The sequence below is a fragment of the Amycolatopsis sp. NPDC051102 genome (assembly GCF_040682815.1).
In the GTDB taxonomy this organism is placed as follows: Bacteria; Actinomycetota; Actinomycetes; order Mycobacteriales; family Pseudonocardiaceae; genus Amycolatopsis.
Window position 1 is genome coordinate 115,343 of record NZ_JBFBBT010000001.1, and the last position, 57,671, is coordinate 173,013.

Consider the following 57,671-nt stretch of genomic DNA (forward strand, 5'->3'; position numbering starts at 1 on the left):
GCTGGGGGAGACCAGCGGCAACACAGCGGCCGACAGCACCGGGCACGGTCACACCGCCACGCTGACGGGCGGGTTCGCCCGGGTGCCCGGGCACGACGGCGGCGGGTTGCAGCTCGACGGCGTGAGCGGCTACGGAACCACCAGTGGACCGGCGGCGAACACCGCGGACTCGTTCACCGTTTCGGCCTGGGTCAATGCGGCGGACCTCAACACGGACTACACCGTCCTGTCACAGGCTGGGACCACCGCGGCCAACTTCGTGCTGCGCTATGACAAAGCAGCGAATCGCTGGGCGTTCGGCATGACTTCGGCCGACGACCCCGCCGCCACCCGGATGTGGGCGGTCGGCAAGTCGGCACCGCAGGCCGGGACCTGGACGCTGCTCACCGCGGCGTTCGACGGCCCGACTTCGCACCTGCGCCTCTCGGTCAACGGGATCCACGAGGCCGACGCCACGGCCTCGGGAGCCTGGACGGCGAACGGGCCGCTTCTGCTCGGGGCGGAGCCCGGCGGGAAAACCCCGTTCAAGGGTGTTGTCGACGAAGTTCGTGTCTGGTCCGCGGCCCTCACCGACGACCAGGTCGCCGCGACGAACGGGTTGCGCTACCTCGACGCCGTGACGCAGACCGCCGCGACTGCCACGGGCGGCGTGAAGCTCGCGGCCGAACCTGACAGCGGTGGCACACCGGTCGCTTGCGCGGCGCAGTTCGACAGCTCCGGGTCCGGCCGGATCACCGGATCGCGCCCGGTGAACCTGCGGACTGAGAAGTCTTTCACCGTGGAAGGCTGGGTCAAGCACACCTGGACGGCCGCCGACGTCGCCGCGCACGGCCCGGTGGATGCCGCCACCCGCACGATGATCAGCACGGACGAGTCGCAGTACTCGCCGTTCTTCCTCAGCTACCGCCCCTACAAGGACGCGAGCGGACGTGATCACGGTGCGTGGAGCCTGATCGTCACCGTGCCCACGGCCAATGGAATCTTCGCCTCGACCGAGTACAGCGACGTCGACGCCGTCGACAACCAGTGGACCCACCTCGCGGCGACCTACGACGTGTCCACCAAGACGATCGCCCTCTACGTCAACGGCGTGCTGCAGCACGGGTTGTTCTACACGGGCTCCGGAAACGCGACCGGGGTGAACGTGGGCGCCAGCACCGGAAGGCTGCTTCTGGGCAGCGGGGTGTGGACCGGTCAGAACACCAACAATCTCATCGGCGCTGTCGCCGGAGTCAGGGTCTACTCCGGTGTGCGAAGTGGCGTCGACGTGCGGAACGACTCCGTGAACGACGATCCCCGGCTGCTGTTCCAGAACTGAACCCACCGCGGCCACATCGAATCTTCAGAGGGCGGAACAGGTATGCGGACATTCTCGAGGACGAGCAGACGGGTCAGAGCCGTCGCCGGAGCAGTTGTCGTCGTATTGCTGGGGACGGGTCAGCAGGCGGTCGCGGCTCCGGCCGCACCGGGGTGGCACGGGCTCGGCTGGGATCTGCCCGCGCTGCAGCAAACGGATTCCGTGGACGTCCAGCCCAGCGGACTGAGCGCTGCTCCGGTCGCGATGGCTGCCGCGCCGACGCCGTCGGTGTCGTGGCCGGCCGCCGCGGCAGCCGACGTCGCGCTGCCTCCGGCCGGCGTGGGTAAGGCCATATCGCCGCTTCCGGTCACCATTTCCCGCAAGGGCGGAGATTCCGGGGTGCGGCACGCCGAGGGATCGGTGCGGGTCGAGGTGCTCGGGAAGGCCGACGCGGACCGCAGTGGTGTACGCGGAAGCCTCGTTCGCCTGTCCGCCCTGAGCGGCGACACCACCGGACCGCTCGACGTCGACGTCGACTACCGGTCGTTCGCCTCCGCCTACGGCGGTGACTACGGCGGCCGGCTTCAGCTGTTCCGGTACCCCGGGTGCGTGCTCACCACCCCGGACGTGCCGCTGTGTCGTCAGAAGACGTCGCTGGCCTCGCGCAACGACTCGGGGGCCGGTCACGTTACTGGGCAGGTCGGCTTCGCGGCGGCCGAGACTTCCGCTGTGGTGGCCGCCGAGGCCGGCGACAAGGGGGACGGCGGGGACTTCAAGGCCACCGACCTCAAGCCGTCGGGGTCGTGGAGTTCGGGCGGATCCACGGGCGCGTTCACGTACTCCTACCCGCTGAAGACGCCTGCGGGCCCGAGCGGCACCGGTCCGGCATTGAGCCTGGACTACTCCTCGGATGCCGTGGACGGGTTGACCTCGGCGTCGAACAACCAGGCATCGGCGATCGGGGACGGCTGGGCCCTGTCCGGCGGCGGATTCATCGAACGGTCGTACAAGTCGTGCGCGGACGACCTCGGCGGGAACAACGGGCAGAACAAGCAGAACGGTGATCTCTGTTGGTTCTCCGACAACGCGACCCTGTCCTTCGGCGGGACCAGCGACATGCTCGTGCACGACAAGGACCACCCCGAGAGCTGGCACACCAAGATCGACAAGGGTGCGAAGATCGAGAAGCTCGCCAACGCCGCGAACGGCGCCCAGGGCGGCGAGGCGTGGAAGCTGACCACGGTCGACGGCACGCAGTACTTCTTCGGCCTCAATCACCTCCCCGGCTGGCAGCAAGGCAATCCGGAAACCCGCTCGACGTGGACCGAACCGGTGTACAGCAACAACAGCGGGGAGCCCTGCTACCACGCCGCCTTCGCCGATTCGCTGTGCGCCAGCACGGCATGGCGCTGGAACCTCGATTACGCGGTCGACACGCACGGCAACGCCACGGCCTACTACTACGATGTCGAAAACAACGCCTACGCGGTCAACGGGAACACCGCCGCACCCAGCGCGTACGTCCGTGGCGGCTCCCTCGCCCGCGTCGAGTACGGCTTCAACACCCGCGTCGCCAACGTCTACACGACGCCCCCGGCACGAGTTCTCTTCGATACGACAGAGCGGTGCGTACCGACCAGCACCTTCACGTGCGACCCGGCTCAGCTGACGAAGGACAACGCAACACGCTGGCCCGACGTCCCGTTCGACCGCATCTGCGCCACGGGCGCCAAATGCCTCAACGCGTCCCCGACGTTCTTCAGCCGCAAGCGCTACAAGACGATCACCGCGCAAGTCACCGACGGCGCGGGCGGCTGGAAACCGGTCGTGTCGTGGACGCTGGCGCAGTCCTTCCCGACTCCGGGCAGCGGCGGCAGCCCCGCCCTCTGGCTGGACTCGATCACCGAGACGGGCCTGGCCGGTTCGTCGAGCACCAACCCGCCGATTTCATTGCCGCCGACGACGTTCCACGGCGTCCCGAAGGCCAACCGGGTCAACACGACGACCGGGTACACGGCTTTGACCCGGCAGCGGGTCGACTCGGTCACCAACTCGACCGGTGGCGTCACGTCCGTCACCTACGCCGAGCCCGAGTGCGTCACCGGGGTGAAAATGCCGGCCGCCCCTGAAAGCAACACCCTCGCCTGCTACCCCGTCTACTGGACACCGGGCGGTGCGACCGACCCGATCCTCGACTGGTTCAACAAGTTCCCGGTCACCGAAGTACACGAAGACGGCAAGACAGCGTTGTCCCAGCAAATCGTCACCCACTACGACTACCTCGGTGGCGCAGCCTGGCACCACGACGACAACCCCCTGGTCAACCCGAAGTACCGGACCTGGTCGCAGTTCCGCGGCTACGGCGACGTCAAGACCACCAAGGGACAGGCAGCCGGGGACCCGTCCGGCCCGCGCACCGTCACCGAAACCCGCTACCTGCGGGGCATGGACGGCGCTTCGGTGTCCAGTTACTGGGGCGAAAGCGTCACCGATCGCGACCAGTACGCCGGATACGTCCGGGAGGAACTCACCTACCTCGACGGCAAGGTCATCGAGGAGCGGCTCAGCGATCCCTGGCGGAGCAACGACGCCACCGCTACCGACACCGATGGGTTCCAGTCCTTCTACACCGGTACGGCGGTCCAGCGGACACGGACGTGGATCGACGCCGCGCAGCAGTGGCGGGTCAGCCGGAAGAAGTCCACGTTCGGTGACTACGGCTTCGAGATCGCCACGGAGAATGCAGGAACGCTCAACGGTGACATGCCTGCTCCGGACCAGGTGACGTGTACGACCACGACCTACCTCGCGAACCCCGGCAGCTGGCTGCTGAACGCGGTGCAACGGTCGCAGACGTTCGCCGGCACCTGTGACGCACCGGTGACGGGCACGAACATCATCTCCGACACAAAGAACTCCTTTGACACCTCGTCATACGGAATTCCGCCGACGATCGGCGACGTCACCCAGACCGATGTCCTCGACAGCTGGCCGTCCGGCGGAGACGAGCAATTCCAAAGCCCCGCGCACACGGCGACGTTCGACAAATACGGCCGCAGCCAGACCGTGGCCGACCACCGCAACCTCCCGACGCGCACGGTGTATACGCCGGAGACCGGTGGCCCGGTGACCCGCATCGCGACGACCACACCGCAGGTGAGTGCCACCGACACCAGGACCTTCACCTCGGTCAAGGAACTCGATCCGGTCAGCGGGGCGATCCTCGCCGAGACGGACAACAGCGGCCTTCGCACGGACGCGGCCTACGATCCCCTGGCCAGGCTCACCTCGGTGTGGAGCCCCGGGCACAGCAAGACGCAGCCCGCGTCGACGATCTACGTGTATTCGGTGACGGCGGACAGCGGGAAGGTCAGCTCGGTCGCGACCAAGACGCTGCTGGCCAATGGCTCGTACGCGACCAGCTACGCCATCGTCGACGGGCTGGGCAGGACGGTGCAAACGCAGACACCTACGCCCTACGCACAGGGCGGACGGCTGATCACCGACACTCTGTTCGACTCCCAAGGTCGTACTTCCATCACGCACAATGCTTATTGGAACGGTGCTTCGGGCCCTTCGGGGACGTTGCAGGTCGTCCAGGACAACGCCGTGCCGAACAGCACGTACACCACCTACGACAGCGCCGGCCGGACGACCGGTTCAGCGGTCGTGCTCAACGGCGCCGAGCAGTGGCGCACGACGACTCGGTACGACGGCGATCGCGCCGTGTCGATCCCGCCAGCCGGCGGGATCGCGACCGCGGTGGTGACCAACGGCCTGGGCCAGAACATCCGAACGATCCAGTACCGCGACCGCGACCACACCGGACCGAACGACCCGGGTGACGTCACCACCTACACCTACAAGCCGGCGGGGCAACTCGCCAGCGTCACCGACGCCACCGGCAAGAACGTCTGGACCGCGAGTTACGACCTGCACGGCCGCAAGTCCGCCGGCACCGATCCGGACACCGGTGCCACCTCCTATACCTACGACGACGTCGACCGGCTGTCCACGACGACCGATGCCCAGCACCGGACTCTCGCGTACACCTACGACAACATTGGCCGCCGGACCGGTGAGTACCAGGACACGGTGAACGGCACGAAGCTCGCCGAGTGGACCTACGACACGGTGCTGCCCGGTCAGCCCAGCGGGTCCACGCACTACGTCGACGGCCGCGCGTACTCCACTGCCGTCACTGGCTACGACACCGCTGGCCGCGTCACCGGCGTCCGCTACACGATCCCCGCCTTCGAGACCGGGCTCGGCGGAACCTACGACTTCGGGACCACGTACGACCCGTTGACCGGGGCGGTGGACACCACCACGAGCCCGCGCAAGGGCGGTCTCCCCGCCGAGACGATCAACCACGACTACGGTGTGCTCGGCCAGGCGAGCACGCTGGACACCGCGGTCGTCGGCGGTTCTCCGCTCCGCCTGGTGTCGGGCATTCAGTACAACCCCCAGGCGCAGGTCTTGCGCACCGACTTCCAGGACCCCGCGAGCCCGTATCAGCTGGCGGTGACGAACACCTACGAGAACGGCACCGGCAGGCTTGCCACCACGCTGGCCCAGCGCGCCACTACCACCGGACACGACATCACGAACCGGACGTACACTTACCGGCCCGACGACAACCTGACCAAGCTCGCCGACACACCGCAGGACGGTACCGCCGACGTCCAGTGCTTCCAGTACGACTGGTTGCAGCGGCTCACCGGAGCCTGGACCCCGAAATCGGGGGACTGCGCACCCGACCCGGTGGTCAGCGGACTCGGCGGCGCGGCGCAGTACTGGACGTCGTGGAACTACGACACCAGCGGCAACCGGATCAGCCAGGTCCAGCACACGACCGGCGGCGACGCCACCACGACCACGACCTACCCGGCGCCGGGGGACCCGCGACCACACGCCGCGCAGACCGTAACCGGGCCGGGCGGCTCGACCAGCAACACCTACTACGACGACGGTCGCACCAAGACCCGCGGCCCGGCCGCAGCCGGCCAGACGTTTGCCTACGACGCCGAAGGTAAGCTCGCCTCGGTCACCGAGGCCGACGGCAAAACCAGTACGTACGTCTACGACGCCGACGGCAACCGGCTGATCGCCCGTGACCCGGCTGGGGTCACCCTGACTGTCGGTGACCTCGAGCTGCGCGTCCCGGCGGGCGGCAGCTTCGCCACCGGCACCCGCTACTTCAGTTACAACGGCCGGCCGATCGCGGAGCGCAAGGCGACGACCGGGGTGTCCTGGTTGCTGACCGACCAGCAGGGCACGACGTACGCCAGCGTCGACGCGGCCGACCTGACGGTGCACAAGCGGTTCCAGGATCCCTACGGCCTCCCGCGGGGTGTCCCGGCGGGTCCGTGGGTGGACAACCATGGCTTCCTGGGCGGCTACCAGAACCCAACCGGGCTCACGCACCTCGGAGCCCGCGAGTACGACCCGAACACCGGCAGCTTCATCACACCGGATCCGCTGCTGGACCCCACCAAGCCGGCCCATCTCAACGCCTACACCTACGGGTTCGACAACCCGCTGGCCAACCCGGACCCGACCGGGCTCGAGCCGATGCTCAGCACTTGCCATGACGCCGATGACCGGCGCGCCTGCGCCAACTACGGCTACACGGCCAGCACCGGCAACGCCAGTGACGACAAGTATTACGGCAAATACAAGTCGTCGTCGATCTGGGGATGCAACTGGAGCCGCTACTGCCTGGCGAGGAACGTCGATGTCACGCGAAAGGGCAGCAAGCCTCCGACGCGAGAGCGCGCGGAGGCGATCTACCGGGAGTTCCACCACGAGGGCATGACGCTGCAGGAGATCGTGGAGCTCGGCTGGCAGATGACGGGTATCCCGGACACCATCGACTGCAGCAACGACCCATCCTGGGGCGCATGCCTTTCGGCTGCGTTGACGATCGTGCCGTACCTCAAGGGTGGGAAGGCGATCGTGGCGCTGGCGAACTCGTCGAAGCTGGGACGCGTAGCGCGTTTCGCGGGTGTCATCGACGACGCGGTCAAGGGCGAAGACGGGCTGTGGGACCTGGCCCAGGCGGCGTGCAAGGTCGCGCACAGCTTCACCGGCGACACGCGGGTGTTGATGGCGGATGGCACGACGAAGCCGATCTCCGAGGTGCAGATCGGCGACGAGATCGCCAACACGAGCCCGGACGGCAAGACGGTCGAGCACCATAAGGTGACCGCGGTTCACGTTACGCAGGACGACCACGATCGGGTAGACCTCCTGCTGGCCGGCAATGATGAGCCGATCCGGACAACCGAGCACCACCAGATCTGGGAGGCCCGTTCTCATCACTGGGTCGAGGCAGGCCAATTGCGAACCGGTGACCAGGTGCAGGCGCTCGTCGACAGCACGGCGATCGCTCGAGTCGGCCGGCACATTGAGGTCGGCCCTTCCTACGACCTGAGCATCGACGGTCTACACATGTATTATGTGTTCGCTAGTAGTGCTGCGGTGCTCGTGCATAACTGTCCGGCTGTCGCCGCGGACCGGGCATTGTGGCAATTGACAAAAGAAGGGTCGACGGCAAGGAAGCAGGGCGGTCCGTTCAATACTACTTTCTACAAGAGTGCGTCTGATCAAACTTGGTGGACAAGAGATGTTAAAGGTGACGGCGGGTCCGCTTTCAAGGTCTACCGCGAAACTGGTAAAGGGCTTGAGTGGATCGCTGATGCGGACAAATATGGCGACTATTTCACAAATAAGTGGAAGAGTGATGTCGGCAAGTTTATCCCGTGGTCCCAGTTGCGTGGGGTGAGATGATGATTACTTCGGCGGAGGAGTTCATTGAGCTGAGGTACAGTGAAAATGCCAGCGACTATAGGCGTGCGGCGACTGAGGCGGCGCCCATGGGTGTCTGGATGGATGTGCTTGAGCGGTATCCTGAGGCTCGCGTATGGGTGGCCCGGAACAAAGCTGTGCCGATTGAAATTATCGGCATTCTTGCGGGTGACTCGAGTGTGGAAGTGCGTTTCGCGGTGTCGATGAAAAGAAAACTGACTCCGGAGCTTCTTGCTCGTTTGGCTCGTGATACTGATGAGTCGGTGCGATTGCAGGTGGCGCGACACGAGAATACTCCGACGGAGGTCTTGGAATTTCTCTCCGAAGATGATTGGCAAGATGTTTCCGATGCTGCTAAAGGTCGACTCAGTGGCGCCGATTGAAGCTATTTATCCAGTTGTTCGAAGGTAAAAGGGCTCGCTGACGAGAGGGTCGGCGTGGTGCAGGTCGTTCTCGGCGAGGCAGTGCACGGCGAGCCCATACAGGTCGATCACGCGACGACCTCCCGCCCGCTGGCTGGCAGCGTGCACAGCTCCTGTACTGCTCCCAGGTGTAGTGCCAGCTGCTGGCCGATCTCGCCGAGGACGATTCTCGAAACGACCGGCGTCACCGCGGCCTCCCGGCTGCTCGACTGCGGCCGCCGGGACGAAGGACTTGCCGCTCTCCGGCAGGTCATCCACGACGAGATGACGACGCCGTCCCGCAAGGTGGCGTTCGGAGCGATGCCCGGCTGGCTCACCTTGCCCGTCCCGACGCCGACCCTACGTCTCCGGGATGATGGCCGAGGTGCGCCCGCTGGCGTTCCCCGCTGCCCTAGCTGGATTATGAGGCACGGGGCCTGCGACGTTCGCTGGGCGGGGTCGGACGAGACGCCGTCACACAATCGCTGACCGATGTGCTCGCGGCTCACGGCCGACCACGCGAGGACCGCTTCGAGGCAGCCCACTCGAGGGGCCTCTCGCTGATCTACTGCTGGACGCCGACACGTCCAAGCGAGCTGACTCAGCCCGTATTCGGCCGAGTAACCGTTCGTCGATCACCACGTCGGTCCAGGATGTTCGGGGTTGGATAGACCCGGTTTCCACTGCCGGTGGCGCTCGGCGACCGACCGGCAAAGGAGCAGCGGCCGCTAATGCTTTGCCAGCCGCCGAACTGCTCGTCAGCACTCCGGCTCCTGGCGGTCGCTGCTGGGAGGTACCGGAGGTCCCGCGCACGGGGCCGCCCGCTTGTCCCTGGTGGCTCGCTTCCTCGGATGCGTGTGCAGAAACCCTGAGCTACAGTAGACGCATGATCTCCCCGAACACGGGAGATATCCCACGTATGGGGGTTCAAGTCTCGGACACAGTATTACCCCACGGATCGCGTAACGCGATCTTGAAGCCGGGTCATCGTAGTTCAGCTTGAGTCGATCTCTTTCAGTCGCCATCCGGCGCTGTCGCAGACGACGTACTGTCCCGAATCGCGCAGTGCTATCGCGACGCGACTGCTCCGTGCCCGGGCAGACTTCAACCTGGCGTGGCCGTCATCGTCTTGAACGCCGAGCCGGATATGGATCTCGTCGACGAGGTGGTCTTCGCGGATGTAGAGCGTCTTCGGCCGCGGCTGGCCCGCGCACTGGGTGCTGGTGTGGCCGTGTCGGCAGCGGTAGGTCGGTCGCCCGTGGTTCCGGTGCGAGTCGAGCCGGCGGTCGCAGACACCGCAGTGGATCAAGCCGGCCAGGGCGAACCGGCGAGTCCGGCCGTCGCTGGTGGAGCGCGCTGCTCGGATCTGCTGGGCTGCGACGAAGTCCAGCTCGGTGACGAGCGCCGGATGCGCAACCTTCGCCGACAGCGCTGGCGTTGAGCCTGAGCCTTCCGATCCGGTAGCGCGGCGATTCCAGGTCTGCCGGCCGGTGTAGCGCGGATTCGCCAGGATCACGGCGACCGTGCGCAAAGTCCAGGCGCCGCGGGATCGGTGGCGGTTGCGGTCCGGGTCGGCACTGGACGGGCAAGGGACACCGCGCTCATTGAGGTGCCGGGCGATGCTGGCGACGCTGTGCCCGGCGAGACGCTGCCGGAACATCCAGCTCACGTGCGGCGCGGTTCGGGGATCGGGAGCCAGCCGTTGCAGCCGCCGGCCCCAGCGAGCGTCCGCCGGGTTGGGGTGCGGGCCGGCGTCGACGAGACGGTAGCCGTAGGGTGGTCGACCACCGAGATAGCGGCCCTGTTGGGTGGCCTGGTTGTGCATCGCGGCCAGGACGCGGTGGCGGGCACGGAGCACTTCGCGCTGCGACTGGGTGGCCAGCAGCGACAGCAGTGCCCGGTGATCGCGATTGCTCATATCGACCGGACCTCCCGTTCCCGGGAGCCACAGCTGGACGCCGTGCCGGGCGCACCAGGTGTAGAGGGTGGCGAACTGGGTGCCGGTGAAGGCACGTTCGTACTCGCCGATCACGATCGCGTCGATCATGGATTCTGGACTCGAGGCCGCGGTCATGAGCTGGGCAGCCTGTGTTCGCTGGCGCCACGGGATGCGGCGTGAGGTGCCGACGTCGAAGTAGGCGGCGATGATCTGACCGTGCCCGGCGACGAGGTGCTCGGCCATGTCGCGCTGCCACCCCTGCGACGACACGCGATCTTGATGGCGGGTGGTCGAGGTTCGGCCATAGAACGCGAACCGCAATCCACTGCGGTGGTCGGGGCGGGGAGCGGTCGTGGTTGTCGGCTTCTTGCCGTTCATCCACTGCGCCAGCAGGTCGGCCGTGCCGGCGGGTGGTGCGGCCAGGTGACGCGGGTGCGGTGGGATCACGCTGGACGGATGTCGCGGCCGTTGGGTCATGACGGCACACTCTGAGCCGTTCATCCGATCAGCGCAGTCGCGTCGTGTCATTACCGTATAGGTCGCTCGTGACTGCGCCTCATAGTCAATGACCGGCGGGCGTCGCTGGTCCGACGCCACCGCGTGCTGCCCAGATCCTCGTAGACGATCTCGGGTGCCCGGCTACGTCGAACCCGGGAATCAGAATTGTCACCGATGGCATTTCAAAGTGTGCGGATATCAGGAAAACTACTTTCGAGTAGGCTGCGTTTCTACTTAGAGTTTATTTGCCTGCGCCGAATGGGTGTTCCCGTGTCGAGAAGTGGTTGATGTAGTAACAGGACGATCGTCTCGATCGACGCCAGGGGCCGATACGTACAGTCACTTCAGTGAGGGGTTTTCATGTCGACAAATTTCTCCTCTCGCGACGTGCGTGCCGATTCTGAACCGATCGCGATAGTGGGTATCGGATGTCGATTTCCCGGCGAGGCATCGAGTGTCAAGCGGTACTGGTCTCTCCTTATTGACGAGGGTGACGCGTTGATCGATGTGCCTGCGGATCGATGGAGTATGGAAAAGTTCTATGATCCAGACTTGGCTGCGGGTAAAAGTCGTGTCCGGCGAGGTGGCTTTCTGTCTGAGCCTGTGGATGAGTTCGACGCATCGTTCTTCGGTATCTCACCGCGTGAGGCGGACTATATAGACCCGCAACAGCGCCTGCTATTGGAGGCTGCCTTCGAGTCAATCGAGGACGCCGGGATTCCGGTCGAACGGCTGGCAGGGCGCGTGGCGGGGGTGTTCATTGGTGGGTTCACCCTCGACTACAGTCAACTGCAATTCGCTGCCGCCGATCGCCACCGTTCCATGCTGCACGGACACACGGCTACGGGCGTGGTCATGACCATGCTGGCCAACCGCATCTCGCACGCGTTCGACCTACTCGGACCGTCCATGTCGGTCGACACGGCATGCTCTTCATCGCTCGTGGCCGTGCATCTGGCCTGCCAGTCGATCTGGCAAGGTGAAAGTGAACTGGCGTTTGCCGGCGGTGTGAATCTGATGCTCAGTCCGAATTTCACGATCACAGCCTCCCAAGGTGGATTTCTCTCCCCGACCAGTCGGTCCCGTGCCTTTCATGCTGAAGCCGATGGTTATGTACGTGGAGAGGGCTGCGGGGTCGTGGTACTCAAACCGCTCCGCCAGGCCAGCGCCGATGGTGACCGGATCTATGCGGTCATCCGAGGCACGGCCGTAGGTCAGGACGGGCACACCAACGGAATCACCGTGCCCAATGGCAAAAGTCAGGAACGCGCTATGCGCGCTGCTCTCCGCAGCGCCTGCATAGATCCGGAGACGGTCAGTTTTGTTGAAGCCCATGGCACCGGCACCCCGGTTGGTGATCCGATCGAGGCAAACGCTATCGGAAACGTTTACGGTGTGGGCCGGGGCGAGCAACGGCGATGCTTGATCGCCTCGGTCAAGACCAACATCGGGCACCTCGAGGCTGCCGCTGGCGTGGCCGGACTGATCAAAGCCGCACTGGTACTGCAACACGGCCAAGTCCCCGCGCACCTACACCTCACCACGATCAACCCCCGCATTGACCTGCCGGCGCTTGGACTCGACATTCCCAGGACGCTGGTCCCGCTCCCGGCAGCCGGACCGCTGGCGAGGGTCGCGGTCAACTCATTCGGCTTCGGTGGCACGAACGCCCACGTCGTCCTCGAGGCTGCCCCAACCCCGACACCTCCGCCGACCGCGGCGCCGATGCCCGGACTCGGCACCGTCATTCCGCTTTCCGCCCGCAGCATCCCATCACTGGCGCGTGTCGCCAGCCGGCTCGCCGATCTCATCGACGGAGGAATCGATCCGGACCAAGTTGGCGGTGCACTCGTTCGCCGCCGCAGCCAGCACACCCACACCCGCGCTGCGGTCGTTGCCGATGACCCTGCGAACGCCCAGGCCGCACTTCGTGCCCTCGCAGTTGGTCAGCCGCACGAGAGGCTGCTGACCACCACCACGGTTTCGTCTGCCCGATCCAAACTGGCGTTCGTCTTCACCGGCATGGGCCCACAGTGGTGGGGGATGGGACGCTCATTGCTGACCGGCAACCCGGTCTTCCGTGACGCGATCGAGCGCTGCGACACACTGTTCACCCCCCTGGCCGGCTGGTCGATTCTGGAAGAACTCGGGCGGGATGAGACCACGTCGCGGATGGCTGAGACACAGGTCTCCCAACCCGCCAACGCGGCTCTGCAGATCGGGCTGTTCGAGCTGTGGCGGGCGCTGGGGATCGAACCGGACGCGATCGTGGGTCACTCGGCTGGGGAAGTCGCCGCGGCATACGCCAGCGGTGCTCTGAGCCTCTCCGACGCGATGACCGTTGTGTATCACCGTGCCCGATTGCAGCAGCGCACCAGCGGGCAAGGTCGGTTATTGGCTGTCGGTTTGTCCCCCGAGCAGGCTGCTGCTCTGGTACCTGTACTGGCCGGGCGGCTTACCCTGGCCGCGAGCAACGGACCGTCCGCGGCAGCACTGGTCGGACCCGAGCCGGAGCTGCTGGCCTTGCAGCACCAGCTGCAGTCGCGCGAGGTGTTCGCGCGACTGGTCGATGGCGATGTGCCCTACCACGGCCCGGCGATGGATCCGCTGGAGACCGATCTCCGCTCGTGCTTGCACGGCCTGCGCCCGCGAGAACCACACATTCCGATGTACTCCACCGTCACCGGCCAGAAGCTGCACGAGCTGGCGCATGACGCCGGCTACTGGTGGCGGAACGTGCGCCAGCCGGTACTGTTTGTCGACGCTGCCAGAGCATTGATCGCCGATGGCCACACCGTCTTTGTGGAACTCGGACCGAACGCGGTGCTCGGTTCCGCGATCAGCGAGACGCTCAGAGCCGCGCGCGTGAGCGGCGTAAGCGTGCCGTCATTACGACGGAAACTGCCCGACTCCGAGAGCATGGCTACCGCCTGCGCACAGCTCTACCTGCACGGGCACAGTCCCGACTGGCCGGCTCTGCTGCCCGACGACGGCGCCAAACTGGAACTGCCCACCTACTCCTGGAATCGCGACCGGTACTGGATCGAGGACGAACGTTCCCGTGCCGACCGAATTGGCACGTTGGCCCACTCTCTGCTGGGCGTGCGCGCCGGGGAAGCGACACCGGTCTGGCATCGGGTACTTGATGGATCACGACCGGCGTATCTCGCCGACCACCACGTTCACGGCGCGAATCTTTATCCGGGCGCGGCATTCGTTGACATGGCCATGGCAGCCGCTCGGGAGGAGGGCCCCGCAGGACACTACCGTCTTCAGGACATCATCTTCCACGCGCCTGTGGCTTTGGGCGTCAGCACGCTAACGGAACTGCAGACGACCCTGATCCGCGAGACCGGTTCAGTCGAAATCAGCGGCCGGCTAACCCCACAGACTCCCTGGGTACGACAGATGAGCGCAACGGTTACAAACGCCCGTGGCGTTCTCGCCTATCACGGCCTGGCCGCCGCTCGAGACCGCTGCCTTGACGAGCGCACCGTGGATGAGTGCTACGCCATCTTCCGAACGGGCGGGTTCGACTACGGACCCCGTTTCCGGACCATCGCCGGCCTCTGGCTCGGCGCCGATGAAGCGGTCGCTCGGCTCGATCGCACAGCTCTCGGTGAGGCAGATCGATTCGGCCGTGTCGATGCCGTGCTCGATCCGGTCCTACTCGATGGTTGCTTCCAGCTGCTGCTGCCACTGGCGGAGCGGCGCGGTATTCCTCTGAGCTCAGTGATCCCAATGGGGGTTGAACGGATCGAGCATCACCAGGATGTCAAAGAGCTTGCTGGGTGCGGGGTAATCTGGGCTCACGCCCAGCTGACTCGTACCGAAGACGACCTGGTCGTCGGGGACATCGTGGCCACCGACGAACACGGTCGGGTCTTGGTCGAGGTCCGCGGATTCCAAGTTCGAGTCCTATCCGGAGACGGTTCGGTAAGCCGGCAAGGACGGCATTGGCTGTACGAGCTGTCCTGGGAACCACAAGCAGGCACCACTACCGAACCACTCTCGTCTGTCGCCGCGCATGACTCCATCGCGGAGCCGACGAGCTCGGGAACCTGGATCGTGCTCGCCGACCGAGATGGGAAGATCGCGGCACGGTTGCGTGAGCAGCTTGGCTACACTGGCGACAAGATCATCGTCATCCATTGGCCCGGCTTCGACTTCGGGGAAGCAGCGGGTACTGACACGACCCCGGTCGTGCTGGTGCCACCGGACGCGGTCGTCTCCGTCGACGTCCGCGGCGGCGGTCCGGCCACCCGCGACACCGCGGCCCTGGACCCTCGCCACCCGGCTCCGCGCGTCGGCGCGATCACCCTCACCGGCGGCAGCGCGTTCGGTCTCGCAGCCGCCGGGAGCGTGCTGGAATGGCTGGCCGAGCACCGCCCGGAGGCGACCACGGTCGTTCCGGCGGCGGCGTTGTTCGACCTCGGCCGCGGTGGCGACTTCCACGCCCGTCCGCACGCGGAACTCGGCGCCGAGGCCGTCCGCGCCGCGACGGACGGGCCGGTGGCGCAGGGCAACGTCGGTGCTGGAACCGGCGCGGTCAGTGCGGAGATGAAGGGCGGCGTCGGCACCGCGAGCACGGTGCTGCCGGACGGCACGGTCGTGGCGGCGCTGGCCGTGCTGAACTCCCACCACCCGGCGGTGGATCCGGCTTCGGGATTGCCCTACGGCTACTCGCTGGGTGCGACAGCCCGCGGCGACGCTGCCTGGCAGGAGTTTGCGCTGGCAGCGCCGGGCGAAGCGGCTCGTGTGGCGGCGCGGGAGCGGCTCGCGGCGTCGACACGCGACCGGGACACCCGGACCCCGCTCAACACGGTGATCGGCGTGGTCGCGACAACGGCGTCCCTCGACCCGGGCGCGGCGTACCGCTTTGCGGGCGCCGGCCAGGATGGGCTGGCGGTGGCGGTCCGTCCGGCCCACGGCGTCGCGGACGGCGACACGGTGTTCGCGGTGGCCACTGGAGCGACCAGCGCAGGTGCGACCCCGGAGCTGTTCGCGGCCGCGTCGAACGCCTTCGCCCGCGCGATCGTGCACGCGGTGCTGGCGGCGGAGTCGGTGACGACGGACTCGGGACACATCGCTGCTTACCGTGAGCTGTACCCCGGGATCGGATGACGCCGGCCTGCCTGATCGTGCTCGGCGGCCTGCCGGGCACGGGCAAAACCACCGTGGCCCGGCCGCTGGCGCGCGCCCTCGGCGCGGCCTACCTGCGGATCGACACGATCGAGCAGGCCCTGGTGGACTCCGGCGAGCTCACCGCCCCACCACGAGTCGCGGGGTATGTAGCCGGCTACGCACTGGCCCGCGACCAGCTCGGCAACGGCGTCGACGTCGTCGCCGAGTGCGTGAACCCGCTGAAGCTCACCAGGGACGCGTGGCGCGCGGCCGGCACCGGCTTCCCGGTCCTCGAAGTGGAACTCGTTTGCTCCGACCCGGCGGAACACCGCGCCCGTGTCGAGGGCCGGGTGAGCGATCTCCCCGGCCTCCGGCTTCCGACGTGGCAGGAGGTCGTCGCGCGGGAGTACGAGCCGTGGGATCGCGAGCGCCTGACCATCGACACGGCGTCGGTCGGCGCGACCAGGAGTGTGGAGGTCATCCTGGCCGCGTTGCGCCTCCACGGCTTCAGTGGTTCCAGTGTTCGGCGAGCAGCTCGTAGGACCGCACGCGGTCGACGTGGGCGTGGGTGATGGTCGTGACGACGAGTTCGTCGGCGCCGGTCGCCTCCTGCAGCTGTCGCAGCCGGGCAGTGACCGTGGCCGGTGAGCCGACGAACTGGGTGTCGACGCGGTCGGCGACCAGCGCGCGGTCCTCGTCGGTCCAATCGTGCGCGGCGGCTTCTTCCGGCGTGGGAAAGGGGATCGCGCCCTCGGCACGGCGGATGCTGCGCACCCACAAGCCGTAGCCCGAGGCCAGTTCCCGCGCGGTGGCGTCGTCGTCGGCGACGACCACGTCGGCCGACACCGCGACGTAGGGCCGTGGGAGCGCGTCCGACGGCTGAAAGGCTTTCCGGTACGCGTCGACGGCTTCGAGCACGCTCGACGGGCTGACGTGGTAGTTGGCGGCGAACCGCAGGGCGTTGCGGCCGGCGACGGACGCGCTTTGCCCGCCGCTGCTGCCGAGGATCCAGACCTGCGGCCGCGTGCCTTCGCCGGGCACGGCGTGGGCCTCGACTCCGTCGGCGGCGCGGTAGGTGCCGTGGAGCAGGGCGAGGATGTCGTCTACCTGCTCGCCGTAGTCGGGGGACTCGGCGCCGGGCTGCTGCAGGAGCCCGAAGGTCACCCCGAGGCGGGATGAGCGCGCCAGACCGCTGAAGTCGGGTTTCGGCGGGATCAGCAGGCCGTTGATCGTCTGCGCGGGCGCCGCCGGCCGTGTGGCCGCCGCGGCGTATTCGCGGACGAGCTGCTTGCCGCTGCGGCCGAGCCCGAGGTCGAGCCGTCCGGGGTGCAACGCGTCGATGAGGCCGAACTCCTCGACCGTGGCCAGCGGCGTGCGGTGGGCGAGCTGCACTCCTGCGGAGCCGAGCCGGATGCGTTCAGTGGCGCCCGCGACGAGCGCGATCAGGATCGGTGGGGACGCGCCGGCGACGCCCGGGTTGAGGTGGTGCTCGGCGAACCAGTAGCGCCGGTAGCCGAACCGTTCGGCCTGCCGGGCGAGATCGACGGTGTTGCGCACGGCTTCGGCGACGGTCGCGCCGGAGCTGATCGGGACGAGGTCGAGGACAGAGAGGGGGACTTCGGGCACGGGCGGTCCTTTCAGGCGGGCCACGGCGGAGCGGGGATCTCGCGGCGCAGCACGGGGGCGACGTCGGACTGGAACAGCTCGAGGGCGTCCCGGTGCTGCCGGGTGGTGAGCCCGTCGCGGTCGGCGTGCAGATGGATGACTTGGTGCCCGAGCTCCTTGTGGTAGCGGAGCACTTTGTCGACGACCTGCGCCGGGCTCCCGATCAGCGCGGAACTGCGCTCGACGAAGTCGTCGAGGGTCCGGAAGACCGGTTCCAGTCCCAGCCTGGTCTGCATGGCCAGCCGGCTTTCGAAGATCGGCCGGTAGGTCTCGAGCGCTTCCTGCGACGTCCGGGCGACGTGGAAGCCGGCGGTGCCGGCGCCGACGAGGGCGGCCGCGGGGTCGTGGCCGTGATGGACCCAACGCTCGCGGTAGTAGCGGACGAGTTCGGCGTAGGGTTCAACGGGGTTGGTGACGTTGGCCGAGAACAATGGGTCGCCCCACTTCGCGGCGACGTCGACGGAGTCGCGGCTGGTCGCGCTGCCGTGCCAGACGCGGATCGGCTGCTGCAGCGGCCGCGGCCAGACCTCGGCGTCGGTCAGCGACGGCCGGAAGCGTCCGGACCAGGTGACCCTGTCCTCGCGCCAGAGGCGCCGGAACAGCTCGTAGCCTTCGGCGTTGCGGTCCCACTGGTCGTCCGGAGTGACGTGGAAGAGCTCGCGCTGGGCGGCGCCGTTGCCCTTGCCGATGATCAGTTCCAGCCGTCCGCCGGAGAGGTTGTCGAGGGTCGAGTAGTCCTCGAAGGCGCGCACCGGGTCGAGCAGGCTGAGCGTGGTGACGGCGGTGAACAGCCGGATCCGCGTGGTCCGCGCGGCGATGTGGCTCAGCACCACGGGCGGGGATGAGGAGATGAACGGCCGCTCGTGCCGTTCCCCGACGCCGTAGCCGTCATAGCCGAGTTCTTCGGCGAGCTCGGCGTTGGTCACCACTTCGCGGAGCCGTTCGTGGGTGGGGGCCTGGACGCCGGTGACCGCGTCGGGGACGTGGGTGATGAGGGTGATGAGCAGGAACTTCACGCGTTCTCCACTTCACGGGCTCGGTACTCCACAGCTATCCGAGCCGAGGTCGCACCGCACTCGTGTTCACGCTGTGGGCGCGGTCGTCTTGCGCCCTCCGGCTCGCCCGGCCGCGTGAATGGTCAGGAAGCGGCGAACGCGGCGATCGTGGCGAGAACGACCTCCTTGTGGCGGTCGAAGTCGGGCCGGACCGGCTCGGGGGCTGCCGGCAGCTCCCGAACGTCGGGCAGCACCCGGAGCAGGGCGTCCACCGTCCGCCGTTGATGCGCGGGGTTCGGCTGCGCCGACGGCAGCACACCAGTGGGCACGCGCAAGCCGGCCAGCTCGTCGTCGCGGACACCGCGCAAGGTCTCGCCCCGCAGCAGCTCGGCCGCGGCCGTCTCGTCGGTGATCCTCTCGCGAACGCGATCGTCGATCGCGGCGTCGCCCGCGGTGGCCGGCCAGGCGAGGACCAGCCGCTCGATCTGCTTCGGATGGGTGAGGGCCAGCCGGACGGCGACCGAGCAGCCGTTGGAGCCCGCGACGACCACGGCCGGTTCGTCGAGAAGGACCGGCGCGAGGTGATCCGCTTCGGACTGCCAGCTGACGGCCCCGGAGAGGCGGTCGGGTGCGCGAACGCGCAGTCCCCGCTCTTTCAGGCCGCTGATGACGCCGGTGGTTCCCCAGAATCGCCGGGCGTCCATGTCTTCGTGCAGTCCGCCGTGGATCAGCAGGATGTTCACACGCACTCCTTCGCGTCGGCTCGCGCCATCCAACCGCAGAACCCGGTCGTTGGTGACCGTAAGCGAGCAGGCATCGTCCGCGGCGACGCTCGTCGGCTCAAGACCTGGCCGACCGGGACTGGAAAGTCCATAGTGGACCGACGGTGGAGTTGGTCCATCCGTACCAACGGTGGTCCATTCAGTGAGAAGGTAACAAGCTGGCTGTGTTGCTCGTCCTCGACCGGTTAGCCTCGAAAGATCGTGGCGACCGGGGGCGGCCAGTGGCGACCGCCTCGCCGGCGAGGCGGGTGAGACCTGCCGGGCCTTCTTTCCACCGCGGTCGGTCGTGGCAACCCGGGACGCGCGAGCTGCCGAGCTTCGTCGTGAGGGGGGCATGTGCGCTTGCTACTGGTCGGGACGATGCCGGCGAACGCCGGGAACCTGAGCCACGACCTTCGGGATCACGGCTTCGAGGTGAGCGTCGTGGACACCGGGACCGCACTGCTCGCCACCTCGGTCCTGGCCGATCTGGTGGTGCTGGCCCTGGATCTTCCCGATCTCGACGGTCTGGAGGTCTGCCGCCGGCTCCGTGCCCGCAGCCGGGTGCCGATCGTCGGCGTGTCCGCTCGTGACTCCGAACTGGACCGGGTGCTGGGTCTGCAGGCAGGGCTCGACGACTACGTGAGCGGGCCGGTCCGGCCGAGTGAGCTGGCCGCGGTGATCGACGCGGTGCTGCGCCGGGTACGTCGACCGGCCTCGGAGCCTTCGGCGGCGGCCGAAACCGTCGTGCACGGCTCGCTGCGCATCGGATTGCGGAACCGGGAAGTCCGCATCGGTGCCAGGCAGATCGCCGTGACACCGAAGGAGTTCGACCTGCTCGCCCTGCTGGCCTCCGAGCCGGGCCGGGTGTTCACCCGGCGCCGGATCATGTCCGAGGTGTGGCGCGATTCGAGCGGACGGGGAACGCGGACAATCGACACGCACGTCCGAACATTGCGGGCGAAACTGGGCGCGCACTCCTGGGTGGTCAACGTACCCGGAATCGGCTTTCGGCTCGGCGGCTAGTCGGTACAACGATGACCTGCTCTCGCTGTAGTTCCGGTTGTCCTGTCAGGTGTCGGTGGGGCTGTGTTCTGCAGGGATCGTGAAATCGTCTGCATTCGTCTTGGGATTGGTTGAGAAGTTCCGAGAAGGTTGTCAGAATCGGCGACCGAGACCACTTCTCCGATGGTTGCGTGACGATTCACTGGGGGCAGTGATGGTGCGTGTGCTGGTTGCCGAAAGCGACGAGGTGGAGCGGCTGGTCGTCGCCGGCGCGCTGCGCAGGCAGGGGTTCGAGGTCGAAACCGCCGAAATCTTTGTTGGCGGGAGAATCATGGCATTCATTTCGGCGGAAGCCGACATTCTGACCGTGCTCAACCTGTTCGGCGCCAAAACCGCCGTGGCACAGGAAAAACTGCTCACCACGATGCGCGGCAGCATCGACTCGGCCGACTTCCCCGGCTGGATCTCGTCCACCCTCTTCGGCGGGATCGCCGAACCCGGCACGGCGAACTACATCCAGTGCCGCAGCGCCGAGGACCTGCAGAACCGGTACCACGGCGAGAAGTTCCAGCGGGAGATCGTCCCGCTGTTCAACGAGCTCGCCACCTCCGTCCGGCTCCTGCAGACGAAAGTGGTGTTCACCCGCCGCCGCGCCGGTCTGGACACCATCGAGATCGGCCCGGACCACGACCACTTCACGGTGCTCGCGGTGATGGGAGTGGCCCCGGCCGACCAGCAGGAACTCGTCGACCTCTTCTCGCAGGAAGACGACTGGCTCGCCGGATTCCCGGGCTACCGACATCGCGGGCTCCATCGCGGCGCAGGCCATCAACGTCTGCGGCGGTCTCGGCAACTTCTAGGAGAGTCATGCCCATCACACGCAACGTCGAGCACGAGATCACCGTCGCGGCCCCGGCCAAGGAGCTCTACCAGCTGATCGCGGACGTGGGGAACTGGCCGCAGCTGTTCGCCCCCACCGTCCACGTCGAACACGCGTCCCGGGAGGAGCGATCGGAGCGCATCCGGATCTGGGCCACGGCGAACGGCACAGCCAAGACTTGGACGTCGCGCCGGGAACTCGATCCCGGCGCGCTGCGGATCGACTTCCGCCAGGAGGTGTCCCAGCCCCCGGTCGGCGGGATGGGGGGTGCCTGGCTGGTCGAGCCGTTGTCCGAGGAGACGTCCAGGGTGCGGTTGCGCCACGACTACCACGCCGCCACCGACGACCCGGCCGACCTGGCCTGGATCGACCAGGCGGTGGACCGCAACAGTCGCGTGGAGCTGGCGGCGCTGAAGGACACCGCGGAGGCTTCGGCGTCGGACCTGCTGTTCAGCTTCGACGACACCCTGGACATCGACGGCAGCGCGCGGGACGTCTACGACTTCGTCAACGACGCCTACCTGTGGCGAGAGCGCCTGCCACACGTCGCGCGGGTCGACCTGACCGAGGACACCCCCGGCCTGCAGGTGCTGGAGATGGACACGCGCACCCAGGACGGCTCGACGCACACCACCCGGTCGGTCCGGGTTTGCCTGCCCCACCGGCGCATCGTCTACAAGCAGGTCCAGGTGCCCAAGCTGATGACGCTGCACACCGGGCACTGGCTGTTCGAGGAGCGGCCGGGCGGGGGAGTCACGGCCACCTCGCGGCACACCGTCCGGCTCAACGAGGACACCATCACCGAGGTGCTCGGCCCGGAAGCGGACGTGGCGGCCGCACGCGCGTTCGTGCGGAAGGCGCTGAGCACCAACAGCCTGGCCACCCTCGGCCACGCCAAGACCTACGCCGAGAGCCGCTGACGTGCCCGAGGTACTGGTGGTCGGCGCCGGGCCGGTCGGCCTCCTGCTCGCCGGCGAGCTGCGGCGCGCCGGGGCCGGGGTGACGGTGGTGGAGCGGCTGGCGCGGCCGATGCAGGAGTCCCGGGCGTCCCAGCTCACCAGCCGCACCGCGGAGCTGCTGCACGAACGCGGGCTAAACGCACTGCTGGCCGAGGCCGTCCACGAGCCTCGCTCGCACTTCGGCGGCCTCGGCTTCGAGATGTCCGACGTGGACAGTGAGTTCGCGGGTAACTGGAAGGTCCCGCAGTACCGGACCGAGGCCGCGCTCGCGGAGCAGGCGCTCGGCCTCGGGGCCACGCTGCTGCGCGAGCACGAGCTGACCGGCCTGATCGAGCACGACGACCACGTCGAGGCGGCGTTCGCCGGCCGGCCGGCGCTGCGGGCGGACTTCGTCGCCGGCTGCGACGGCCGGCACAGCACAGTCCGGCGGCTGGCCGGGTTCGCGGTCGACGCCGCACCGGCCACGCGCGAGCTGCTCCGGGCGGACGTGACCGGCCTGGACGTCCCGGACCGCCGCTTCGAACGGTTCGAGCACGGCATGGCCGTCGCCTCGACCCGGGCCGGGGTGACCCGGGTCATGGTGCACGAGTTCGGCCGCGAGGTCACCCACGAGCAGCCGACGTTCGCCACCGTCGCCGAGGTCTGGGCGAAGGTGACGGGTGAGGACATCTCGCACGGCACGCCACTGTGGGTCGACGCCTTCGACAACGCCCGGGGGCAGGTCACCGAATACCGCCGCGGCCGGGTGTTCCTCGCCGGCGACGCGGCGCACTGGCACCTGCCGATCGGCGGGCAGGCGCTGAACGTCGGCCTCAAGGACGCCGTCAGCCTCGGCGAGGCGTTCCGGCCGGGGCGGTCGCCGGTCGCTTACCACGACGAACGGCACCCCGCCGCCGCGAAGATCCTGCGTTACGTCACGGCGCAGGAGGACCTGCTGCTGGGCGGACCCGAGGTCGGGCCGCTCCGCGCGGTGCTGGCCGAGCTCGTGGCGCTGCCGCAGGTCCAATCCCATCTTGCCGCCCTTCTCAGTGGTGTTAGGAGCAGTGCATGACTCCTCCGGAGATCCCGATTCCCGCCCGCATCCTGCAACTGGCGACGGCGAGCTGGATGTCGGCGGCGGTGAGCGCCGCGGCGTCCCTCGGGGTCGCCGACGCGCTGGCCGCCGGCCCGCGCCCGGTCGACGACATCGCGAAGGAGATCGACGCGCACGCGCCGACGCTGTACCGGTTGTTGCGCGCGTGCGCGGACTTCGACCTGTTCGAGGAACACGACGGCCAGGTCTTCGCGCTCACCGAGCTGGGGCACGCGCTGCGCACCGACAGCCCGCTGTCGATGCGCGGCTTCGCCCAGTGGGTCGGCGATCCGGCGGACCGCTACAGCTGGTCCGGCCTCGCGGACTCGGTCCGGACCGGGCGGTCGGCGTTCGAGCGGGTGCACGGCCAGGACGTCTGGGAATACATGGCCACGCACCCGGACACCGCGCGCGTGTTCAACAACGCCATGACGAGCGCCACCGACCAGATGATCAAGCCGGTGGTGGCGGCCTACGACTTCGGCCGGTTCAGCCGGGTCGTCGACGTCGGCGGCGGCCACGGCGCGTTGCTCGCCGAAATCCTGCGGACCAACCCCGGCGTCCACGGTGTGCTGTACGACCAGCCCGAGGTCGTGGCCGGTGCGTCCCACCCCGACGTCGCCGACCGGCTGTCGGTGGTGGGCGGCAGCTTTTCGAAAGCGTGCCGCCGGGCGGTGACGCGTACCTGCTGTCCAACGTGATCCACGACTGGGACAACGAGAAATCGGCCCGGATCCTGTCGAACGTCCGCGACGCGATGGCACCGGACGGCCGCGTGCTGCTCGCCGAAGTGGTGCTGCCGGGAAAGGCCGAGCCGGCCGCGACGGTGAAGCTGATGGACCTCAACATGCTCGTGCTCTGCGACGGCAGACAACGGACCGAGGCCGAGTTCGCGGAGCTGTTCCGCAGCGCGGGCCTCGAGCTGTCGCGGATCGTGCCCAGCGGGTTCTGCAGCGTCGTGGAAGCGGTCCGGGCATGAGCGCGCTGGAGGGAAAGGTCGCCATCGTCACCGGGGGTGCCGGTGGCGTCGGCGCGGCCACCGTGGCCGCACTGGCGGAGGCCGGGGCGCGGGTGGTGGTGGCCGACGTGGCCGCCCCCGCCGTCGCCGAGGTCGTCGACTCGCTGACCGCGCAGGGCCTGAAGGTGGCCGGCCACCTCGTCGACGTGTCCGATGAGGACAGCGTGCGTGAACTCGTGCGGTTTGCCGTGGACACCTTCGGTGGCGTCGACATCCTCGACAACAACGCGGCGCTGGTGTCGGCGATCAAGCGGGACCGCGACGTCGTGACCATGCCCGTCGAGCTGTGGGACGAGGTCATGGCGGTGAACCTGCGTGGTCCCATGCTGCTGTGCAAGCACACGGTGCCGGTCATGATCGAGCGCGGCGGCGGCTCGATCGTCAACATCGCCAGCGGCCAGGGACTGTCCGGGGACCGCACGATGGTCGCGTACGGCAGCTCGAAGGGCGGCCTGATCGCGCTGACCCGGTTCGTCGCCGCCGCGTACGGCGACCACGGCGTCCGGTGCAACACCGTGGCGCCGGGGCTGATCAAGACCCCGGCGCTGGACGCGGACATGCCGGACTTCGTGCAGGAGAAGATCCGCGCGCACAACTTGGTGCCCCGGCTGGGCACCTCGGCGGACGTGGCCGCGCTGGTCACCTTCCTGGCCTCGGCGGCGAGTTTCCTCACCGGCCAGCTGATCCCGGTGGACGGCGGCTTCCTGTCGCACCTGCCGACGCTGGCGGTGCTGGCACCGCCCGGTCAGGGCGGCGCCGGTCACGTGGCCGACCGGACGTAGTCCCGGCCGGCCATTCACCGGACGTGAGCTTCGGTACTGACCTCAGGACCTGGCGTACCGGGCTGCCTCGAGCAGCAGCTCGGTGAGCTCGACGGGCATGGTGATCATGCAGTCGTGGCCGGTGGGCAGCTCCCGCACCCGTTCGTCCGCCGGGACGGGACGCCGGGTGATGCCCGCCGGCTGACCACTGACGCAATGGATGTGCGTGCGCGGAATCGCACGCGCGGCCGGGTTGCCCAGCCGGACGGGCTCCTGCAGGCACCGCACCGGCTGGTCCGACAGCATCGAGCGCAGCCAGGCGATGTCCCCGGGATCGGTGACCCCGAACAAGCCGAACGGCGGCGGCTGCTCCGGCATCGGCGGAACCCGCCAGCCGTCCACGGCGGCGTCGACGAACCGCTTGGTGACCGGAAGGACGTCGACGGCGGTTTCGCCGTCTTCGGGAACCATCGCGTCGAGGAACACCAGCTGCGCGATCCGCTCCGGGACCCGGTGGGCGACCCCCGAGACGACCATCCCGGCGTAACTGTGCCCCACGAGCACGACGTCGTCGAGACGCTCGTCTTCGATCAGGGCGGTGACGTCGTCGATGTGGGTGCCGAGCCCCACTTCGGGGCCCAGCAGGTGGGCCTTGTCGCCGTAACCGGTCAGCGACGGCGCGAGCACCCGATGTCCGGCGGATTCCAGTAGCGGGACCACCCGGTCCCAGCTCCGCCCGCTGTGCCAGGCGCCGTGTACCAGCAGAAATGTGGTCATGGTCGTGCGGTTCCTCCTCGTGCCCCGGTACCATTCGGTAACCGTGAACAGCGTGATCCACCCGACGCGCACCGGGCAATACGGCACTTTTCGGTGCCCCGGTTCCCAGGAGGTAACCATGCAGGACCCGTGTTCGGCCCGCGACGTCCTCGGAATCGTCGGGGACAAGTGGGCGCTGCTGATCGTGCGCATGCTCAAGGACGGGCCGCGGCGCTTCACCGAGCTCAAGCGGGCCGTCGACGGCATCAGCCAGCGCATGCTCACCGTGACTCTGCGCGACCTCGAGCGCGACGGCATCCTGACCCGCACGGTCCGCAACGTCATGCCGCCGCACGTCAGCTACGAGCTGACCACGATGGGCCGGACCCTGCGCGAGGCGACCGCACCACTGCTCGAATGGAGCATTGCGCACCATCCGCACATCAACGCCGCCCGCGCGGCGTACGACAACCGCTAGCCCCGTTTCTGGCTGTAGGTGCCGGTCCAACCCAGGGCCGCCGACTCGATCTCGGAGACATCCGGGGAGTCGACGGCCCATGCCGTGTATCCGTCCGGCCGCACCAGCAGGGCGTCGCGCCGGCTGTCCGGCCAGTGTGCCGTGACGACCTGGCTGGGCGGGACGTTCGCGTGGGAACCCTTCGGCAGGACGAGCACGAACTTGCCGGCCCGCAGCGTCTCGTAGAGCCGGCCGGACGCCAAAGCGTGGTCGGGGGTTCGCCTGCCGGCCGAAGGATGGGCGCCGCGGGGAGCCGGATAGCCGTACCCGATACCGGTGATCTCGCCGATCGCCGCGCGGCTGACCGCCGGGACGCGCTTGACCATCTGGGTGCGCATGAAACGCAGCGCCACCTCGGCCGGGTTGCGCGCCATCGCCAGCCGGAGGTTCAGCCCGCTGCTGCGCAGCACCGACCGGCCGACGGGGTGGCGCTCGGCGTGGTAGCTGTCGAGCAGCGCCGCCGGGCCTCACCCGTGCACCGCCGCGGCGAGCTTCCAGCTCAGGTTCGCGGCATCCTGCAGGCCGGTGTTCATGCCCTGACCGCCGGCGGGGGAGTGCTGGTGCGCGGCGTCGCCCGCGAGCAGCACGCGCCCGGCGCGATAGCTCGGCACCTGCCGTTCGTCGCTGTGGAACCGGCCGAGCCAGCGCGGCGAGTGCATGCCGTAGTCGGTGCCGAAGGCCCGTTCGGTGATGGACCGCAGCTCCTCGAACTCCACCGGGGTGTCGTCGGGAAGGTCCCGGTGGCGGCGGTCCCAGCCGCCGATCCGCCAGTAGCCGTTGCCGAACGGCGCGATGAAGCCGAAGGCGTCTCCGCCACCGTGCACGCGGACGGTGATCTCCGGCTCTTCCACCAGTTTCACGTCCGCCAGGACCACGGACCTGATCAGCACCCGGCCGGGAACGGCAACCCGACGGCGCTCCGGACGGCGCTGCGCACGCCGTCGGCCCCGACCACGTAGGACGCTGGGAACTCACCGGAACCCGTGGCCACGGCGACGCCGTCGCCGTCCTGCCGGAGACCGGTGACCTCGGTGCCGTAGCGGAACACCACCCCGAGGTCGTGCGCCCGCTTCAGCAGCAGCTTCTCGACCTCGTACTGCGGGGTCACCAGCAGGAACGGGAACCGGGACGGCAGCTGTGTGATGTCGAACGGGATGGACCCGAACAGCCGCAGCTCGCCGATCACCTGCCCGGTGGGCACGAGATCGTCGGCCAGCCCGCGCGCGTCGAGCAGCTCGAGGGTGCGCGCGTGCACGCCGAAAGCGCGGGACAGGTTGCTGACGCCCTCTTCCCGCTTCTCCAACACGGTCACCGGCACGCCGGCGGCCGCGAGGTCGCCGGCGAGGAGCAGCCCGGTGGGACCGGCCCCCACCACGATGACGCTCACCGGTTCAGGTTGAGCAGCTCGAGGTAGGACTCGACACGCAGGCTGGCGCCCTTGATCTTCGAGGTCTGTTCCGCGCCCAGCACGCCGACGGTCTCGTTGTAGGAGGCGCCTCCGTGCGGACCGAGGGGGAGCGCGATGCCGGGAGACGCGGGGGTGTAGGCCGCCAGCTCGGTGCCGCCCTCGATCAGCGTCCGGATGTTCGCGGTGACGATCGCGGCCTGCTGCTCGGCGGCCTTGGCCATCTTGGCTTCGGGGATGGCCGTGACGTCGCCGATGGCGAAGACGCTCGCGTGCCCGGGCACCCTCAGGTCGGGGCCGACGCGCAGGGCGCCCTTCTCGTCCAGCGCCGCGGCCAGGCCGCCGTCGGCGTAGTCCGTGACGGGTTGCACGCCGAAGCAGCGGAACCAGATGTCGGCGGAAATCTCGGTGCCGGACTCGGTAGTCACGGTGAACTCGCCGGCGCGACCCGGTTCTCCCGGCGGATCCGCGGTCAGGGCGGTGCCCAGCACCAGCTCGACGCCCGCCGCGTCCAGCTGACGGCGGACCTCGGCTCGCAGCTCGTCGGGCAGCGCGGTGGCGCCCAGGATGTCCGGTGCCGGGTCGACGATCGTGACACCGGTGTCCGGCCAGGCCGCCTTGATCTCCCCGGCCAGCTCCAGCCCGACCGGTCCGGCGCCGAGCAGCAGGACGTGGGTCGCGCGGGCGAGCGCGGCGTGGGCCTCGCGCAGCGTTTCCGCCGCCTCGGCGCTCGCCGTCTCCTCCACCTTGGCCGGGAACGGGTACCGCGAGCCGGTGGCCAGCACGACGTAGTCGGCCGGGACCTGGTCGCCGGGACCGAGTGTCACCCCGGTGGCGTCCACGGCGACCGCGCGGTCGTGGATCACCTTGCCCCGGGTGAGCAGCCGGTCGTACGGGAAGAACAGCCGTCCCGACCAGCCCGGGTCGACCAGGTGCCGCAGGATGGCGACGTTGTGCACGAAGGCGTCCCGCGGCTCGATCAGGACGACGTCGGCGAACTCGTCGAGGGCCTTCGCGGCGGTGACGCCGCCATAGCCGCCGCCGACGACCGCAACGGTAGTGCTCATCGATCTCCTCACCCCCACAGCCGAGCCAGCGGCTCGACCAGTTCGTGTTCCTCATAGGACAGATGGGACAGCAGCGCGTCGGTCAGCAGGTCCACCGTGGCGCGCAGGGCGGGCACGTCGAGCGGCTCGGCGACCAGCGTCCGGTCGATCCGCTCGACGAGCCCGTGCAGGGCTTCGTGCTCTTGCTCCAGCCGGGCGACGACCGGGCCGAGTGGTGGTTCGAACGCCCGCAACCGTGGGAAGAGGTCGGTGTCCTCGCGGTGGTGGTGCAGCAGCACGATCCGGCAGAACGCCCGGCAGGAGCCGGCGAGCTGCGTCTCGGCGGGCCACAACGCCAGCGCGTGCAGCGCGGCCCGCGCGGCCGCCGGGCCGATCGCGCCGGCACTCACGTCGGACATCAGCGTGCGCAGCCGGGCGAGCTCGGTCCGGAGGTAGTTGTGCACCTCGATCAGCCGGCGGCCACCCGCTTGTTCGCGGGGCGTGTAGCGGCGACCCGCTTCGGGCGGCGGCGCCTGCGGACGGGTCCGCTCGTCCCACAGCCGGTCCGGGCTCAGCCGGACGTCGGACACCGGCGTGGGTACGGCAGTCAGCTCTCCGCCGGTCATCCGGCGGCCCGGCTCAGCGGTGCCGCCACGGCCCGGCGCAGCGGCCCCGGCACGGCGAGGGCGGCGATGGTCGCCACGCCCATGGCGATCGCTGACAGCGTGAATGCCGTGGTGTACCCGGATTCAGCCGGGATCCGGGTGCCAGGGAGCAGCGTGGACGTGACGATGGTGGCCGCGACCTGGGCGCCGAGCGTGCCCCCGATGGTCCGCATGATGGTGTTGATCCCGGTCGCCTCGCCGGTCTGCCGGGGATCGACCACGCTGACGACCAAGTTGGCCAGCGACGCGAACGCGAACCCCACACCGATGCCGATGATCCCGTTGCCGAGGTAGAGGGGCAGCGGTGTGTCGTGTGCGACCGCGAACAAGGCGAAGCCGATCGCGCCGATCACGCAGGCCAGCACCAGCGGCAGCTTGAACCCGAGGACGGCTCCCAGCCGTCCGGCGAGTGGGCTGGCGACCAGCATGGTCACGGCCATCGGGATGATGAAGAGGCCGGCTTGGGTGACGGACGAGCCGAAGCCGTAGCCGGCCGACGACGGCGTCTCGACCAGGGCCGGGATCAGCGTGAACGCGCCGTACATGCCGATGCCGATGATCAGTGCGGTGACGTTGGCCGCGAGCACCGTCCGGTTGCGCAGCAACCCGATGTCCACCAGCGGCGCGGTGATCCGCCGCTCCACCAGGTCGAACACGACGACCAGCGCGACCGCGGCGGCGAACAGGCCGAGCACCGGAGCGGAGCCCCAGCCCCACGCCCGGCCGTTGCTGATGGCCAGCAGCAGGGCGGCGATCGCGGCGGACAGCAGCAGCGCGCCGGCCCAGTCGACCCGGCTCGGCGACGTGACCGGTGACTCGCCGACGAAGGCCGCCACGGCGGCGATACCCAAGACGATCATCAGCAGCATCAGCCAGAAGATCCACCGCCAGCCCAGCGCGTCCACGATCAGGCCGGGGATGACCAGGCCGGCGCCGAAGCCGATGCCGAACACCGAGCTGATCCAGCCGATCGCGACCGGCACCCGATCGCGCGGGAACTGCTCGCGCACGATGCCGAAGGCCAGCGGGAAGGTCGCGGCCCCGACACCCTGGACAGCGCGGGCGGCGATGAGGACGCCGATCGAGCCGGCCAGCGCCGCGAGCAGGGTGCCGGTGGCCGACACGATCACGCAGGCCAGCAGCACCCGCCGCTTGCCGAACATGTCGCCGAGCCGGCCGAGCAGCCCGGTCGCGACCGAAGCCGTGAGCAGGAAGGCACTCAACACCCAGGACGCCGTGGTGGTGGGCACGCCGAACGCCTGTTGCAGGTTCGGCAGCGCGGGCACGGGCATGGTCTGCAACAGGGAGAACGAGAGCACGGCGATGAGCAAGGCGGCGAACGGTGCCGCCACCGCACGCTCCGGGTTCGTCATGGCTGCACTCCTCCGAGGGGAAATCGTGTCACCGCGACATCATTACATGACGACATAGTTCTGTCCATCGAGTACGCTGCGTCGCATGTCACCTGAGGGGATCCGCCCGCCGACCCTGCTCGCCCTCCCGTCCTATCTGGCCAGCCACCTCGCCCAGATCGGCCGGCGGGTGCTCGCCGACGCGCTCGCCGAGCGAGGTCTGCGGCTGCCCCACTTCGCCGTGCTCACCGGCCTGGCCGACTTCGGCCCCCTCGCCCAGCACGACCTCGCCGACCGGCTCGGCCTCAACCGCAGCCACCTGGTGGGCTACCTCGACGAGGTGGAACGCCGGGGACTCGTCGCCCGGGAACGCGATCCCGGTGACCGCCGCCGCCAGCGCGTCGCCCTCACCGACGACGGCCGTGCCCTCGCCGCCGAACTCCTGACGACCGCGCAGCGGTCCCAGCGCGAGTTCCTCGGCGTGCTGTCCGAGGACGAGCAGGAGACTCTGGTCGGACTGATGCGCCGGGTCGTCAACGCCGACGACGTGGCACGCGCGCGCGTGGCCGGCTAACCGGCCACCGCGGTGCGGACGGCCGGAAGCACCTCCCGGGCCAGGAGTTCCTGCGCCGCCACCGATTGCGGGCCCAGCAGCAGGAACGTGAACCCGGCCCGGACCACTTCGACGATCTGCCGGACCACCTCGTCCACGCCGCCCGTGACCAGGCCCGGCCGGGACGTCTGCGCGGGGTCGACCCGCACGGTCAAGTTGGCCGCGCAGGTGATCGAGCCGGGATCCCGCCCGGCGTCGGCGGCCGCTTTCCGCACCGCGTCCCGCATCTCGACCGCGCGGGGCAGGTCGATCCGCCCGAACGAGGGCAGCCAGCCGTCGGCGAGCTGCCCGGTCAGCTCCAGCGCCCGGGGACCGTACGTGCCGAGCCAGAGCGGGATCCGGTGCGCAGGCAGCGGGTCGATGCGGGCGTCGCGCACGGAGAACTCCCGGCCGTCGAACACCTCCGGCTCCCCGGCCCACAGCCCCCGGATGATCCGGATGGCCTCCCGTTGCGCGGTGATCTTGCGCCCCGGCGTGCGCACCGGCAGGCCGAACGCCTCGAACTCCTGGTCGTAGCCGCCGGCCCCGAGCCCCAGCACCAGCCGGCCGCCGGACACGCGGTCCAGCGTCTCGGCCGCCTTGGCCAGTACCGCGGGGGCGCGATAGGGCAGGCCGAGCACGTTGGTGGCCAGCTCGATGCGCGTCGTCTTGGCCGCCAGCCAGCTCAGCGCCGTCCAGGGTTCCAAGGTCGGCTGGTCGGTGTGCAGGTGGTCGCTCAGGCTGAACAAGTCGAAGCCCAGCTCGTCGGCGCTCTGCGCGAGGTCGAGCAGCCGCGCCGGGTCGGCGCCGCGGAAGATCCCGCCCGCGCCGAAGCCGAGCCGCTGACCGTGGATCGCACTCATCGTGGTTGGCTCCCTGTCGTTATCGGGCGGGCCGGCTCCGCCGACCACGCCGACCAGCTCCCGGGGTACAGCGACGCCCGCACGCCGATCAGCTCGAGCGCCAGCAGGTCGTGACACGCCGTCACGCCGCTGCCGCAGAAGACCGTGACGTCCGCGTCGCCCGTGACACCGAGCGCGCCGTAGTGCTCACGCAGCCGTTCCGGGGAGGCAAAGGTGTTGTCTCCGTTCAGATTCGCCGCCCAAGGCGCGTTCACCGCACCGGGGATGTGTCCCGATCGGACGTCACTGGGCAACACGCTTTCCCCCGAGTACCGCTCGGGTGCCCGCGCGTCCAGCAGGACCGTGGCCCGCGCGGCTTCGTCCGCGGTGCGGAAGGCGCCGGCCGGCCAGTCGAGGACCTGACGCGTCACCGGCGGCCGGGTGACCACGCCCGTCTCCAGCTCTCCCGGCCACGTCTGGAGACCGCCGTCGAGCAGGGCCGCCGGCCGGCCCAGCAGCCGCAAGAGCCAGACCAGGCGAGCCGCGTAAGCCCCGCCGTTGTCGTCGTAGGCGATCACCGTGTCGTCGTAGGCGATCACCGTGTCGTCGTCGGCGATGCCCGCCCGGCCGAGGCCTTCGGCGAAGGCCTCCGGTGTCGGAATCGGATGCCGGCCACCGGCCGGGTCCGGCGGGCCGCTGAGCACGGTGTCGAGGTCCACCCAGACCGCGCCGGGAAGGTGGCCGGCCGCGTAGGCGGCCGCACCGCTGCGCCCGTCGAGGTACCAGCGCACGTCCACGAGCGTGTGCTCGGCCGGGCTGATCCGGTCGGGACCGACGACGGGTTCTTCCATGATCACTCCTTCCGGTGAATGTGGTCGGCCTGCATCCGCAACAGCACCCGGTCGCCTTCGGCCCGGCGGATCTCCGGCTTGCCGGTCCACTTGGTGAACGTGGCGCGGGCCAGTGCGAGCGCCGCCTCGCCGCGTTCGACGTCGACGATCCGGCCGCGGACCTCGATGTAACGGCGGCTGTTTTCGGAGTCCAGCAGCAGGATCGTCACCCGCGGGTCGCGGACGACGTTGCGGTACTTCTGCCGCGAAGTGTTGGTACCCACCAGGATGTGCCGCTCGTCCGAGTGCGGCCACACGGCACTGGTCTGCGGCTGGCCACCCGGCATGAGCGTGGTGAAGATGCCGAGGCTGCGCGCGGCCGCGAGCGCGCGGACGTCGTCATCGAGCACTGGCGGCCACCGTTCCGCGCCGGACCTGCGGCAGCACCTCGGCGGCGATCAGCTCCGTGGCGCCTTGCACGGTGGCGTAGGGGATCCCGCCGATGTCGACCGACAGCAGGTGCAGATCGTGACCCCACAGCTGCTGCAGCCGGCCCAGCTTGTCGACGACCTCGGCCGGGCTGCCGCACAGCGCCGGGCCGTTGACGCCGATGTGGCCGTCGAAGTCCAACGGCCCGTTGGTGCGGGCGCTGAGGTAACTCTCGATGTACGTCGACCACAACGCCCGCGCCTCCTGGGACGTCTTGGCCACGAACGCGTGGCTGGCCGCCCCCAGCCGGCCGGGCTCGCCGCCGCGGCGCTCGTGCCACTGGTCGCGATAGGCGTCGAAGAACGGGACGAACGTGGCCGGCTCCCGGGCCGTGGTGCCGAACACCATGGGCAGGCCGTGGTCGACGGCCAGCGCGATCGAGTCCGGGTTCGTGCCCCCGCTGATCCACAGCGGCGGCCGGGACTGCGCGAGCCGGGGCTGCACCAGGACGTCGTCCAGCGGCGGCCGGAACTCACCCCGCCAGGTGACCCGCTCCTCGGTCCACAGCCGGTGCAACAGCTCGAGGTTCTCCCGCTTGCGCGCGCCCTTGGTCCCCGGGGCCTGGTCGAACACCGTGTACGGCTCGGGGAAGAAGGAGCCGCCGACGATCATCTCCAGCCGGCCGTCGGACAGCAGGTCGACCAGCGCGTAGTCCTCGGCGACGAGGACCGGGTCGCGGTTGGCCACCAGCGTCGTGCCCGTCGCGAGGCGGATCGTCGAGGTGTGCTCCGCGATCGCGGCCAGCACGACCGCGGGCGACGGGATCACGTCCCGGTCCCGGAAGTGGTGCTCACCCACGGTGTACCAGGCGTACCCGAGGTCCTCGGCCTCCTTCGCGGCGCGGACCACGTCCCGGAGCCGCTGTCGCTGGCTGAGGGTGGTGCCGGTGCGGACATCGGCCAGCAGGCTCCCGAACGTGATCAGTCCTAGGTCCATGATGCTTCCTCCGTGCTGCCGGGAACGGCGTCGAGCAGGCTCTGGGTGTACGGGTGCCGGGCCGCGGTGAAGACGTCCTCGGTGGCGCCGGTCTCCACGATCCGGCCGTGCCGCATCACCGCGATCCGGTCGCTGACGTGCCGGACCACCGCCAGGTCGTGCGAGATGAACAAGTAGGACAGTCCCCGCTCCCGCTGCAGTGTCACGAGCAGGTCGAGGATCTGCGCCTGGACGGTGACGTCGAGGGCCCATGGGGCTGTCCATGGCGTTGTTCGAGGACAGCGTCCTCGAACCGCGCACCGGGCACGTGGTCAACCACGACCTGGCCGAGTACCACGTCGCCACCAACGCCGACATCGGTGATCTGCGCGCGGACTGGCTCGACGAGCACGACCCGCACGTGAACCCGATGGGCACCAAGGGGATCGGCGAGATCGGCATCGTCGGCACCGCCGCGGCGGTCGCGAACGCGGTGTACCACGCGACCGGCGTCCGGGTGCGGAAGCTGCCGATCACCCTCGACGCGCTGCTGTCCGCGCTGCCCTGACCGCGCTCCGCGCGTGTACCTGCGGTGAGGCCGGGTACGCGGATGGCTTCCGATCGGAGGAGGAAGCAGTGAAGGCAGTCGTCTGGCACGGCGTCGGTGACATCCGCATCGACGAGGTGCCCGATCCGAAGATCCTCGAGCCGAGTGACGCCATCATCCGCATCACCCGCAGCGCGATCTGCGGCACCGATCTCCACCTGGTCCGGGGCACGATGCCGGGCATGCAGCCGGGGACGATCCTGGGCCACGAGGCCGTCGGGGTGGTGGAGGAGGTCGGCCCGGCCGTCCGCGGCTTCTCCCCGGGTGACCGCGTGGTGGTGACCTCGACCATCGGGTGCGGCACGTGTTCGTACTGCCGCGCCGGGTACTTCGCCCAGTGCGACACCGCGAACCCGAACGGGCCGTCGGCCGGGACGTCGTTCTTCGGCGGCCCGGAGACGACCGGGCCGGTGGACGGGCTGCAGGCGGAGTACGCGCGGATCCCGTTCGCGATGACGACGCTGGTGCGCGTTCCGGACGCGGTGAGCGACGACCAGGCGATCCTGGTGTCGGACATCTTCCCGACGGCGTGGTTCGGGGCCCGGCTGGCCGAGGTCGGCGAGGGCGACAGCGTGCTGGTGCTGGGCGCCGGCGTGGTCGGGCAGTTCGCGATCGCTTCGGCCAAGCGGCAGGGCGCGGGCCGGGTGTTCGTCGTCGACGGGCTGCCGTCGCGGCTGGACAAGGCGCGCGCGCAGAACGCCGAAACCGTCGACTTCAACCGCGAAGACCCGGTCGCGGTGGTGCGGGAGCTGACCGGCGGGATCGGCGTCGACCGGGTGATCGACGCGGTCGGCGTGGACGCCCAGCGGCCGTCGGGTGGGCCCGCGGCCGAGCAGCTCGCGCAGCAGGCGGAGCAGTTCGAGCAGGAGCGGGCGCAGGCCGCGCCGGAGGCGTCGCCGTCGGGGGAGCAGTGGGTGCCGGGGAACGCGCCGAGCCTGGCGGTGCGGTGGGCGGTGGAGGCCGTCGCGAAGGCGGGCACCATCGGCGTGATCGGCGTCTACCCGCCCGGCTTCGACCGCTTCCCGCTCGGGGACGCGATGAACCGCAACCTCACGATCAAGCTGGGCAACTGCAACCACCGCCGGTACGTGCCGGGCCTGCTCGGCACGGTCGCGTCCGGGGCGATCGACCCGCTGGCGTTCATCACCCAGCACGAAGAGCCGGCGAACGCGATCGAGGCGTACGAGACGTTCGACCGGCGCGAAGAGGGCTGGCTCAAGACCGTCCTCGACGTATCGGCCTGAGCGCACCGACCGAGCACGGGGAGCACGCGGCCCGGCGGTGCGCCGGTCACGGTTCGCCGCGGAAGTTCTCGCTCCCGGACGGGTGACCCTTCCGGGAGCGGGCGTGCTCGTCTTCGAGCGGACCCTGCGGGTCGTTGCGACGCGGTGGAGCACGCCGGGTGCCCGGTGAATCGGCCCGGGAAGACTTCTCGTGCTCGGTTTCCCCGGCCGGTTCCGGATGCTGGTCGGTCACCATTACCTCGGTTCCGTGTTCACAGCTGTGGCCGGCTTTGTTCTTCCCGGACCGTCACCCACTGCCAGCGGGTGAACTCGTCGAGGTTGACGAAGGAGCCGAACCGGCTGCTGCCACCGGATTCGCCGATCCCGCCGAAGGGTGCGACGGTTTCGTCGTTGACGGTCTGGTCGTTGACGTGCACCATCCCGGCGTGCAAGCGGTCGCCGACCGCGCGGGCGCGAGCGGCGGATCCACTGTGGACTCCGGCGACGAGCCCGTAGGGCGGGGCGTTGGCCAGGCGGACCGCTTCGTCGTCGTCGGTGAACGTGGTGACGACGGCGACCGGGCCGAAGATTTCTTCGGTGAACGCCGGCATGTCGGGGGTGACGCCGGCGAGCACGGTCGGGCGGACGAACAGCCCGTCGTGCCGGCCGCCGGCGGTGACCTTCGCGCCGGCGTCGACCGACCGTTGGACGACGGATTCGATGTGGTCGGCCTGGTCGGAGTTGATCACCGGTCCCAGGTCGACGTCGTGACGGGGGTCGCCGACCCGCAGGTCGTCGGCGAGGCGCGAGAGCTCTGCGACGTAGGCGTCGGCGAGCTTCTCGGCGACGAGGTGCCGGCCCACGGCCATGCAGACCTGGCCCTGGTGGACGAAACTGCCGAACGCGCCGGCGGCCGCGGCGGCCGGGACGTCGGCGTCGTCGAGCACCACGAACCGATGGATCCAAGGTGTCACGTCGGTCCGGCGAACGCCAGCGGAGCGAGAGCCCGAGTGCCGGGAGCCCTGGTGCGGCCGGACCGGGACGTCGTGCCGGGCTTGGCCGCCGCTGCCCGCGGGTACCCGTCGGCGGTGACTTCGCGGTGGCAGAACCGGCTGCGCACCACCGCCCGCGCGGCCGTCGGCCGGTTCCGGCGGGCCCGGTGGGCGGTCGTGCAGACGGCGGTCGCGGTGAGCTTGTCCTGGTACATCGCCCACGACCTGCTCGGGCACCCGCAGCCGTTCTTCGCGCCGATCGCGGCGGCCGTCTCGTTGTCGGCCAGTGACGTGCTGCGCGGACAGCGGGCGCTGCAGCTGATGAGCGGGGTGGCGCTGGGGATCGTGCTCGGCACGCTCGTCGAGGCGATCGCCGGCACGGCCGCGCCGGCCTTCGCGCTCGCGGCGCTCCTGGCGGTGTACGGTGCGCTGGCCCTCGGCGGCGGCCCGTTCGGCCAAGGCCTGATGTTCGTCAACCAGACCGCGGCGTCGGCGATCCTGATCCTCGCGCTGCACCGGCCCGGCTCCGGCACCGAACGGCTGGTGGACGCCCTGGTCGGGGGCGGCGTCGTGGTGGTGATCGGCGTCCTGCTGGTCCCTGCGGACCCGCACCGCCTGCTCGACGACGCCGCGCGCGGCCTGTTCGCCGAACTGCGGGACGCGCTGAACGGACTGCGGCAGGCCGGCCCGCCGGCGGCCGGCGACGCGGACCGGGAACTGGCCGCCGGGCAGCGCATCCACTCGCGGCTGGCCGCGCTGGCCCAGGCCCGCGGAACGGCGCGGCAGGTGGTGCTGATCGCGCCGCGCCGATGGCGCTCGCGGGCGAGCGTCGATGCCGCGATCGCCCGCAGCAAGCACCTGACGTTGCTGGCCAACGCCGTGCTCAGCCTGGTGCGCGTCACCGGTGCCGCCGTCGACGCGGGCGAGGAACTGCCTGAGGCATTGGGTGAAGCGGTCGCCGAGCTGGCCCGGGCGTGCGCCGCGCTCGCCGGAGACGGCGGCGCGGACGCGGCGATCGGGGCCGCCACACGGGCCGAGCGGCTGCTCGACCCCGCCCGGCACGCGGGACCGGGCTACCGCGGCCCAGCCGTCTACGCGGCCAGGGCCTGCGCGCGTGACCTCCTGGCGGCGATCGGCCCGCGATGACGCGGCGCGGCCTCACGGAGTGCCGGCGCAGACCGGCGGCCGCCCCAACGGCCGAGGCAAGACCGTGCTGAGCGTCAGCTGACTTCGGGGCCTGATCGGCACCGGCCACACCGGGTGCGGCCGGCGCCGATCCGGGCCCGGTGGAGCAAGGCTACTCAGCGGCCAAAGGGATCTGATCGTAAATCAGGCTGCTCAGCGTTCGGGGGGTTCGAATCCCTCACCTGCCGCTGTCAGCGCCAAACGCCCCACCGGCGTGCCGGAGAAGCCGATGGGCGCCCTCGTCAGGCGGTGCCTTCGCCGAGGGCGATCGGGCCGGCGTCGATCGGGGTGCGGAAGAGGGAGTACGGAGGCTGCCGTTCGTCCTTGCCGCCGCGGTACTTGTCCTGCCGGTGCAGCTGGTTCGCCGTGACGTAGAGATGGCCGTCGGCGGCGACGGACATCGTGTCGGGCCACAGCAGCCGCGGGTCGTGGACGACCGTCTCCCAGCGGCCGTCGGGGTGGCGGCGGTGGATGGCGTTGTGCTCGCCGTCGGTGGCGTAGAGGCGGCCCTGGTCGTCGGTTTCCATGCCGTCGCCGGCGCCACCCTTGTCGCCTTCGTCGATCAGGGTCGCGGCGACCGCGTCGTCGTCGACCTCGCGGTCGGTCAGGGCGTCGGTGGAGACGCTCCACCAGCGCCGGGAGGCGAGGCAGCAGTAGTAGAGGCGGGCGCCGTCGGCGCCGATGGCGATGCCGTCCGCGCCCATTTCGATCGGGTTGGCCGAGCCGTCTTCGGAGAGTTCGACGAAGTCGCGGCCTTCCACGACCATGCGCAGGTCCGGCGGGGTTTCGGCCTGGGTGCTGGGGTGGTCGTGCAGCCGCCGCCAGGATTCGCCGGTGTCCAGGTCGACGACGATGATCCCGTTGGGCCCCTGGTCCGAGGAGTCCGTGATGAACGCGAACCCGCGGCCCAGGTCGAACCGGACGTCGTTGAGGTAGGTGGTCGGCAGGGCGACGTCCTCCGGGAAGAGGATCGTCCGGGTGACTTCGTCACGCTCGAGGTCGACGCAGACCAGTTTGGGGCCGCCGTGGGCGGTGGGCCGGAACAGCGGGCTGCCGGTGTCGAGGATCCACAGCCGGTCGGCGGGATCGACGACGATACTCTGCACCGACACCAGGGCGTCCGGATCGGTGTCGCTCTTGGGGTCGTTGAAGGCCTGGCTGGGGTAGGGAACGAGGTCGCCGTCGCGGATCTCGGCGACGGTGAACCGCACGTCGTCGCCCCACTTCGGGAAGTTCACGAACACGCGGCCCTGGCGGGACACGCTCACCCCGGTCGGCATCGCCCCGGTGAACTCGTGCACCACCTCGAGCTCGCCCAGCGACTGGTCGGTTTCGGCCACGGCGATCACGCCGTCCCGACGAGGTGCTCGCGCAACGCCTGGCAGGCGTCTTCGCACCTGCGGCAAGCTTCGGCGCAGAGTGCGCAGTGACGATGGTGGGCTGCGTGCTGTTCGCATTCTTCGGCGCAGGCGCGGCAGGCCTCCGCGCACGCGAGCAGGAGCGCATCGAGGACAGCCGTCGTGCCGGTCCGGCGGGACAGGACGCGGGCCGTGGTGCCGCAGAGGTCGGCGCAGTCGAGGTCGGTGCGGATGCAGTGGGCGAGGTCGGCGACGGCCGGTTCGGACAGGCAGGCGTCGGCGCAGACGGCACAGGCCCGGGCGCAGGCCAGGCAGTCGTCGATGCAGTTGGCGATCGCGGTGGGGTCGATCCCGCCGAGCTGGTCGGGGTGGCTTTCGAGCAAGGGCAAGGTCATGAGTCCTCCGTTCGGGAAGGGCAACCGTCACGGCGTACCCGGCCGGCGAGCCGTCAACCGCTCGATCCGCCCACGGGAGGTCAGCGGGGCGAGTTCACCGCGTCGGCGACGAACCGCTCGGCGACTTCGCGCCGCTTTACGTTGGTGTCCTGCGACTGCTTGACCAGCCGCGCGAAAGCTTCGTCGGCGCTGATGCGGTACAGGACCATCAGGATGCCTTGGCCTGGTCGATGACGGCTCGTGAAGTCAAGGCCGTGCGCAGCTCTTCCACGGTTTCCAGAGCGTGCCGGGAGCGGCGGCACTGCGCAGCGCGGCTTCGGCCGCGGTGGTGTAGAGCTCCAGCAAGGCCGCGTCGAGCGAGCCGAAGCCGTCGCCGTCGGTGCCGTAGAGGTTGAGGGATCAGTGGTACTCCCGTTCGATGAACAGGGGCGCCGACAGGTAGCTGGCCACCGCGTCGTCACCGGCCGCGGCGGTGAAAGCAGGCCATCGCCGAGCGGCTTCGCTGACCTTGACGCGCTGGACCTGGCCGGTCCGCGCCGCCTCCAGGCACGGCCCCTCATCGGCGTCGTATTGGGCCTGATCGATGCGGAGAGCGCTTTCTCCGGTCGACGTGGCGGTGTAAGGCGCACTGTCGCGCAGGAGCGTGATGCTGGCCATGTCGGTGTCCGGGACCGCTGGACGACCTGCCGGCACAGCCGCTGCTGGACCACCGGGAGCTCCTCACCCTGCTCCAGGCCGACGGACAACCGCTCCAGCGCGCTCGTGACGTCGTCCACCCGCCGGGCGACCTCCTGCTCGCTGAGCAGTTCCTCGGTCATGGGTTTCCTCCCGTCGAGCCCTGCCGCCGTGAAACCCTCGGCTTCGGGTCTGTTTCCGGTCGGAGCCAATATGGGCGATCGGGGCCACGCCGGCTCGTGCTCCTCGGCAGTTCGAACGGGACCCGGGAGGCCGGTGGCCGTCGATGTGCAGACCGAGATCGTGATCGGCGTTCCGCGCGACGTGGTCGCCGAGTACACGATCGATCCCTCTCGTGCGCCGGAGTGGTACGCCAACATCGAATCCGTGGAGTGGAAGACGCCGCCGCCTCTGGCCGACCATGCGCACCGCCGAAGGCCCGTTCCGATGGAGACGACCAACACCTTCACCGCGCACGGGAGCACTGGCACGCACATGACGTTGCGCAACCGGGGCGAACCGAAAGGGTTCTCGGCGATCAGCGCGCCGCTGATGGCCGCGGCGATGCGCCGGCCAACCGCAAGGACTTGGCTGCTTTGAAAGCTTTGCTGGAACGCAATTCCGCTTCGTCCGGGGCGTGATCACGTGGCGACTCTTGCTCAGAGCCATCGGTCGGTGCAGGTCGCGGCCGGGGCCGGCGATGTCGGTCGTCACGAACGCTGACCAACGACATCCCGGACCCGGCGCACTCCGAGGCCGCGCCGTATTCGTGGCTGCGCTACTTCGTTGTCGCGTGAGCCGAGCGATCGCCGCCGGGCGGTGCGACCCAGCCGGGTTTTCCGAGGCCGGGCCGCGGCTCGGTGCGTATTTTACGGCTACCGGGGTATTCGAAACTTCGAGGGTTCGGCGACGGTCGGCTCCGCACCGCCCGAAAGGCCCCCATGAACCACTCACGACGCACCATGCACGAATATTCCTTCGCTCCGGGCGGGGCACCCGATCTGGCGGCCATGCGCACCTGGCTGCGCTCGGTGCTCGACGACGAGACGTTCGATGCCGTCCAGGACGCCTTGCTGATGGCCACCGAGCTGGTCACCAACGCGTTCGACCACGCGCGCGGCGCCCGCACCCTGCGCGTCTTCTGCCGGGGTCCCGGATCACCGGGCCGGCTGGAGATCGACGATGCCTGCCCCGACCTGGAACTCCACTTCGACGGCGGGGCGCCCCAGGGGACACGGGGGCGTGGGTTGCTGCTGATCGACGCCATCAGCCCGCGATGGGGCGTCACCCGCACCGGCACCCTCAAGACGGTGTGGGCCGATCTGGCCGGGCGATGACCTTCAGGCGGCGGTTTCCGCGCGCAGGTCGCGCAGGATCCTGGTGAGCAACCGGAAAACCTGCATCCGGGACACCCCGATCCGGGTGGCGTTCTGTGACTGGCTCAAGCCGTCGAAGAAGCGCATGGTGATGATGGCCCGGTCCCGCTCCGGCAGGCGCCGCAGCAGCGGAACGACCGTCTGGTGGTCTTCGACGTGCTCGAAGCGTGCGTCGAGTTCGCCCATCGAGTCAGCCGGCGTGAAGGAGCCGCCGGCATCGGCCGGCCGATCCAACGACGACGTCTCGTAGCAGTTCGCGGCGAGCAGTCCTTCTCGACGGTATCGACGTCGATGCCGAGGTGCCCGGCGAGCTCGCTGGGAGTGGGAGCCCGGCCGAGGAGCTGGGAAAGGTGGGTGGTGCCCTTGGTGAGCCGGCCGCGCAGCTCCTGCAGCCCGCGCGGGACGTGCAGCGCCCAGCCGGTGTCGCGGAAGAGACGGCGGACTTCGCCCATGATCGTTGCACCCCCGCCGGTCAGCGCGCGGAGACCGCCCGGTGGCGGCGCTCCGAGCCGGCCGCCGCGGCCTCGAACTTCGGCGAGCCCCGCGCCGACGAGGGCGGTGGGCCGCCACCGGCCGAGGGAGCCGCCGGACCCGGATCCCTGCTCGCCGCCCGGCAGCGCGCGGAGGCGGCCCGCCGACGGGTCCGCGCGGCGCTGCTGCGCTCGGCCGCGGCGCACGAGCGGGCCGCGGCCCAGCACGACAAAGCCGCCGACGGCGGCGAGGCGGGTGCCGCGGAGCACCGGCGGAAAGCCGCGCGCCACCGTACCGGCGCGGAGGCCGACCGGCGTCGGGAGACCGAGATCGCGCCGCCGCCCAGGCACGAAAACCGGTAGCCCGCTCAGGCGATCCACACGGTCTTGGCGTTGACGAAGGCCCGCGGCCCGAAGCCGGCGAGTTCGCGGCCGTAGCCGGAGTTTTTGGTCCCGCCGAAGGGTACTTCCGGTGTCGATGCGGTGAACTTGTTGATGTACATCATCCCGGTCTCCACCTCGGTGACGAACCGCTGCTGCTCGGCCTCGTCGCGGGTCCAGGCGCTGCCGCCGAGCCCGAACGTCGAGTCGTTGGCGATGCGGATGGCGTCGTCGATGTCGCGGGCGGTCCAGATCAGGGCGACCGGGCCGAAGAACTCTTCGCGGTGGCCGGGGGAGCCGTCGGGGATGCCGGTCAGCGCGGTCGGCTCGAAGTAGTGGCCGGGTCGCTCGATCGGGTGGCCGCCGGTCAGCAGGCGGGCGCCGGCCGCGACGGTGTCCGCGACCTGCTTGGCCAGGGTTTCGACCGCGTCCGGGGAGGCCAGCGGGCCGAGGTCGGTGTCGTCGTCCATCGGGTCGCCGATGCGCAGGCCTTCCAGCTTGGCCAACATCCTGCGGGTGAACTCCTCGGCCACCTGTTCGTGGACGATGAAGCGCTTGGCGTTGATGCACGACTGGGCGTTGTTGAGCATCCGCGACGCGACCGCGTTGTCGACCGCGTCGTCGAGGTCGGCCGACGGCATCACGATGAAGGCGTCGCTGCCGCCCAGCTCCAGCACGCTGGGCTTGACGTTCTGCCCGGCTCGGGCGCCGACCTGCCGTCCGGCGGGCTCGCTGCCGGTGAGGGTGACCGCGCGAACCCGGTCGTCGTCGATGATCGCTTCGATCTTCTTCGAGCCGATGAGCAGCGTCTGGAAGACACCTTCGGCGAAGCCGGCGCGGCGCAGCACGTCCTCGATGGCCAGGGCCACCTGCGGCACGTTCGAGGCGTGCTTGAGCAGGCCGACGTTGCCGGCCATCAGGGCCGGGCAGGCGAACCGGAACACCTGCCAGTAGGGGAAGTTCCACGGCATGACCGCGAGCACCGGCCCGAGCGGCTCGTACCGGGTGAAGACGTTCGCGCCGCTGTCGTCGTCGACGTCGTGCGGTTCGTCGGCGAGCAGGGCTTCGGTGTGCTCGGCGAACCAGCGGCAGCCCTTCGCGGACTTGGCGACCTCGGCCTTCGCCGAGGCGAGCGTTTTGCCCATTTCGAGGGTGGCCAGGCGCGCGAGCTCGTCGGTCTCGGCGTCGAGGATGTCCGCGGCCCGCCGCATCCGTTCGGCCCGTTCGGCGAACGAGGTCCGGCGGTGCTCGTGGAACGCGGTCACCGCGCGGGCGATCTTGCGGTCGACCTCGGCGTCGGTGAGCTCGTCGAAGGTGCGCAGGGTTTCTCCGGTCGCCGGGTTGACGGTCGCAATGGCCACGGGAGGTCTCCTCGGGTTCGGGTACGGCTGCATCCCGGGTTCCCGGCGGCGAAGACCGGAAACCCCGCGACGGACAGCAGGCCGGTCCTGCGGCCGTAAACGTCCGCAGCAGATCGATCCGACGGCAGTTCGTCCGGCGGCGTGTTCCACGAACTCAAAGGGTTGCCGGGTGTCCAGTCGCCAATGGACGGGTTAAGAAACCCTTCCGACTACTCCGCCGAATGTGCTTGATGTGTTGGACACGAAGCCTCCACCTGCTGGACGAGGGGAGGGCGTCCGGACCTTGAAACTCGTCCCCTTTCATGATTCCGTGCGGAGACGCGGTCAGCAGCCGGACGTCATCGCCGTTCGCGACCGGGGCGACGCTTCCCGGTGGCGTGCTGCGCGGACCGCGAGGTGACGTGCCGTCGCGGTTCATAAGGCCGTAACCCGTGATCAGGTGCTCCTCACTATGCTCCTCGGTGAGCGTCAGGTGGCCGATTTGGAGACCCGGTTCAGGGCCGCGGGTGGGGGAGGCAACAGGCGGCGCTTGACCTCGACGATGGGAATTGGACCGGGTAGTGGTTCGGTTCGGTGCCTTGGTGGTCGGCGCGGTAGTGCCAGGCGTGGCCGCGTCTCTCGGTGAATCCGATGAGGACGTTGGTGTTGAGCCACCTGCTGGTTGCCCTTCGACACGGAGATCGCCCTTTCGATGTGGCGTGGTGCGGGCTTGATGCCGGGGCGGCGGGCTCGCGGGGTGAACGGCACGACTCACCAGGGCGAGCGCCGACGGTGCAGAGGCCCGCATCCCGAATCGAGCCCGCGGTGCGGACCGGTGGTCGTGCACCGCCGGCGTGGGCCTGGTTCGCTGGGCTGATCCCGCTGCGACGCCCGCGGGTGCGGCGTGCCCGATGGCCCGACGGCGAAGCCTGATACGGCTTCCTTCACAGGTCGTCAACTGTGTCTTGTGTCTCACTCGACGGTGTAACGAGGGCGTGAGGTTCTTCCGATGTGATCGACGAATCCTGGCAAAACACCAGGTCACAAACGGGTGAAACGGACATACGTCTGTTTGCTCGCGTTCTACCCACCGGGCGAGTGCTCGCAGTGGGCGGTTGAGGGGCGGCGCGCGTCGCGTGTCGTGCAGGGGAGGGTGGGCCGTGCTGCGGGTAAAGCATGTTCGGGGACTGGGCCGAACGAGATCGCTCATCGTGCTGCTGGTGCTGGCGTTGCTGGCCGGCACCGTGGAAGCCGTGGTCGCGGCGCCTTGGGCTGCGGCTGCGGCGTCGCCGGTCGATCCACGTGAGGTCGGGTTGCTGCCGTCGGCCTCGCCGGCGCCAGTGGCGCCCCAGGCGCCGTCGAAGGCGGATTTCTCCGCTCAGTCCCGGTTGGACGGGGGTGCGGGGTCGCATTTCGACCCGCAGCGGTCGAGGCCGGTGTCGCGGTCGACGTACATGACCGAGTACGTCAATGTCGATGGCACGCATTCGGTGCGGCAGTCGAGCCAGCCGATGAACGTGCAGGATGCGGCCGGGAACTGGCAGCCGGTCCAGACCACGTTGGAGACCGATCCGTCGACCAAGCGCGCCGAGGCGGACCACCATCCGTTGAGCCCCTCGCTGGCGACCAAGGCCAACGACGCGGCAGTGCTGCAGGTCGAATCGGGCGGGCACACCGCGGGCCTGGCGCTGGACCAGGCGGCGCCGGCGGCCGCTGCGGTGAAGGGTGATTCGGTCACCTACCCCGAGGTCGCCGCGGGGACCGATCTGGACTACGAGGTCACGTCCGGCGCGGTGAAGGAGACGATCAAGCTCAAGCGGCCGCCGGCGGACGGGCGCTCGTCGTGGCGGTTCAAGCTCACCACCGGCGATCTGACACCGAAGCTGGACAAGAACGGGTCGGTGACGTTGGTCGATGCGGCGGGTGCGGCGCAGTTCGTGCTGCCGCCGATCGAGACCTGGGACTCCGCCGGCGGCGGGGTGACGGCGCCGGCGATGACCGGCGGCACCTACACCCTCGACAAGTCCGGCAAGGACTGGTGGCTGACGGTCGCGGTCGACGCGAACTGGTTGCGTGACCCCAAGCGCGTGTATCCGGTGTTCGTGGACCCGACGGTGACGTTCGGGGTGCAGTTCTCCTTTGCCTACCGCTCGGACGGCACCACCTGCACCAACTGCGGGCTGCGGATCGGCAACAGCCAGGCCAACGGGGACACCTACAACCGGTCGGTGGCGCACTTCGACTACTCGCCGCTGTGGGGCAAGACCGTGGTCGGCGCGAGTGTGGACGTCACCCGCAACACCAGCGTCGTCGGCTCGGTGAAGACCTGGAACGCCAACCTGTACCACGCCCTGGACAACAACTTCAACGCTGTTGGACCGTTCCTGGCCAGTGCCCTGGTCGGCGACGTGGGTTCGTTCTCCAGCCAGGCGTTCACCGATTTCCTGCGGACCCGGGTCAACGCCCGTGACAGCAACGTCTCGTTCATGCTGATCGGTGCCGAGAACCCGGGCACCTGGACCTACAAGAACCTCAACGCCACCCTCACGGTGGACACCGGTTCCCCGGCCCCGGCCACCACGCTGGTGGGGCCGGCGGACGGGACGGTGTCGACGTCGGTGACGCCGACGTTGTCGGTGGCGCCGGTGACGGACCCGGACGGTGATGCGGTGAAGTACTGCTTCCGGATCGCCACCGGCGCCGACGGCAAGTCGGGTGTCGTGGTCGAGTCCGGCTGTCTGACCACTCCGACGTGGACGGTGCCGGCGGGTGTTCTGCAGGACGGTGTCGCCTACACGTGGCAGGCGATGACCTACAGCGGCGCCACCACGATCACCCCGGCCTGGATCGGGCATCTGAAGATCGACCAGCGGATCGGTGACCACGGCCCGTCGCCGGTGGACACTGCGGGGCCGGTGAGTGTCAACCTGGCCAACGGGAACGTCTCCACCGCCGAGCAGACACCGTCGTTCACCACGGTCGGTGGCAATGCCGGGCTGAGCTTCACCTACAACTCGCAGCAGGTGGAGAACAAGGGCCTCAAGGCGTCCTACTTCGTCGACCTGTCCCACAACGGGATCATCAACGACGCGCAGCAGCCGGTACTGGTGCGGCCGGAGCCGCAGGTCAACGTGGACTGGGGCACCGACTCGCCGTTCGCGCCGGCGTTGCCCGCGGACTGGTTCGTCGCCCGCTGGGAGGGGTTCTTCCAGGCTCCGGTGACCGGGACCTACCAGTTCGCCGGGGTGCACGACGACGGCGGCACGGTGTGGATCAACGGTGCCAAGGTCTACGAGGTCAACACCGCCAGTGACCTGAACTGGACCCAATCCACGAACGTGTCGCTGACCGCGGGACAGCGGGTGCCGATCAAGGTGGAAAACGCCGAGGCGATGGGCGCGGCGAAGATGCGGCTGTTCGTCCGCACCACCGACAACACCACCGTCGCTCCGCAGATCGTTCCCGCCGACTGGCTCTACACCTCCGACCTCCCGGTTCTGCCGCAGGGCTGGGCGCTGTCGGCCGACTTGGACGGCGATGGGGCGAGCTACACCGAGGCCAAGGTCACCGACCAGAACATCGTGCTGACCGACGCGTCGGGCGCCAAGCACACCTGGACCAAGAAGAGCGCCGGCGGCTACACCGCACCGGACAACGAGGACGGCACGATCGCCCTCGACACCGCCGGCAAGGTCACCCTCAACGAGGGCGGCGCGATCTACGTCTTCCGCGCCGATGGCAAGCTGGAAACCCAGACCAGCGTGCTCGACGGCCGCAAGCCGGCGACGTTGCAGTACCTCTACGACGGGACGCCGTCGCGGCTGCGGGAGATCAAGGACCCGGTCTCGCAGCGTTCGCACGTGCTGCACTACAACCGCCCGGGCGATGACTGCTACGGCGGTGTGACCCCGCCCCCGGGGGCCGCGGCGTTGCCGCCGTCGCAAATGCTGTGCCGGATCACCTACTGGGACGGCACCGAAACCCGCCTCTGGTATTTCGGAACCGGAACACTCAATCTAGGGCGCATCGAGGACCCGGGCTCGGAAATCACCGACTACGGCTACAATGCCCAGGGCCTGCTCGGCGCCACGCGCGACAGCCTGGCCAACGACTGGATCGCCGCCGACCCCGCCAACCGTCAGGCCAACGCAGGCGACCTGATCACGTCAGTCGGTTACGACACCGCGGTCAAGCCGAAGGCCACCAGCGTCACTTCGCCTCCACCCGCCGTCGGTCAGCCGCATCCCGGCCGGGCGTATCGCTATGATCCGGCCAACCACCAGACCTTCGTCGATGTCCTCGGCCTCAACCCGGCCACCGGGTTCTTCTCCAAGGTCACCTACGACGACGCCGACCGTGCCCTGTCCACCACCGACGCGACCGGCCGCACCACCAGCGAGACCTGGAACGTCAAGGACCAGCAGCTGACCTCGACCGACCCGGCCGGGCGGGTGTCGACCACGGTCTACGACTACGCCGACCGGCCCACCGATACCTACGGGCCGGCGCCGGCGGCCTGTTTCACCGGCCAGAACCCGACCCCGGCTTGCGCGGCCACCGTCCCGCACAGCCACACCGGCTACGACGAAGGCATCAACGGTCTGTCCGCGTCCTGGTACGACAACCTCACGCTGACTGGTGCGCCGAAGGCCTACACCACCGGCATCGGGACCACCGACGGCACGCTCAAGAGCGCGTGGGAGTACAGCAACGACGTCACCCCGGGTATCTCGAGCGACGGGTTCTCGCTGCGGCTAGCCGGTGAGATCGCGTTCCCAGCCGCTGGGGACTACACGCTGCGGGCCAATGTCGACGACGGTATCCGCATGTGGATCGACGACCAGCTCGTCATGGACTACTGGCAGATCAGCAACGCCACCGAACGCCAAGCCGTCGTTCACAGCGACACTCCCGGCCAGGTCAAGAAGATCCGCATCGACTACTACGACAACGGCGGCTACGCCAAACTCGACCTCAACTGGACCACGCCCGCTGGCACCCAAGAACTCGTCCCTGGTACCCAGCTACACCCGCGCTATGGGCTGAGCACGTCCACGGTCGAGTCGGAGTCCGACGGCGTGCCGGACAAGACGTCGACCACACAGTACGGCCAGAACGGTCTCGACCCGGTCTTCGGGGCAGACACCAGTATCTCCACCGGTACCGGAACCAGCCGTCTCACCACGACGTCCACGTACGAAGCGCCGGGTACGGGCTACCTGCGGTCCACTACGCGGACGGCTCCGAACAACGCGGTCACGGCCACGGCGTACTACGGCGACACCGAAACCCGCGCGAACCCGTGCGTCGCCGGAAGCCCGGCGGTGAACCAGGGTGGCCAGCCCAAGCTGCTGACCTCACCCACGCCGGCATCGGGGCCGGCCCGCACCGACGAAAACGTCTACGATGCTTCGGGCCGAATCGTCGCTCAGGCCACGAGCGGGGACTGGATCTGCACGACCTATGACGTCCGAGATCGGGTCGTCTCGGTCAAGAGTCCCGCGAACTCGACCAGCGGTGAACGCACCGTCACTCACGACTACGCCGTCGGCGGAAACCCGTTGACCACGTCGATCAGTGACAACTTCGGCACGGTCTCGGCCACGGCGGACTTCCTCGGGCGGGTCGTCGCCTACACCGATGTCCATGGCACCCGCACCGAAACGACCTACGACATCGCCGGGCGGGTCAGCCAGCAGAAGGTGACGCCGCCCAACGCCGTGGATGCGCCTCAGGTCACGACGTTCGGCTACGACGACGCCGGCCGTCCGACGACGGTCACCCACGGCACGGCAACCCTGGCCACCTCGGCTTACGACGCCGCCGGCGAGCTGGCGACGGTCACGTACGCCAACGGCCTGAGCCTCAGCAGCATCGGTCGCAACGCCGCCGGGCAGGAAACCAGCCTGACCTGGAAGACGAGCGACGGCGCCACCACCGTCGCCCAGGTCGGCCGCAGCCGGGCGGGCACCATCGTCGACGAATCACTCGGCGGCGTCGACGCCCGGCCCGACGGCCCCAACTACGGGTACGACACGGCGGGCAGGCTCACCGAGGCGTACGTCACCGGTCACCACTACACCTACGACTTCACCTCACCGACCGCCGCGACCTGCCCGACGGGCAGCGCGAGCAACGCGGGACTCAACACCAACCGGGTCCGGCTGCTCGACCAGACCAGTGCCGGGACCGCAGAAACCGGGTACTGCTACGATAACGCCGACCGGTTGCTGGCCGTCACCGGAGCGACGACGATCAGCTCCGTCGGCTACGACAACCATGGCAACACCACGCAGCTGACCACACCCACCGGGACGACTTCGTTGGGCTGGGACAGCGACAACCGCAACCTCACCGTCCGGGGCACCGGTGCGGCCGCCGCGGATGTCGCTTACGTCCGCGACGCCACCAACCGGATCACCAGGCGCAACGTCGCACAGGGCGACACCGCGACCGACCTGCTGTACTCCTATCTCGGCGACGGGGACTCCGCGTCGCTGACCCTCGCCGGCGGCGACAAGAAGCTGCTCAGCCGGACCTTCGGCCTGCCAGGGGGCGTCGTATACACCGCCCGCTATGACGGCGCCGCGGCCACCTGGGACGCCGCCAACATCCGCGGCAATCTTGTCCTGACCACCGACAACAGCGGTCACCAGGTCGGTGCGCTGCGGAGCTACTCGCCCTACGGCGAGCCGCTGACCGTGAGCGGAACCACCGACAAGGACAACGTTCCCGACAACCAGCCGGGAAAGATGGACTACGGCTGGCTCGGCACCTACCAGCGGCCCTACGAACACGCCGGCGGACTCGCGCTCGTGCAGATGGGTGCACGTCCCTACCTCCCGGCGCTCGGACGGTTCCTTTCCGTCGACCCAGTGGACGGCGGGTCAGCGAACGACTACGACTACGTCAACGCCGACCCCGTCAATGCCACCGACACCGACGGCATGCGCCCCAAAAACGGGGGAGACGACTACGGCCGCAACCAGGCGAACCGCAAAGGCCACCGCAAGGGGGCGAGCAAGAGAACGGAACCTAAACACAGCAAGGGTGACAACCACGGCAAGCGTCGCAGAATCCCGCTGAACCCGAACAAGCACGGCAACCCCAAGAAGAACAAGGGGCAGCAAAATTCGTTCGCGCGGCTCAACGGTGGGGGATTGTCCTTGCGCAACCGTGAACTGATGCATGATTCTCCCTCGCTGAACCGTGGCAGCTACCGCAGTACTGCTCCCGCGCCCGGTTCTCAGTCGAGTTCCGGCGGTGGGTGGGGCTGGCTCGGCGCCGCAGCGGCAGGCGGCGGCCTACTCTGGTGGTTGGGTAAGATCGCATCGCCTGCTTGCGGTCCAGCCTTCCCAGCCTGCGCCATAGCTTTCTAGCTGCACTCACATCGACAGGAACAGCATGACCAGCAACGAAGACATCCGGCCTCTCACCGCCCAGGGTGCTGCCCTGCGGGTCGAGGACCGTCACGAAGAAGCTGTACCGATCCTGCGTGCGGCTATTGCAGCGGGCGAGCCGGAGGCTGACCGTATATTGGCTTTGACGCTCAAGGAGATCAATGACCTCGAGGGCGCCAAGCAGGTACTCGTCGAAGCTGTAGCCAAAGGGCAGACGCACGTCGCCGGCCTACTCGGGGACATCGCGGACGACCTCGAGGACGACGAGTTGGCTGAATCATCGTATCGACAGGCGATCGACGCGGGAGACGACGACGCCCTTAATGATTATGGTGTGTTTCTTCGACGTCGAGAGCGATACGATGAAGCCATCGAAGTTCTTCAGCGAGCGATCGTCAAAGGCGACAGTTTGGCAGCGACAAACCTGGTTTCGCTTTATTTTCATGATCTTGATGATCTCGATAAGGCGGAACAGCTGGCGCTTCGCTATCTGAATGATGGCCACCCCAGTACCTATGTCGCTTTGGCCAACGTCTATGCTGAGCAGGATCGACTGGATGAGGCGGAGAATCACTTCCGGAAAGCTATTGATCTGGAAGCGCCGCTTGCGCATCAAAACTACGCCGTGTTCCTCTGGGAGAAGCGAGGGGACCTAGTTGGGGCCGAGAGGGAATTCCTTCTTGCGCAGGACAATGACGAGCCTGGATGGGGATACCAGCTAGGATCGTTCCTCGTCGAGCAAGGTCGGCGAGGCGAAGCGCAGGAGATCTTGGCTTGGGCTGCATCCTGGGGTGACGTGGACGCCGCTGAGCTGCTCGAAGAAATCGATCCGGACGGCGAAGCCAAGGCTGATCGATAGACACTGTTCCTGTGGCACGCTCCCAGGAGCGAGTTCGAAGACGGCGATCGAACGTCGTATCGTTCGCCGTCTTCGAGTGTGGTCGCAGTTATGGACCGGAATTCGGGTCGGCAGCTCGGTGATCAATCGGAGAGCCGGCACTCCGTTAAGCAGGGTTCAGCAGGTGAAGGTACTAACGCTGGAGCCGAAGGGTGCGGCAAGGACGACAAGGGCTCAGGGCCGGCCGTTGGGATCGAGGTACTGGGGCACGTATCGGCGCTGTCGGTGAGAAAGTGACGGTCAATCGGTTTTACCTGGTGCTACAGTTCCGAACGAACCAAGCTGTGGAGGACTTCATGGTGGTGCGCGCTCTTTTCGTGGTGCCCGCGTTGCTGGCGGGCGTGCTGCTGAGCACGGCCCCAGCCCAAGGAAGCACACCGGCCCACCCCGAATCCGACTTCATGGGTTCGATGGCGCATCGTGTCGAAGGGCACAGCGTGGCCCGCAGCGCTGCCCGCGCCACCGGCGCCGCGGCAGCCGGGTACGCGCCGGGCATGGACGTCAGCCACTGGCAGAACTCGGTGGACTGGACCACTGCCGCCCGCAACGGCGCGACCTTCGCTTACATGAAGGCGACCGAAGGCACCACCTACGTCGACCCGCAATTTGCCGCCAACTACACCGGTTCGGCGAACGCCGGGCTCATGCGCGGCGCCTACCACTTCGCGCTGCCGGACACCTCCTCCGGTGTCGCGCAGGCCACCTACTTCCTCAGCCAGGGCGGCGGCTGGGTCGCCGACGGGCACACCCTGCCGCCGGTGCTGGACATCGAGTACAACCCCTACGGCACCGCTGACTGGCCCGGCTGGTGCTACGGCCTCACCCCGGCGCAGATGACCGCGTGGATCACCGACTTCACCACCACGATCCACGACCGCACCAATCGGTGGCCGGCGATCTACACGACCAACGGCTGGTGGACGAACTGCACCGGCGGCGATACCGGCACCGCCACCACCAGTCCTCTGTGGATCGAGCACAACGGCGCCGACCCCGGCACCATCCCCGGCGGCTGGAACGCGTTCACCTTCTGGCAGTACGCCGACTCCGGCCTCTTCCCCGGTGACCAGGACTACTTCAACGGCACGGCCGACCAGGTCCGGGCGGCAGCGCTGGGCAGCGGACCGGACAAGATCGCCGAGCACTACGCCGCGCTGGGCGGACCCGCGTCCTACCTCGGCACCCCGGTCGGTGGCGAAACCCCGGTCGCGGGCGGCTGGGAGCAGAAGTACACCGGCGGCGTCATCGACTTCGCCCCGAACACCGGCGCGTGGGCGGTGCACGCCGAGCTCCTGACCGCCTACCAGCGGCTCGGCGGCCCCGGCGGCGCGCTCGGGTTCCCGGTGAGCGACGAGACCGCCACGTCGGACGGCGTCGGCCGCTACAACGACTTCGTCGTCGGGTCGATTTACACCTCACCGAGCACCGGCGCGCACAGCGTGCAGGGCGAGATCCGGAAGAAGTGGCGGGCACTCGGCGCGGAGAAACGCCTGGGCTATCCGACCACCGACGAGACCGCCACCCCCGACGGCGCCGCGCGGTACAACCACTTCGGTATGGCTGCGTCGATCTACTGGACCCCGGGCACGGGGGCGCACAACGTTCAGGGCGAGATCCGCAAGAAGTGGGCCGCGCTCGACTGGGAACGCGGCCTCGGCTACCCCACCACCGACGAGTCGAGCACTCCCGACGGCGTCGCCCGCTACAACCACTTCACGACCAACTCGTCCATCTACTACACGGTCAACACCGGCGCCCACAGCGTCCAAGGCGAGATCCGCAGGAAATGGGCCGCGCTCGACTGGGAACGCGGCCTCGGCTACCCCACCACCGACGAATCGGGTACCCCCGACGGCGTGGGCCGCTACAACCACTTCACGAACTCCGCATCGATCTACTGGACCCCCGGCACGGGAGCGTGGTCGATCCGCGGGGCAATCCGTGACAAGTGGGCCTCACTCGGCTGGGAATACAGCGCGCTCGGCTACGTCACCAGCGACGAGTACGCCGTGTCCGTCGGCCGCCGCAACACCTTCCAGCACGGCGGCATCACCTACAACATCACCACCGGCGCCACCCAGGTCACCTACAGCTGAGCCAGTCTGCCGGCGACGTCTTCCCTCGCTGAGGCAACGGGCATGGAGAACCACAGAACATCCGCCGTCGGTGTCGTAGCCGATCTTGCCCGCGTGCAGGGCCAGCCGCAACCGGGATCCGTTCGGTTGCACGACCGCGTCAGGCCCGACCTCCGCTTCGCCACCATCACTCCCGAGTTGCTGCCACTGCACGAACTTAGGATCTGACCACAGTCGCCAAATCCGGTACGAGGGGTAGCCGCTGCACGGGCGTCCGCTCTAGCTCGAGTTTTAACCTGTTCGGCGGGTCGGGGGGTTAGTCGACTTGGTCTTCTTGCCGTGCTTGGGTTTCTGTTTGTTTGCGCTGGTGACGGTGTGGACGTCGTGGCGGGCTGCGGGTTGGCGGTTAGGCAGTCCTGCGGGGCGTCCGGGACCGGGCCGGGAGGGTTTCGGGACACGGGTCGGGCAGGTGAGCTGTGGACGTAGGTTCCGAAACCCTCGGCGGACCCTGGCTGGAGTGAGTCGCTGAGCTGGTCGGGGTTTCTCCCTCGGACGACGCAGATCCGCCGTGATGTCACGGGCAAGTCGCAGCTGGATGTAGGCGGTCAGCAGGAGCCAGGTCCAGCGGTCGGCTGCCTCGGGCGAGCGGAGTTTCGGGGTGGTCCAGCCGGGGGGTTGCTTGAACATGCGGAAGGTGCGCTCGATGTCGAACCGGCGCAGGAAAGCCTGTCACGCAAGATCCACCTTGGCGCGGTCGCCGGGCTGGGTTACCCGCCGGTCTCGCCGAAGCTCCTGCAAACCACGGCGCCCTCGTTGCAGCAGCTGGCCGAGTCCGACCCGACGACCCTCCACCTGGCCATCTTCACGGCGTCCGTGGTGACTTTCCGGTTGCTGGCGGACTGCGGCGTGCGACCGGACCTCCTGCTGGGGCACAGCTTCGGCGATCTGACCGCCTTGACGGTTTCCGGAGCGTGGTCCCTCGGCGACGGCGTCCGTCTGGTGCTCCGGGGTGATGAAGCCCTGCGCCGGCCGTCGACGCCCCGGGGCGGCATGGCCGCCCTGGCGTGCGGGGTCCGCCGGGCTCGTCACCTGCTGGGCGCGGTGGGAGAGCGTCACTTGAGCGTCGCCGCCGACAACAGCCCGGGCCAGGTGGTGGTTTCGGGCCCGGACGCCGCACTGGAGCGCTTGGAGGCGGTGGCTTCGTCGTTCGGCGTGCCGGTCACCCGGCTGCGGGTGCCGTACCCGTTCCACAACCCGATCCTGGCGAGGACGGAGAAGGACTTTTCGGCAACGGTGACGACGGTCCCGCGGCGTCCGCCGCGGGTGCCGGTGTACTCGTCGCTGATCGATCGGTACGTCGCCGGCAGCGCGGACGTGGACCGGGTCCTGACGGGACACCTGACCACCCCGGTGCGGTTTCTCGACGCCGTGCGGCGGGTGCACGCGGACGGCGCAGGCACGTTCGTGGAATGTGGTCCGAAGGGCATCCTGACCAGCCTAGTTGCCGGCGACCTCCCGGGCGTGGCGGTCATCGCCCCACTCCTCCGGAGGACGGACTGGGAGACGTGGTCGGCCGAACTGCGGCCCGCCCTCGGATGATCCGCCAGGATCGCAGAGCCCGCGATGCGGTCGGCCCGAGCATCGTCGTGCCGTCCGGTTGGCTGCAGAGCTCGGAGGCCAGATCGCTGCCGGAGCCTGCCGCCGACCTGCAGGGCGTCGTGGGGGTTCGGACCTGCGCCGCATCGGCACGCTGGGGACGTGCGACGGCATGCTGAACCAGCTGCCGAGCAACGTCGCGTGGGGCGCGCGCGGCAACTTCCTCTCGATCCCGACCGACACCCGGCGCGGGACGAGCGGCTCGGCTGGACCGGCGACATCGACATCTTCGCGCCGACCGCCACCTACCTCAGCGACATGCGGGCGTTCCTCGGCAGGTGGCTGACCAACGTGCGGGACGAGCAGAAGAGCAGCGGGTCCATCCCGGCCGTCGTCCCGTCCACCAACGGGGCGATCGACAACAGCGGCGTCGGCTGGGGTGACGCGCTGATCACGTGCCCTACGCCCTGTGGCACACCTATGGCGACGGGCAGGTGCTGCGCGACAACTACGACGCGGTGAGCCGCTTCTTCGCCTATGCGCGCGAGTGCAGGACCGGACAACCTGGAGACCGGGCGGCTGACGTTCTTCACCAACGATTGGCTGAACCTCGACGACCCGTCGGACCAGGGTGTCCTCGGGACCGCGACCTGGGCGCAGGACGTCCGGATGATGGCGGACATGGCCGCGGCGGTGGGCCGGACCGCCGAAGCAGCCGAGTCCCCCAGCTCTACGGCGACGTCCGCGCGGCGTTCACCAGCGCCTATGTGGCGGCGGACGGGACGGTGCTGGCAACTCGCAGACCGGGTACGCGCTTGCCCTCGGCATGGACCTCGTCACGGACCCGGCGTTCAAAGCGAAGGCGGGGGAGAAGTATGTGGCGAAGCTCGCGCGGAGCGGCAACCACCTCAGGACCAGGTTCATCGGGACGCCGTGGCTGCTGCCGGCGCTGACGACCTCGCCTGCACGTTGCTGTCCAAAAAGGATTACCCGTCGTGGGGCTACGAGATCGGCAAGGGGCCACCACCGTGTGGGAACGCTGGAACTCCAGCCAGCCCGGCGGCAGCTTCGGGCCGGTGGACATGAACTCCTCCAACCACTACGCC

At 69.0% G+C, this 57,671-nt stretch carries 45 protein-coding genes and 5 pseudogenes (2 of these 50 running past the window's edge); 26 read left to right on the forward strand and 24 right to left on the reverse strand.

The genetic code is table 11. From position 1 onward, the window contains the following. The 3 genes from AB0M93_RS00380 to AB0M93_RS00390 all read left to right on the forward strand — a co-directional run. Positions 1-1,318, forward strand: partial view of a LamG domain-containing protein gene (locus AB0M93_RS00380; RefSeq protein ID WP_364266333.1) — the 3' portion only. The gene continues 2,828 nt to the left of window position 1, outside the view; only the last 1,318 of its 4,146 coding nucleotides appear in the window; the start codon falls outside the window, past its left edge; it ends in the stop codon at positions 1,316-1,318. 105 nt (positions 1,319-1,423) lie between these two features. Beyond that, a complete protein-coding gene (locus AB0M93_RS00385; RefSeq protein ID WP_364266336.1) occupies positions 1,424-8,089 on the forward strand; it encodes an RHS repeat-associated core domain-containing protein in 6,666 nt (2,221 codons plus the stop codon). After that, positions 8,089-8,490 (forward strand): hypothetical protein, encoded by a 402-nt coding sequence (locus AB0M93_RS00390; protein WP_364266339.1) that lies wholly within the window; start codon positions 8,089-8,091, stop codon positions 8,488-8,490. The genes AB0M93_RS00385 and AB0M93_RS00390 overlap by 1 nt, the downstream gene beginning before the upstream one ends. Before the next feature lie 107 nt (positions 8,491-8,597). Here AB0M93_RS00390 and AB0M93_RS00395 read toward each other — a convergent pair whose 3' ends face one another. After that, a complete protein-coding gene (locus AB0M93_RS00395; protein WP_364266341.1) occupies positions 8,598-8,846 on the reverse strand; it encodes a hypothetical protein in 249 nt (82 codons plus the stop codon). A 656-nt stretch (positions 8,847-9,502) separates the two neighbouring features. Continuing rightward, entirely contained in the window at positions 9,503-10,924 is a 1,422-nt protein-coding gene (locus AB0M93_RS00400; RefSeq protein WP_364266344.1) for a recombinase family protein, read from the reverse strand. Positions 10,925-11,305: 381 nt separating this feature from the next. On the opposite strand from AB0M93_RS00400, the gene AB0M93_RS00405 reads away from it, so the two are divergent. Continuing rightward, positions 11,306-16,069, forward strand: coding sequence for a beta-ketoacyl synthase N-terminal-like domain-containing protein (locus AB0M93_RS00405; protein ID WP_364266347.1), 4,764 nt, complete (start codon positions 11,306-11,308; stop codon positions 16,067-16,069). Further along, entirely contained in the window at positions 16,066-16,641 is a 576-nt protein-coding gene (locus tag AB0M93_RS00410; RefSeq protein ID WP_364266350.1) for an AAA family ATPase, read from the forward strand. Before AB0M93_RS00405 ends, AB0M93_RS00410 begins: the two co-directional genes overlap by 4 nt. On the opposite strand, the gene AB0M93_RS00415 is transcribed toward AB0M93_RS00410, so the two are convergent. From AB0M93_RS00415 to AB0M93_RS00425, 3 genes are all read right to left on the reverse strand, one after another. Continuing rightward, positions 16,577-17,695, reverse strand: a complete 1,119-nt coding sequence (locus AB0M93_RS00415) for an LLM class flavin-dependent oxidoreductase (RefSeq protein WP_364266353.1) — start codon at positions 17,693-17,695, stop codon at positions 16,577-16,579. The genes AB0M93_RS00410 and AB0M93_RS00415 overlap by 65 nt on opposite strands. Before the next feature lie 11 nt (positions 17,696-17,706). Continuing rightward, complete coding sequence (locus AB0M93_RS00420) at positions 17,707-18,750, reverse strand: LLM class flavin-dependent oxidoreductase (RefSeq protein WP_364266356.1); 1,044 nt, start codon at positions 18,748-18,750, stop codon at positions 17,707-17,709. A 122-nt stretch (positions 18,751-18,872) separates the two neighbouring features. Then, positions 18,873-19,472 carry an alpha/beta hydrolase gene (locus AB0M93_RS00425; RefSeq protein ID WP_364266358.1) on the reverse strand — a complete coding sequence of 200 codons (600 nt, stop codon included), beginning with the start codon at positions 19,470-19,472 and terminating at the stop codon, positions 18,873-18,875. Between the two features lie 375 nt (positions 19,473-19,847). Here AB0M93_RS00425 and AB0M93_RS00430 point away from each other — a divergent pair, with 375 nt between their 5' ends. From AB0M93_RS00430 to AB0M93_RS00455, 6 genes and pseudogenes are all read left to right on the forward strand, one after another. After that, positions 19,848-20,516: a response regulator transcription factor gene (locus tag AB0M93_RS00430; protein ID WP_364266360.1), complete on the forward strand. Its 669-nt coding sequence runs from the start codon at positions 19,848-19,850 to the stop codon at positions 20,514-20,516. A gap of 193 nt (positions 20,517-20,709) precedes the next feature. Further along, a complete protein-coding gene (locus AB0M93_RS00435) occupies positions 20,710-21,432 on the forward strand; it encodes a hypothetical protein (protein ID WP_364266363.1) in 723 nt (240 codons plus the stop codon). Further along, the gene (locus AB0M93_RS00440; RefSeq protein WP_364266366.1) at positions 21,363-22,295 is read left to right on the forward strand and encodes an aromatase/cyclase; all 933 of its coding nucleotides are present in this window, start codon (positions 21,363-21,365) and stop codon (positions 22,293-22,295) included. The genes AB0M93_RS00435 and AB0M93_RS00440 overlap by 70 nt, the downstream gene beginning before the upstream one ends. 1 nt (position 22,296) lies before the next feature. Beyond that, positions 22,297-23,385 (forward strand): FAD-dependent monooxygenase, encoded by a 1,089-nt coding sequence (locus AB0M93_RS00445; RefSeq protein WP_364266369.1) that lies wholly within the window; start codon positions 22,297-22,299, stop codon positions 23,383-23,385. A 56-nt stretch (positions 23,386-23,441) separates the two neighbouring features. Further along, positions 23,442-24,385 (forward strand): annotated as a pseudogene (locus AB0M93_RS00450) (methyltransferase). Beyond that, positions 24,382-25,206 carry an SDR family oxidoreductase gene (locus tag AB0M93_RS00455; RefSeq protein WP_364266372.1) on the forward strand — a complete coding sequence of 275 codons (825 nt, stop codon included), beginning with the start codon at positions 24,382-24,384 and terminating at the stop codon, positions 25,204-25,206. Before AB0M93_RS00450 ends, AB0M93_RS00455 begins: the two are co-directional and overlap by 4 nt. A 42-nt stretch (positions 25,207-25,248) precedes the next feature. Here the strand turns inward: AB0M93_RS00455 and AB0M93_RS00460 are convergent, their stop codons facing one another. Next, positions 25,249-25,962 carry an alpha/beta fold hydrolase gene (locus tag AB0M93_RS00460; RefSeq protein WP_364266375.1) on the reverse strand — a complete coding sequence of 238 codons (714 nt, stop codon included), beginning with the start codon at positions 25,960-25,962 and terminating at the stop codon, positions 25,249-25,251. Between the two features lie 118 nt (positions 25,963-26,080). On the opposite strand from AB0M93_RS00460, the gene AB0M93_RS00465 reads away from it, so the two are divergent. Then, positions 26,081-26,419: a helix-turn-helix domain-containing protein gene (locus AB0M93_RS00465; RefSeq protein ID WP_364266378.1), complete on the forward strand. Its 339-nt coding sequence runs from the start codon at positions 26,081-26,083 to the stop codon at positions 26,417-26,419. On the opposite strand, the gene AB0M93_RS00470 is transcribed toward AB0M93_RS00465, so the two are convergent. The 6 genes from AB0M93_RS00470 to AB0M93_RS00495 are packed head-to-tail and all read right to left on the reverse strand — an operon-like array spanning position 26,416 to position 30,947. Beyond that, positions 26,416-26,868: a hypothetical protein gene (locus tag AB0M93_RS00470; protein WP_364266381.1), complete on the reverse strand. Its 453-nt coding sequence runs from the start codon at positions 26,866-26,868 to the stop codon at positions 26,416-26,418. The genes AB0M93_RS00465 and AB0M93_RS00470 overlap by 4 nt on opposite strands. A gap of 57 nt (positions 26,869-26,925) precedes the next feature. Next, positions 26,926-27,348: an FAD-dependent monooxygenase gene (locus AB0M93_RS00475; protein ID WP_364266384.1), complete on the reverse strand. Its 423-nt coding sequence runs from the start codon at positions 27,346-27,348 to the stop codon at positions 26,926-26,928. Next, on the reverse strand, positions 27,342-27,845 hold the full coding sequence (locus AB0M93_RS00480) for an FAD-dependent monooxygenase (protein ID WP_364266387.1): 504 nt from the start codon (positions 27,843-27,845) through the stop codon (positions 27,342-27,344). The genes AB0M93_RS00475 and AB0M93_RS00480 overlap by 7 nt, the downstream gene beginning before the upstream one ends. Further along, positions 27,842-28,930: an FAD-dependent oxidoreductase gene (locus AB0M93_RS00485; protein ID WP_364266390.1), complete on the reverse strand. Its 1,089-nt coding sequence runs from the start codon at positions 28,928-28,930 to the stop codon at positions 27,842-27,844. Before AB0M93_RS00485 ends, AB0M93_RS00480 begins: the two co-directional genes overlap by 4 nt. Before the next feature lie 8 nt (positions 28,931-28,938). Beyond that, positions 28,939-29,535, reverse strand: coding sequence for a hemerythrin domain-containing protein (locus AB0M93_RS00490; protein WP_364266393.1), 597 nt, complete (start codon positions 29,533-29,535; stop codon positions 28,939-28,941). Further along, positions 29,532-30,947, reverse strand: coding sequence for an MFS transporter (locus AB0M93_RS00495; RefSeq protein WP_364266396.1), 1,416 nt, complete (start codon positions 30,945-30,947; stop codon positions 29,532-29,534). Before AB0M93_RS00495 ends, AB0M93_RS00490 begins: the two co-directional genes overlap by 4 nt. A gap of 85 nt (positions 30,948-31,032) precedes the next feature. Between AB0M93_RS00495 and AB0M93_RS00500 the strand changes: the two genes are divergently transcribed. Next, the gene (locus tag AB0M93_RS00500) at positions 31,033-31,500 is read left to right on the forward strand and encodes a MarR family transcriptional regulator (RefSeq protein ID WP_364266399.1); all 468 of its coding nucleotides are present in this window, start codon (positions 31,033-31,035) and stop codon (positions 31,498-31,500) included. Here AB0M93_RS00500 and AB0M93_RS00505 read toward each other — a convergent pair. The 5 genes from AB0M93_RS00505 to AB0M93_RS00525 are packed head-to-tail and all read right to left on the reverse strand — an operon-like array spanning position 31,497 to position 34,821. Further along, the gene (locus AB0M93_RS00505; protein ID WP_364266402.1) at positions 31,497-32,381 is read right to left on the reverse strand and encodes an LLM class flavin-dependent oxidoreductase; all 885 of its coding nucleotides are present in this window, start codon (positions 32,379-32,381) and stop codon (positions 31,497-31,499) included. The two genes, AB0M93_RS00500 and AB0M93_RS00505, sit on opposite strands and share 4 nt — an antisense overlap. Continuing rightward, entirely contained in the window at positions 32,378-33,211 is an 834-nt protein-coding gene (locus AB0M93_RS00510; protein ID WP_364266404.1) for a sulfurtransferase, read from the reverse strand. The genes AB0M93_RS00505 and AB0M93_RS00510 overlap by 4 nt, the downstream gene beginning before the upstream one ends. 2 nt (positions 33,212-33,213) lie before the next feature. Then, entirely contained in the window at positions 33,214-33,600 is a 387-nt protein-coding gene (locus AB0M93_RS00515; protein ID WP_364266407.1) for a TIGR03618 family F420-dependent PPOX class oxidoreductase, read from the reverse strand. Continuing rightward, entirely contained in the window at positions 33,590-34,615 is a 1,026-nt protein-coding gene (locus tag AB0M93_RS00520; RefSeq protein WP_364266410.1) for an LLM class flavin-dependent oxidoreductase, read from the reverse strand. Before AB0M93_RS00520 ends, AB0M93_RS00515 begins: the two co-directional genes overlap by 11 nt. Next, on the reverse strand, positions 34,606-34,821 hold the full coding sequence (locus AB0M93_RS00525; protein ID WP_364266413.1) for an ABC transporter ATP-binding protein: 216 nt from the start codon (positions 34,819-34,821) through the stop codon (positions 34,606-34,608). Before AB0M93_RS00525 ends, AB0M93_RS00520 begins: the two co-directional genes overlap by 10 nt. 44 nt (positions 34,822-34,865) lie before the next feature. On the opposite strand from AB0M93_RS00525, the pseudogene AB0M93_RS00530 reads away from it, so the two are divergent. Both AB0M93_RS00530 and AB0M93_RS00535 read left to right on the forward strand, forming a co-directional pair. After that, positions 34,866-35,162: pseudogene (locus AB0M93_RS00530) on the forward strand (xanthine dehydrogenase family protein molybdopterin-binding subunit); the annotation flags it as partial. 68 nt (positions 35,163-35,230) lie between these two features. Further along, the gene (locus tag AB0M93_RS00535; RefSeq protein WP_364266416.1) at positions 35,231-36,445 is read left to right on the forward strand and encodes a zinc-dependent alcohol dehydrogenase; all 1,215 of its coding nucleotides are present in this window, start codon (positions 35,231-35,233) and stop codon (positions 36,443-36,445) included. A 251-nt stretch (positions 36,446-36,696) separates the two neighbouring features. On the opposite strand, the gene AB0M93_RS00540 is transcribed toward AB0M93_RS00535, so the two are convergent. Then, positions 36,697-37,398 (reverse strand): aldehyde dehydrogenase family protein, encoded by a 702-nt coding sequence (locus AB0M93_RS00540; protein ID WP_364266419.1) that lies wholly within the window; start codon positions 37,396-37,398, stop codon positions 36,697-36,699. Between the two features lie 36 nt (positions 37,399-37,434). On the opposite strand from AB0M93_RS00540, the gene AB0M93_RS00545 reads away from it, so the two are divergent. Continuing rightward, positions 37,435-38,562, forward strand: a complete 1,128-nt coding sequence (locus AB0M93_RS00545) for an FUSC family protein (protein WP_364266422.1) — start codon at positions 37,435-37,437, stop codon at positions 38,560-38,562. A gap of 281 nt (positions 38,563-38,843) precedes the next feature. On the opposite strand, the gene AB0M93_RS00550 is transcribed toward AB0M93_RS00545, so the two are convergent. From AB0M93_RS00550 to AB0M93_RS00565, 4 genes are all read right to left on the reverse strand, one after another. Then, positions 38,844-39,941: an L-dopachrome tautomerase-related protein gene (locus tag AB0M93_RS00550; protein ID WP_364266425.1), complete on the reverse strand. Its 1,098-nt coding sequence runs from the start codon at positions 39,939-39,941 to the stop codon at positions 38,844-38,846. 5 nt (positions 39,942-39,946) lie between these two features. Further along, a complete protein-coding gene (locus tag AB0M93_RS00555; protein WP_364266428.1) occupies positions 39,947-40,354 on the reverse strand; it encodes a four-helix bundle copper-binding protein in 408 nt (135 codons plus the stop codon). A gap of 80 nt (positions 40,355-40,434) precedes the next feature. After that, complete coding sequence (locus AB0M93_RS00560) at positions 40,435-40,563, reverse strand: ANTAR domain-containing protein (protein WP_364266431.1); 129 nt, start codon at positions 40,561-40,563, stop codon at positions 40,435-40,437. A 190-nt stretch (positions 40,564-40,753) separates the two neighbouring features. After that, on the reverse strand, positions 40,754-41,011 hold the full coding sequence (locus AB0M93_RS00565; protein ID WP_364266434.1) for a GAF domain-containing protein: 258 nt from the start codon (positions 41,009-41,011) through the stop codon (positions 40,754-40,756). Positions 41,012-41,305: 294 nt separating this feature from the next. On the opposite strand from AB0M93_RS00565, the gene AB0M93_RS00570 reads away from it, so the two are divergent. After that, positions 41,306-41,629 carry a hypothetical protein gene (locus tag AB0M93_RS00570; protein ID WP_364266437.1) on the forward strand — a complete coding sequence of 108 codons (324 nt, stop codon included), beginning with the start codon at positions 41,306-41,308 and terminating at the stop codon, positions 41,627-41,629. A 362-nt stretch (positions 41,630-41,991) separates the two neighbouring features. Beyond that, entirely contained in the window at positions 41,992-42,366 is a 375-nt protein-coding gene (locus AB0M93_RS00575) for an ATP-binding protein (RefSeq protein ID WP_364266440.1), read from the forward strand. 3 nt (positions 42,367-42,369) lie between these two features. Here AB0M93_RS00575 and AB0M93_RS00580 read toward each other — a convergent pair whose 3' ends face one another. Next, positions 42,370-42,591 carry a sigma-70 family RNA polymerase sigma factor gene (locus AB0M93_RS00580; RefSeq protein WP_364266443.1) on the reverse strand — a complete coding sequence of 74 codons (222 nt, stop codon included), beginning with the start codon at positions 42,589-42,591 and terminating at the stop codon, positions 42,370-42,372. 164 nt (positions 42,592-42,755) lie between these two features. Here AB0M93_RS00580 and AB0M93_RS00585 point away from each other — a divergent pair, with 164 nt between their 5' ends. Continuing rightward, a complete protein-coding gene (locus tag AB0M93_RS00585; RefSeq protein WP_364268935.1) occupies positions 42,756-43,238 on the forward strand; it encodes a hypothetical protein in 483 nt (160 codons plus the stop codon). A 5-nt stretch (positions 43,239-43,243) separates the two neighbouring features. On the opposite strand, the gene AB0M93_RS00590 is transcribed toward AB0M93_RS00585, so the two are convergent. After that, positions 43,244-44,617 (reverse strand): NAD-dependent succinate-semialdehyde dehydrogenase, encoded by a 1,374-nt coding sequence (locus AB0M93_RS00590; RefSeq protein ID WP_364266446.1) that lies wholly within the window; start codon positions 44,615-44,617, stop codon positions 43,244-43,246. A gap of 1,190 nt (positions 44,618-45,807) precedes the next feature. Here AB0M93_RS00590 and AB0M93_RS00595 point away from each other — a divergent pair. From AB0M93_RS00595 to AB0M93_RS00625, 7 genes and pseudogenes are all read left to right on the forward strand, one after another. Then, complete coding sequence (locus AB0M93_RS00595) at positions 45,808-51,975, forward strand: PA14 domain-containing protein (RefSeq protein ID WP_364266449.1); 6,168 nt, start codon at positions 45,808-45,810, stop codon at positions 51,973-51,975. A 25-nt stretch (positions 51,976-52,000) separates the two neighbouring features. Next, positions 52,001-52,855: a tetratricopeptide repeat protein gene (locus tag AB0M93_RS00600; RefSeq protein ID WP_364266452.1), complete on the forward strand. Its 855-nt coding sequence runs from the start codon at positions 52,001-52,003 to the stop codon at positions 52,853-52,855. A gap of 335 nt (positions 52,856-53,190) precedes the next feature. Beyond that, entirely contained in the window at positions 53,191-54,990 is a 1,800-nt protein-coding gene (locus tag AB0M93_RS00605; protein WP_364266455.1) for a GH25 family lysozyme, read from the forward strand. A 654-nt stretch (positions 54,991-55,644) separates the two neighbouring features. Further along, complete coding sequence (locus AB0M93_RS00610) at positions 55,645-56,568, forward strand: acyltransferase domain-containing protein (RefSeq protein ID WP_364266458.1); 924 nt, start codon at positions 55,645-55,647, stop codon at positions 56,566-56,568. Positions 56,569-56,737: 169 nt separating this feature from the next. Then, a pseudogene (locus tag AB0M93_RS00615) lies at positions 56,738-57,087 on the forward strand (hypothetical protein). 304 nt (positions 57,088-57,391) lie between these two features. Next, positions 57,392-57,463: pseudogene (locus tag AB0M93_RS00620) on the forward strand (hypothetical protein); the annotation flags it as partial. 64 nt (positions 57,464-57,527) lie between these two features. Continuing rightward, positions 57,528-57,671, forward strand: a pseudogene (locus AB0M93_RS00625) (hypothetical protein) (its annotated part continues 24 nt past the right edge of the window); the annotation flags it as partial.

Bases quoted from the DNA above. Each gene is read 5' to 3' on its own strand.
- AB0M93_RS00390 (WP_364266339.1), top strand. From the start codon at position 8,089: ATGATTACTTCGGCGGAGGAGTTCATTGAGCTGAGGTACAGTGAAAAT.
- AB0M93_RS00400 (WP_364266344.1), bottom strand. From the start codon at position 10,924: ATGACCCAACGGCCGCGACATCCGTCCAGCGTGATCCCACCGCACCCG.
- AB0M93_RS00405 (WP_364266347.1), top strand. From the start codon at position 11,306: ATGTCGACAAATTTCTCCTCTCGCGACGTGCGTGCCGATTCTGAACCG.
- AB0M93_RS00410 (WP_364266350.1), top strand. From the start codon at position 16,066: ATGACGCCGGCCTGCCTGATCGTGCTCGGCGGCCTGCCGGGCACGGGC.
- AB0M93_RS00435 (WP_364266363.1), top strand. From the start codon at position 20,710: ATGGTGCGTGTGCTGGTTGCCGAAAGCGACGAGGTGGAGCGGCTGGTC.
- AB0M93_RS00440 (WP_364266366.1), top strand. From the start codon at position 21,363: ATGCCCATCACACGCAACGTCGAGCACGAGATCACCGTCGCGGCCCCG.
- AB0M93_RS00455 (WP_364266372.1), top strand. From the start codon at position 24,382: ATGAGCGCGCTGGAGGGAAAGGTCGCCATCGTCACCGGGGGTGCCGGT.
- AB0M93_RS00460 (WP_364266375.1), bottom strand. From the start codon at position 25,962: ATGACCACATTTCTGCTGGTACACGGCGCCTGGCACAGCGGGCGGAGC.
- AB0M93_RS00465 (WP_364266378.1), top strand. From the start codon at position 26,081: ATGCAGGACCCGTGTTCGGCCCGCGACGTCCTCGGAATCGTCGGGGAC.
- AB0M93_RS00485 (WP_364266390.1), bottom strand. From the start codon at position 28,930: ATGAGCACTACCGTTGCGGTCGTCGGCGGCGGCTATGGCGGCGTCACC.
- AB0M93_RS00490 (WP_364266393.1), bottom strand. From the start codon at position 29,535: ATGACCGGCGGAGAGCTGACTGCCGTACCCACGCCGGTGTCCGACGTC.
- AB0M93_RS00495 (WP_364266396.1), bottom strand. From the start codon at position 30,947: ATGACGAACCCGGAGCGTGCGGTGGCGGCACCGTTCGCCGCCTTGCTC.
- AB0M93_RS00500 (WP_364266399.1), top strand. From the start codon at position 31,033: ATGTCACCTGAGGGGATCCGCCCGCCGACCCTGCTCGCCCTCCCGTCC.
- AB0M93_RS00505 (WP_364266402.1), bottom strand. From the start codon at position 32,381: ATGAGTGCGATCCACGGTCAGCGGCTCGGCTTCGGCGCGGGCGGGATC.
- AB0M93_RS00510 (WP_364266404.1), bottom strand. From the start codon at position 33,211: ATGGAAGAACCCGTCGTCGGTCCCGACCGGATCAGCCCGGCCGAGCAC.
- AB0M93_RS00520 (WP_364266410.1), bottom strand. From the start codon at position 34,615: ATGGACCTAGGACTGATCACGTTCGGGAGCCTGCTGGCCGATGTCCGC.
- AB0M93_RS00555 (WP_364266428.1), bottom strand. From the start codon at position 40,354: ATGACCTTGCCCTTGCTCGAAAGCCACCCCGACCAGCTCGGCGGGATC.
- AB0M93_RS00560 (WP_364266431.1), bottom strand. From the start codon at position 40,563: ATGGTCCTGTACCGCATCAGCGCCGACGAAGCTTTCGCGCGGCTGGTC.
- AB0M93_RS00565 (WP_364266434.1), bottom strand. From the start codon at position 41,011: ATGGCCAGCATCACGCTCCTGCGCGACAGTGCGCCTTACACCGCCACG.
- AB0M93_RS00575 (WP_364266440.1), top strand. From the start codon at position 41,992: ATGCACGAATATTCCTTCGCTCCGGGCGGGGCACCCGATCTGGCGGCC.
- AB0M93_RS00580 (WP_364266443.1), bottom strand. From the start codon at position 42,591: ATGGGCGAACTCGACGCACGCTTCGAGCACGTCGAAGACCACCAGACG.
- AB0M93_RS00600 (WP_364266452.1), top strand. From the start codon at position 52,001: ATGACCAGCAACGAAGACATCCGGCCTCTCACCGCCCAGGGTGCTGCC.
- AB0M93_RS00605 (WP_364266455.1), top strand. From the start codon at position 53,191: ATGGTGGTGCGCGCTCTTTTCGTGGTGCCCGCGTTGCTGGCGGGCGTG.